At 72.3% G+C, this 56,410-nt stretch carries 51 protein-coding genes, 2 tRNA genes and 1 other RNA gene (1 of these 54 running past the window's edge); 23 read left to right on the top strand and 31 right to left on the bottom strand.

What is annotated here, in order from left to right:
• The 9 genes from AOM07_RS11915 to AOM07_RS11875 form a co-directional block, all read right to left on the bottom strand.
• On the bottom strand, positions 1 to 1,172 hold the start of the coding sequence (locus tag AOM07_RS11915) for an ATP-dependent Clp protease ATP-binding subunit (RefSeq protein ID WP_062314053.1). 1,348 nt of this gene lie to the left of the window's left edge; only the first 1,172 of its 2,520 coding nucleotides appear in the window; its start codon is at positions 1,170 to 1,172; the stop codon falls past the left edge of the window.
• Positions 1,173 to 1,408: 236 nt separating this feature from the next.
• A complete protein-coding gene (gene dtd / locus AOM07_RS11910) occupies positions 1,409 to 1,834 on the bottom strand; it encodes a D-aminoacyl-tRNA deacylase (protein WP_062314052.1) in 426 nt (141 codons plus the stop codon).
• A gap of 7 nt (positions 1,835 to 1,841) precedes the next feature.
• Entirely contained in the window at positions 1,842 to 2,189 is a 348-nt protein-coding gene (locus AOM07_RS11905; RefSeq protein ID WP_062314050.1) for a DUF2516 family protein, read from the bottom strand.
• A 60-nt stretch (positions 2,190 to 2,249) separates the two neighbouring features.
• A complete protein-coding gene (gene ygfZ, locus AOM07_RS11900) occupies positions 2,250 to 3,386 on the bottom strand; it encodes a CAF17-like 4Fe-4S cluster assembly/insertion protein YgfZ (RefSeq protein ID WP_062314047.1) in 1,137 nt (378 codons plus the stop codon).
• A gap of 25 nt (positions 3,387 to 3,411) precedes the next feature.
• Entirely contained in the window at positions 3,412 to 3,993 is a 582-nt protein-coding gene (locus AOM07_RS11895; RefSeq protein ID WP_062314045.1) for a heme-binding beta-barrel domain-containing protein, read from the bottom strand.
• A 168-nt stretch (positions 3,994 to 4,161) separates the two neighbouring features.
• Positions 4,162 to 4,518 carry a DsrE family protein gene (locus AOM07_RS11890; protein ID WP_062314043.1) on the bottom strand — a complete coding sequence of 119 codons (357 nt, stop codon included), beginning with the start codon at positions 4,516 to 4,518 and terminating at the stop codon, positions 4,162 to 4,164.
• A 1-nt stretch (position 4,519) separates the two neighbouring features.
• On the bottom strand, positions 4,520 to 4,960 hold the full coding sequence (locus AOM07_RS11885) for a DUF4395 domain-containing protein (protein WP_062314041.1): 441 nt from the start codon (positions 4,958 to 4,960) through the stop codon (positions 4,520 to 4,522).
• Between the two features lie 51 nt (positions 4,961 to 5,011).
• On the bottom strand, positions 5,012 to 5,446 hold the full coding sequence (locus tag AOM07_RS15140; protein WP_062314039.1) for a thioredoxin family protein: 435 nt from the start codon (positions 5,444 to 5,446) through the stop codon (positions 5,012 to 5,014).
• An 18-nt stretch (positions 5,447 to 5,464) separates the two neighbouring features.
• Positions 5,465 to 6,199: a hypothetical protein gene (locus AOM07_RS11875; RefSeq protein ID WP_062314037.1), complete on the bottom strand. Its 735-nt coding sequence runs from the start codon at positions 6,197 to 6,199 to the stop codon at positions 5,465 to 5,467.
• Between the two features lie 56 nt (positions 6,200 to 6,255).
• On the opposite strand from AOM07_RS11875, the gene AOM07_RS11870 reads away from it, so the two are divergent.
• Entirely contained in the window at positions 6,256 to 6,960 is a 705-nt protein-coding gene (locus AOM07_RS11870; RefSeq protein WP_062314035.1) for a response regulator transcription factor, read from the top strand.
• Positions 6,961 to 7,011: 51 nt separating this feature from the next.
• Positions 7,012 to 8,361, top strand: coding sequence for a Na+/H+ antiporter NhaA (gene nhaA, locus AOM07_RS11865; protein ID WP_082101306.1), 1,350 nt, complete (start codon positions 7,012 to 7,014; stop codon positions 8,359 to 8,361).
• An 88-nt stretch (positions 8,362 to 8,449) separates the two neighbouring features.
• On the opposite strand, the gene nth is transcribed toward nhaA, so the two are convergent.
• Complete coding sequence (gene nth / locus AOM07_RS11860) at positions 8,450 to 9,151, bottom strand: endonuclease III (protein ID WP_062314033.1); 702 nt, start codon at positions 9,149 to 9,151, stop codon at positions 8,450 to 8,452.
• Between the two features lie 97 nt (positions 9,152 to 9,248).
• Here nth and AOM07_RS11855 point away from each other — a divergent pair, with 97 nt between their 5' ends.
• On the top strand, positions 9,249 to 9,653 hold the full coding sequence (locus AOM07_RS11855) for a hypothetical protein (protein ID WP_062314031.1): 405 nt from the start codon (positions 9,249 to 9,251) through the stop codon (positions 9,651 to 9,653).
• Position 9,654: 1 nt separating this feature from the next.
• Positions 9,655 to 10,347: a Crp/Fnr family transcriptional regulator gene (locus AOM07_RS11850; RefSeq protein ID WP_062314029.1), complete on the top strand. Its 693-nt coding sequence runs from the start codon at positions 9,655 to 9,657 to the stop codon at positions 10,345 to 10,347.
• A gap of 63 nt (positions 10,348 to 10,410) precedes the next feature.
• Here the strand turns inward: AOM07_RS11850 and AOM07_RS11845 are convergent, their stop codons facing one another.
• Entirely contained in the window at positions 10,411 to 10,884 is a 474-nt protein-coding gene (locus AOM07_RS11845; protein WP_062314027.1) for a RidA family protein, read from the bottom strand.
• A gap of 2 nt (positions 10,885 to 10,886) precedes the next feature.
• The gene (sp36, locus tag AOM07_RS14790) at positions 10,887 to 11,045 is read right to left on the bottom strand and encodes a Sp36 family protein (RefSeq protein WP_074789164.1); all 159 of its coding nucleotides are present in this window, start codon (positions 11,043 to 11,045) and stop codon (positions 10,887 to 10,889) included.
• Positions 11,046 to 11,123: 78 nt separating this feature from the next.
• Between sp36 and AOM07_RS11840 the strand changes: the two genes are divergently transcribed.
• From AOM07_RS11840 to AOM07_RS11820, 5 genes are all read left to right on the top strand, one after another.
• Entirely contained in the window at positions 11,124 to 13,595 is a 2,472-nt protein-coding gene (locus tag AOM07_RS11840; protein ID WP_062314025.1) for a penicillin-binding protein, read from the top strand.
• On the top strand, positions 13,595 to 14,500 hold the full coding sequence (locus tag AOM07_RS11835) for a metallophosphoesterase (protein ID WP_439644924.1): 906 nt from the start codon (positions 13,595 to 13,597) through the stop codon (positions 14,498 to 14,500). The genes AOM07_RS11840 and AOM07_RS11835 overlap by 1 nt, the downstream gene beginning before the upstream one ends.
• Before the next feature lie 78 nt (positions 14,501 to 14,578).
• Positions 14,579 to 14,652: transfer RNA gene (locus tag AOM07_RS11830), tRNA-Pro, on the top strand.
• A gap of 165 nt (positions 14,653 to 14,817) precedes the next feature.
• Positions 14,818 to 16,386 (top strand): L-lactate permease, encoded by a 1,569-nt coding sequence (locus AOM07_RS11825; RefSeq protein ID WP_062314023.1) that lies wholly within the window; start codon positions 14,818 to 14,820, stop codon positions 16,384 to 16,386.
• A 187-nt stretch (positions 16,387 to 16,573) separates the two neighbouring features.
• Positions 16,574 to 17,212 (top strand): hypothetical protein, encoded by a 639-nt coding sequence (locus AOM07_RS11820; RefSeq protein ID WP_062314021.1) that lies wholly within the window; start codon positions 16,574 to 16,576, stop codon positions 17,210 to 17,212.
• 80 nt (positions 17,213 to 17,292) lie between these two features.
• On the opposite strand, the gene AOM07_RS11815 is transcribed toward AOM07_RS11820, so the two are convergent.
• Together AOM07_RS11815 and AOM07_RS11810 are read right to left on the bottom strand one after the other, a co-directional pair.
• On the bottom strand, positions 17,293 to 18,336 hold the full coding sequence (locus AOM07_RS11815; protein ID WP_062314020.1) for an aspartate-semialdehyde dehydrogenase: 1,044 nt from the start codon (positions 18,334 to 18,336) through the stop codon (positions 17,293 to 17,295).
• Complete coding sequence (locus tag AOM07_RS11810) at positions 18,333 to 19,604, bottom strand: aspartate kinase (RefSeq protein ID WP_172657656.1); 1,272 nt, start codon at positions 19,602 to 19,604, stop codon at positions 18,333 to 18,335. The genes AOM07_RS11815 and AOM07_RS11810 overlap by 4 nt, the downstream gene beginning before the upstream one ends.
• A 151-nt stretch (positions 19,605 to 19,755) precedes the next feature.
• Here AOM07_RS11810 and AOM07_RS11805 point away from each other — a divergent pair, with 151 nt between their 5' ends.
• Entirely contained in the window at positions 19,756 to 21,249 is a 1,494-nt protein-coding gene (locus AOM07_RS11805) for a carboxylesterase/lipase family protein (protein WP_062314018.1), read from the top strand.
• A gap of 13 nt (positions 21,250 to 21,262) precedes the next feature.
• Here the strand turns inward: AOM07_RS11805 and AOM07_RS11800 are convergent, their stop codons facing one another.
• A complete protein-coding gene (locus tag AOM07_RS11800; protein WP_062314017.1) occupies positions 21,263 to 22,255 on the bottom strand; it encodes an aldo/keto reductase in 993 nt (330 codons plus the stop codon).
• A 174-nt stretch (positions 22,256 to 22,429) separates the two neighbouring features.
• On the opposite strand from AOM07_RS11800, the gene AOM07_RS11795 reads away from it, so the two are divergent.
• Positions 22,430 to 23,365 (top strand): ABC transporter ATP-binding protein, encoded by a 936-nt coding sequence (locus AOM07_RS11795; protein ID WP_062314015.1) that lies wholly within the window; start codon positions 22,430 to 22,432, stop codon positions 23,363 to 23,365.
• The gene (locus AOM07_RS11790) at positions 23,362 to 24,597 is read left to right on the top strand and encodes an ABC transporter permease (protein WP_062314013.1); all 1,236 of its coding nucleotides are present in this window, start codon (positions 23,362 to 23,364) and stop codon (positions 24,595 to 24,597) included. Before AOM07_RS11795 ends, AOM07_RS11790 begins: the two co-directional genes overlap by 4 nt.
• Before the next feature lie 130 nt (positions 24,598 to 24,727).
• Here AOM07_RS11790 and recR read toward each other — a convergent pair whose 3' ends face one another.
• The 3 genes from recR to ffs form a co-directional block, all read right to left on the bottom strand.
• Positions 24,728 to 25,324, bottom strand: coding sequence for a recombination mediator RecR (gene recR / locus AOM07_RS11785; RefSeq protein WP_062314011.1), 597 nt, complete (start codon positions 25,322 to 25,324; stop codon positions 24,728 to 24,730).
• Between the two features lie 47 nt (positions 25,325 to 25,371).
• Positions 25,372 to 27,342, bottom strand: a complete 1,971-nt coding sequence (locus AOM07_RS11780) for a DNA polymerase III subunit gamma and tau (protein ID WP_062314010.1) — start codon at positions 27,340 to 27,342, stop codon at positions 25,372 to 25,374.
• A 64-nt stretch (positions 27,343 to 27,406) separates the two neighbouring features.
• An RNA gene (gene ffs / locus AOM07_RS11775) (signal recognition particle sRNA small type) lies at positions 27,407 to 27,503 on the bottom strand.
• A gap of 122 nt (positions 27,504 to 27,625) precedes the next feature.
• On the opposite strand from ffs, the gene AOM07_RS11770 reads away from it, so the two are divergent.
• Positions 27,626 to 27,713: transfer RNA gene (locus AOM07_RS11770), tRNA-Ser, on the top strand.
• A gap of 30 nt (positions 27,714 to 27,743) precedes the next feature.
• Positions 27,744 to 28,427, top strand: coding sequence for a LytR C-terminal domain-containing protein (locus AOM07_RS11765; protein WP_062314008.1), 684 nt, complete (start codon positions 27,744 to 27,746; stop codon positions 28,425 to 28,427).
• A 291-nt stretch (positions 28,428 to 28,718) separates the two neighbouring features.
• On the opposite strand, the gene arfA is transcribed toward AOM07_RS11765, so the two are convergent.
• Genes arfA through AOM07_RS11750 form a run of 3 tightly spaced genes read right to left on the bottom strand, consistent with a single transcriptional unit; the run spans position 28,719 to position 32,660 of the window.
• Positions 28,719 to 30,221: an arabinosylfuranosidase ArfA gene (arfA, locus tag AOM07_RS11760; protein WP_062314006.1), complete on the bottom strand. Its 1,503-nt coding sequence runs from the start codon at positions 30,219 to 30,221 to the stop codon at positions 28,719 to 28,721.
• 43 nt (positions 30,222 to 30,264) lie between these two features.
• The gene (locus tag AOM07_RS11755; protein WP_062314004.1) at positions 30,265 to 31,356 is read right to left on the bottom strand and encodes an arabinan endo-1,5-alpha-L-arabinosidase; all 1,092 of its coding nucleotides are present in this window, start codon (positions 31,354 to 31,356) and stop codon (positions 30,265 to 30,267) included.
• Positions 31,357 to 31,376: 20 nt separating this feature from the next.
• Complete coding sequence (locus AOM07_RS11750) at positions 31,377 to 32,660, bottom strand: glycoside hydrolase family 27 protein (RefSeq protein ID WP_228374452.1); 1,284 nt, start codon at positions 32,658 to 32,660, stop codon at positions 31,377 to 31,379.
• A 388-nt stretch (positions 32,661 to 33,048) separates the two neighbouring features.
• On the opposite strand from AOM07_RS11750, the gene AOM07_RS11745 reads away from it, so the two are divergent.
• The 5 genes from AOM07_RS11745 (at position 33,049) to AOM07_RS11725 (ending at position 38,524) form a co-directional block, all read left to right on the top strand.
• Entirely contained in the window at positions 33,049 to 34,461 is a 1,413-nt protein-coding gene (locus AOM07_RS11745; RefSeq protein ID WP_062314002.1) for an ABC transporter substrate-binding protein, read from the top strand.
• Positions 34,462 to 34,530: 69 nt separating this feature from the next.
• The gene (locus AOM07_RS11740; protein ID WP_062314087.1) at positions 34,531 to 35,487 is read left to right on the top strand and encodes a carbohydrate ABC transporter permease; all 957 of its coding nucleotides are present in this window, start codon (positions 34,531 to 34,533) and stop codon (positions 35,485 to 35,487) included.
• 16 nt (positions 35,488 to 35,503) lie between these two features.
• Positions 35,504 to 36,457 (top strand): carbohydrate ABC transporter permease, encoded by a 954-nt coding sequence (locus AOM07_RS11735; protein WP_082227350.1) that lies wholly within the window; start codon positions 35,504 to 35,506, stop codon positions 36,455 to 36,457.
• Between the two features lies 1 nt (position 36,458).
• Entirely contained in the window at positions 36,459 to 37,811 is a 1,353-nt protein-coding gene (locus AOM07_RS11730; protein ID WP_062314000.1) for an arabinan endo-1,5-alpha-L-arabinosidase, read from the top strand.
• Positions 37,812 to 37,819: 8 nt separating this feature from the next.
• The gene (locus tag AOM07_RS11725) at positions 37,820 to 38,524 is read left to right on the top strand and encodes a YesL family protein (RefSeq protein WP_169748158.1); all 705 of its coding nucleotides are present in this window, start codon (positions 37,820 to 37,822) and stop codon (positions 38,522 to 38,524) included.
• 79 nt (positions 38,525 to 38,603) lie between these two features.
• On the opposite strand, the gene AOM07_RS11720 is transcribed toward AOM07_RS11725, so the two are convergent.
• From AOM07_RS11720 to AOM07_RS11710, 3 genes are all read right to left on the bottom strand, one after another.
• Complete coding sequence (locus AOM07_RS11720) at positions 38,604 to 39,659, bottom strand: IS110 family RNA-guided transposase (RefSeq protein ID WP_062313997.1); 1,056 nt, start codon at positions 39,657 to 39,659, stop codon at positions 38,604 to 38,606.
• Between the two features lie 514 nt (positions 39,660 to 40,173).
• The gene (locus AOM07_RS11715) at positions 40,174 to 41,166 is read right to left on the bottom strand and encodes a LacI family DNA-binding transcriptional regulator (RefSeq protein WP_062314084.1); all 993 of its coding nucleotides are present in this window, start codon (positions 41,164 to 41,166) and stop codon (positions 40,174 to 40,176) included.
• Between the two features lie 29 nt (positions 41,167 to 41,195).
• Entirely contained in the window at positions 41,196 to 43,145 is a 1,950-nt protein-coding gene (locus AOM07_RS11710) for a glycoside hydrolase family 127 protein (RefSeq protein WP_084830280.1), read from the bottom strand.
• A gap of 118 nt (positions 43,146 to 43,263) precedes the next feature.
• On the opposite strand from AOM07_RS11710, the gene AOM07_RS11705 reads away from it, so the two are divergent.
• On the top strand, positions 43,264 to 43,839 hold the full coding sequence (locus AOM07_RS11705; protein ID WP_062313996.1) for an NADPH-dependent FMN reductase: 576 nt from the start codon (positions 43,264 to 43,266) through the stop codon (positions 43,837 to 43,839).
• On the opposite strand, the gene AOM07_RS11700 is transcribed toward AOM07_RS11705, so the two are convergent.
• Complete coding sequence (locus AOM07_RS11700; protein ID WP_062313994.1) at positions 43,836 to 44,942, bottom strand: FUSC family protein; 1,107 nt, start codon at positions 44,940 to 44,942, stop codon at positions 43,836 to 43,838. The genes AOM07_RS11705 and AOM07_RS11700 overlap by 4 nt on opposite strands.
• Before the next feature lie 62 nt (positions 44,943 to 45,004).
• Here AOM07_RS11700 and AOM07_RS11695 point away from each other — a divergent pair, with 62 nt between their 5' ends.
• Positions 45,005 to 45,739, top strand: a complete 735-nt coding sequence (locus tag AOM07_RS11695; protein WP_062313992.1) for a dienelactone hydrolase family protein — start codon at positions 45,005 to 45,007, stop codon at positions 45,737 to 45,739.
• 43 nt (positions 45,740 to 45,782) lie between these two features.
• A complete protein-coding gene (locus AOM07_RS11690; RefSeq protein WP_062314080.1) occupies positions 45,783 to 47,552 on the top strand; it encodes a SulP family inorganic anion transporter in 1,770 nt (589 codons plus the stop codon).
• A 3-nt stretch (positions 47,553 to 47,555) separates the two neighbouring features.
• Here the strand turns inward: AOM07_RS11690 and AOM07_RS11685 are convergent, their stop codons facing one another.
• From AOM07_RS11685 to AOM07_RS11675, 3 genes are all read right to left on the bottom strand, one after another.
• The gene (locus AOM07_RS11685) at positions 47,556 to 47,915 is read right to left on the bottom strand and encodes a DUF2200 domain-containing protein (RefSeq protein ID WP_062313990.1); all 360 of its coding nucleotides are present in this window, start codon (positions 47,913 to 47,915) and stop codon (positions 47,556 to 47,558) included.
• 71 nt (positions 47,916 to 47,986) lie between these two features.
• The gene (locus tag AOM07_RS11680) at positions 47,987 to 51,145 is read right to left on the bottom strand and encodes a hypothetical protein (RefSeq protein ID WP_062313989.1); all 3,159 of its coding nucleotides are present in this window, start codon (positions 51,143 to 51,145) and stop codon (positions 47,987 to 47,989) included.
• Positions 51,146 to 51,295: 150 nt separating this feature from the next.
• Positions 51,296 to 52,330 carry a DUF998 domain-containing protein gene (locus AOM07_RS11675; RefSeq protein WP_062313987.1) on the bottom strand — a complete coding sequence of 345 codons (1,035 nt, stop codon included), beginning with the start codon at positions 52,328 to 52,330 and terminating at the stop codon, positions 51,296 to 51,298.
• Positions 52,331 to 52,443: 113 nt separating this feature from the next.
• Here AOM07_RS11675 and AOM07_RS11670 point away from each other — a divergent pair, with 113 nt between their 5' ends.
• Positions 52,444 to 52,962: a HutD family protein gene (locus tag AOM07_RS11670; RefSeq protein WP_169748157.1), complete on the top strand. Its 519-nt coding sequence runs from the start codon at positions 52,444 to 52,446 to the stop codon at positions 52,960 to 52,962.
• Positions 52,963 to 53,014: 52 nt separating this feature from the next.
• Here the strand turns inward: AOM07_RS11670 and AOM07_RS11665 are convergent, their stop codons facing one another.
• The 3 genes from AOM07_RS11665 to AOM07_RS11655 are packed head-to-tail and all read right to left on the bottom strand — an operon-like array spanning position 53,015 to position 56,341.
• On the bottom strand, positions 53,015 to 54,235 hold the full coding sequence (locus AOM07_RS11665) for a M20 metallopeptidase family protein (protein WP_062313984.1): 1,221 nt from the start codon (positions 54,233 to 54,235) through the stop codon (positions 53,015 to 53,017).
• Positions 54,232 to 55,728: an MFS transporter gene (locus AOM07_RS11660; RefSeq protein WP_062313982.1), complete on the bottom strand. Its 1,497-nt coding sequence runs from the start codon at positions 55,726 to 55,728 to the stop codon at positions 54,232 to 54,234. The genes AOM07_RS11665 and AOM07_RS11660 overlap by 4 nt, the downstream gene beginning before the upstream one ends.
• Position 55,729: 1 nt before the next feature.
• A complete protein-coding gene (locus AOM07_RS11655; protein WP_062313980.1) occupies positions 55,730 to 56,341 on the bottom strand; it encodes a TetR-like C-terminal domain-containing protein in 612 nt (203 codons plus the stop codon).
• Positions 56,342 to 56,410: the final 69 nt, after the last annotated feature.

The following is a 56,410-nucleotide window of genomic DNA, read 5'->3' as shown; positions in this document are numbered from 1 at the left end:
AACCGGTCGGAGATGTAGCGGTCGGCCATCGTCGCGGCGGCGACGATGGCGTCGTCCGTGATGGTGACGCGGTGGAACGCCTCGTAGCGGTCGCGCAGGCCCTTGAGGATCTCGATGGCGTGCGACAGCTCCGGCTCCGGCACCTGGATGGGCTGGAAGCGGCGCTCGAGCGCGGGGTCCTTCTCGACGTGCTTGCGGTACTCGTCGAGCGTGGTCGCGCCGATGGTCTGCAGCTCGCCGCGCGCGAGCATCGGCTTGAGGATCGAGGCCGCGTCGATCGCGCCCTCGGCCGCGCCGGCACCCACGAGCGTGTGGATCTCGTCGATGAACAGGATGATGTCGCCGCGCGTGCGGATCTCCTTGAGCACCTTCTTGAGGCGCTCCTCGAAGTCACCGCGGTAGCGGGAGCCCGCGACCAGCGAGCCGAGGTCGAGCGTGTAGAGGTGCTTGTCCTTGAGCGTCTCGGGCACGTCGCCGCGCACGATCGCCTGTGCCAGGCCCTCGACCACGGCCGTCTTGCCGACGCCGGGCTCGCCGATGAGGACGGGGTTGTTCTTGGTGCGGCGCGACAGCACCTGCATCACGCGCTCCATGATGAGCTCGCGGCCCACGACGGGGTCGAGCTTGCCCTCGCGCGCGGCCTGCGTGAAGTTCCGGCCGAACTGGTCGAGCACGGTCGAGCCCGCGGGCTGACCCTCCTGGGGGCCGCCGCCGGACGTGACCGGCTCCTTGCCCTCGTAGCCCGACAGCAGCTGGATGACCTGCTGGCGCACGCCGCCGAGGTCCGCGCCCAGCTTGCCCAGCACCTGCGCCGCCACGCCCTCGCCCTCGCGGATGAGGCCCAGCAGGATGTGCTCCGTGCCGATGTAGTTGTGGCCCAGCTGCAGCGCCTCGCGCAGCGACAGCTCGAGGACCTTCTTCGCGCGCGGCGTGAAGGGGATGTGCCCGGACGGGGCGTGCGAGCCCTCGCCGATGATCTCCTGGACCTGCTCGCGGACGCCGTTGAGGGAGATGTCCATCGCCTCGAGGGCCTTCGCGGCCACGCCTTCGCCCTCGCGCACCAGGCCGAGCAGGATGTGCTCGGTACCGATGTAGTTGTGGTTGAGCATGCGCGCCTCTTCCTGCGCGAGCACCACAACACGACGGGCTCGATCGGTGAACCGTTCGAACATGTCAGCCTCCCTTGATTCGTCCGGCCGGGGCCGGGGTCGCGGCGGTCGCCCACCACGGGTGCTTCCAGGCTAACCGCGGGCCCCCGCGCCTCATGCCCGTGTTCGCCAGGGGCGTGAAGGGATTGCGGAGGGACGATGCGCGGGTCGAGGAGTACTGGATGTCCCGTGGCGCGTGCCGGTTGCGAGACGGGAGTACTGGGTGGCCCAGCCGAGGGGCGGGAGGGACGGCGGGAGGGTCAGGCCTCGACGAGGATCGTGATGGGGCCGTCGTTGACGAGCTCCACGTCCATGTGGGCGCCGAAGACGCCGGTGCCGACCGTCAGCCCGCGCTCGCGGAGCGCCGACACCACCGACTCGACCAGCGGCTCCGCCACCGGGCCGGGAGCGGCGCCGTTCCACGACGGACGCCGCCCCTTGCGGGTGTCCGCGTAGAGGGTGAACTGCGAGACCACGATGACGGGGGCGTCGACGTCGGACACGGACCTCTCGTCGGACAGGATCCGCAGCTCGGCGATCTTGCGCGCGATGGTCTGCACCTGCTCCGGCCCGTCGCCGTGGGTGACGCCCACGAGCGCGACGATGCCCTGCCGGTCGAACGAGGCCGTGACGGCGCCGTCGACAGTCACCGACGCGCGCGAGGCGCGCTGGAGGACCGCCTTCACCCGCGGCTCACCAGCCGCCGGTGGAGCGGCCGCGCTGGCCGCCGCCGGAGCCGAAGCCGCCGCCGAGCTTGGGGCGCACGTCCACGAAGTAGATGATCACCGCGACGATCGCGGCGATGCCGAGGATGCCTCCGATGCCGCCGCCGGTGCCCAGCGGCCACGGGAGCGAGATGAAGGCGACGATCGTCGCGACGCCGAGGATGACGAGCCAGATGGTCTTGGACCACTTGCCCGCCGCGGTGAAGGCCTCCTCCGGGCGGCGGAAGGCGTCGACGAGGCCCCACACGGCGCCGGCGAACGCGGCGATGGAGATGAGCAGGACGAGGGCGTTCTGAAGCCAGCCGAACAGGGACACGGGAGCCTCCTCCGAAGGATCGATCGGGCACCTACGCTAGCGCAGCGCCGAGGGACGGCCTCAGCCGGGCAGGTCCCCGCCGTCGGCGGCGCAGCCCTTGCCCATGAGCAGCCCCTTCATCGTGGGTCCCGGCTTGGGAGGGCGGTCGGCGGAGAAGCCGTCCGCGTTGACGATGAGCTCCTGCGCCGCGGCGACGGGGCCGCCGTCGGTCGGCACGGTGAGCGTCGCCGCGGGATCGGTCGAGCGCTTGAGCACGGCCAGCGCGATGGGGCCGAGCTCGTGGTGGCGCGCTACCGAGGTCACGCGGCCGGCGATCGCGCCGTCCGCGCGGTGGACGTCGACGCCGGGCTCGGGCAGCTCGTGCCCGGACCCGTCGAGGTGGAGCATGGTGAGGCGGCGCGGCGGGCGGCCCACGTTGTGGACCTTCGCGACGGTCTCCTGGCCGCGGTAGCAGCCCTTGTGCAGGTGCACCGCGGTGCGCAGCCAGTCGAGCTCGTGCGGCAGCGAGTGGTCGTCGATCTCGCGGCCCGCGCGGGGACGATGCGCGGCGATCCGGACCGCCTCCGTCGCCCAGGTGCCCACGAGGGTCCAGCCGGCGTCGACGCGCTCCTGGATCTCCTCGGACAGCCGGGCACGCGGCACGAGCACGAGCCGCCAGGGGCGCTCGGACCCGGACAGGGCCGCGGGATCGGCGGCGTAGGACGTGCCGCCGGCGGTGACGCCGGGCCACGGGTCGACCCACGTGACGGGCTCGCCCGCGGCGGCGGGGCGCGCTACGGCCTCGCCGATCGCCGCCCACTCGGCCGTCGCATCGTGCACCTCGACGCGGAGCATGAAGCGCATCCGGTCGAGGAACGCGGCGAGCGCGGGCGCGGTCTCGGAGAGGAGCCACGCGGTGGTGCCGTCGTCGACGAGGCCGGCGACGTGCTCGACACGGCCCTGGGGCGACAGGATCATGAGCTCGGCGGACTCGCCGGGGGCCAGGTCCGCGACCTGCTGCGTGCACAGCGAGTCGAGCCAGGTGAGGCGGTCGGGGCCGGTGACGGTGACGATGCCGAGGTGGGACTGGTCGGCGACGGCGCGGCCGGCCTCGAGGGCGCGCTGCTCCGCGGTGGGGTCGCCGTAGTGCCAGGCGACGCCCGCGTCGGGGCCGACGCCCACGACGGCGCCGTGTCGGTCGAGGAGGGGGGAGGTCATGTCGGGTGAACGCGCGGGAGCGCCGTCAGGATTCCGGGTCGGGCGCGATGGTGTCCGCGTCCTCGGGCACCTCGGGTCCCTCGACGCGCGACAGGCGGCCGCTCGCGTACGACCGGAGCTCCTGGCCGAAGGCCTTGAGGTCCCACGCCCACATGAGCTCGCCGCCGACGTTGCCGTACATGCGGGTCGCGGCGCGCACGTCGGGGCCGGACTCGGTGGCGGCGGCGAAGCGGCTCGCGAGGTCGATGCGGCCGTTGCCGACCGCGCCGAAGAACGCGGTGAGGAGGCCGGAGGCGTCCGCGAGGACCACCTCGAGCGGGTGCTGGTTCTCGCCGAGCTGGACGCCCTCGGGGGCGGTCGGCGCGACGCGCCAGAAGCCGGACTCGACGGACCACACCTGGCCCTCCTCGCCGTCGGGGCCCATCAGCGTGATGGTCGCCGTGTAGGTGAGGTACGGGCCGCCGTCGTGGTCGAACACCACGCGCTGACGGAAGTCCGCGGTCTCGATGCCGGGGTACTCGAGGACGCCGTGGCCCTCCCACGTGCCCACCACCCATGCGAGCGGGTAGAGCTCGGGGGCCAGGTCGGACGGGATGACGAACGTCACCGCTTCGGGCCCTTCACGAGGCGGAACGCGACGACGCCCGCGATCCAGGTCGTCGCGGCGAACGCGAGGACGGCGAGCACGGTGAAGGTGACCTCGAGTGCAGTCATGCGCCGAGTCTATGCCGGGACCGAGGTCCCGTTCCACGCCCCGCCCGGACGATGCGCGGGCTCAGTACACGAGCGCGGTCGCCTCGGGTGCGGTGGCCTCCGCGACGAAGGCCGCGGCCCCCGCGATGCGCGCGCCTGGCACCAGCTCCTCCTCGGTGATCTCGCGGCGGGCCGCGCACTGCGCGCACACCGTGAGGGTCCCCGCGGCGAGGACGGCGTCGCGCAGCTGGGACAGCGGCGGGGAGTGGGGGATCACCACGTCGTCCGCGCCGAGCAGCGCCTGCAGGGTCGCGTCGCCCGTGAGCCACAGGCTCACGTCGAGACCCGAGGCGGCTCCGGTGGCGGCGACGGTGAACGCCTGCATGAGCGTCTCGACCCGCTCCGTGCCGCACGTGACCTTGACGACGAGCGTGGCCATGTCAGGCGGCGGTGCGGGTCGTGGCGCGCTTGAACAGCAGGTAGATCTCGCAGCCCAGGCACAGGTCGAAGACGCTGTTGAGGAACGAGGCGAACGTCACGAAGCCCGTGAAGATGAAGAAGCCCGCGTCGAGGTCGAGCAGGCCGGACGCCACCGCGAGGGTGCAGAACGTGAGGCCCATCTGCTGCGCGAAGCGCGGCGGCCGGAAGGACTCCGTCTCGGTCGGCGGGTCGAGGCGCGGGCGCACCGCCTTGCGGAACACCCAGCCCTGCAGCGTGGCCTGCGGGCCGATGATCGCACCGGGCAGGAAGAGCACGAGCAGCACGGCCATGATCGCGATGCCCGCGGCGTTGGCGCCGACGAGCAGCGCCGACACCGAGAACGCGAGCTGCCAGAACGCGCTGAACCGGGGTCCGCGCGGGTCGATCTGAATGTCCTTCATGGGGGCTCCCTCCCTCATGGTGGAGTCTACGGCCACCGTCCGTCGGTCCCGCTAGATCGTGTAGTCGGTGCCGGTGCGCGGCACGGCGGCGAGCGCGTCGCGCGCCTGCTGCTCGGAGGGCGCCCCGGAGATGCGCGACACGACGACGCCGTCGCCGTCGAGCAGCAGGATCGTCGGGGTGCGCATGATCTCGAGCTCGCGCGCGAGCTCGAGCCGTTCGGCGGCGTCGATCTCGATGTGCGCGACCCGCGGGTCCTCCTCGGCGATGCGGCGGAGGAGCTGGGCCGTCGGCGGGCACTTGGCGCACATGGGCGTCGAGAACTGCACGAAGGTCGCGTGGTAGCCGCGCTTGGCCCCGAGGGTCGCCGAGGACAGCGCGCCCGCGCGCTCGACCTCGCGGGCGACGCCTTGGCGGCGCTTCCACCACAGGGCGATCGCGGTGCTCACGACGAGCAGCGCGATGACGATGATGACGCGGAGCAGCACGGGGACCTCCGGTAGACCTCAGCCGACGAGCAGTCGTCCGCCAATGTAGACGAGCGCGCCCGCTCCGAGAACAGGGGCGACGGCCGAGGAGATTCCCGGAAGCCATCCGTTGAGCTTCGGCTCGCGGCGGCGGAGCTCCTGGAGCAGCGTGACGATCGCGCCGCAGAGCAGGCCCACGCTGCCGCCGGCCCACCACGGCAGCTCGGGGAACAGCGCGCCCGTGCCGATGCCGGACAGGGTGCCCAGCGTGAGCGCGAGGATCGAGTTGACGCCCGAGCTGCGGGTCATCACCGACACGATCGCCGACACGGCGAGCGCGACGCCGCCGGTGACGACGAGGTCCTCGGCGCCGTGCGTGCGCGACGCCGCCACCCAGGCGGCGCCGGACGCCACGACGATCGCACCGGCGCACGTCGCCGCCACCGAGGTGACGGCGCGGCCGCGCGAGCTCGGCCAGAAGATCTCGGACACGAGCGCGGCGATCACCATGAGCGCGACGGCGACCACCATGTGGCGCAGGTGCGGCGCGTTCCGACCGACGAGCACGGCGACGAGCGCGAGCACGCCGCCGCCGATGAGGATGACCGAGGCGGTGCGGCGCCGCGAGGCGCGCAGGAGCACGGGCCAGCCCATCGCGAGGAGCACCGTGAGGCCGAGGACCACGACCGCGAGATAGCGGGTCCCGAGGAAGCCGCCGACGGCGACGAGGGCGGCCGCGGCGGCGCTGATGGTCGCCCTGGTCGTGGGAAGCATGGGCGTTAGTGTCTCAGACCCGGCCCCGCTAGAGTGAAGCGCAATCGGAGGTGGCGATGGCAGACCTGCTCGTGCTCACACCGTCAGGAGACGGTGCGGCCGACGTCCTTCCTGCGCTCGCGCTCCTCTCGCATCGGACCCGTGTGGTCGCGCCCGAGCCGTCCGCGATGCTCGACGCCATGGACGCCGACGTCCTCGTCGTCGACGCCCGCACGGACCTCGTCGAGGCGCGCAACAACTGCAACCTCGTCCAGGTCACCGGCGTCGCGGTGCCGCTCCTGCTCGTCCTGCGCGAGGGCGGCATGTCGATCGTCAACGCGGACTGGGGTGCCGCGGACGTGGTGCTCGCGGACGCGTCCCCGGCCGAGGTCGAGGCCCGCATCCGGCTGCTCATCGGCCGCGCGAACGCCGCGGACCCGCTCGACCGCGTCGCGGAGTTCTCCTCCGGCGACCTCACCGTCGACGTGGGCGGCTACACGGCCCGCCTCAAGGGCGTGCCGCTCGACCTCACCTACAAGGAGTTCGAGCTCCTCAAGTACCTCATGCAGCACCCCGGCCGCGTCTACACGCGCGACCAGCTGCTCCAGGAGGTGTGGGGCTTCGACTACTACGGCGGCACCCGCACCGTCGACGTCCACGTGCGCCGCCTGCGCGCGAAGCTGGGCGCCGAGCACGAGCAGCTCATCGGCACCGTGCGCAACGTGGGCTACCGCTTCGATCCGCCCCAGCCGCAGCGCTCGGGCGTACAGGAGAGCGTCTAGCCGCACGGATAGGATTGGGCGCGTTCCCGCAGATTCCCGTTCAGGAGCGTCATGACGTCCAAGCCCGCCTCCCGCCTCTTCTCACGGCTCACGCCGTCGACCGAGCGCACGCTCGTCGATGTGCTGCGGACGGAGCGGGCCGGCGGCATCCTGCTGCTCATCGGCACGGTGGCGGCGCTGATCTTCGCGAACACCGGCCTGCAGGGCTTCTACGAGAACCTCAGCGAGTACACGATCGGTCCGCACTCGCTGCACCTCGACCTCTCGATCGCCGACTGGGCCAAGGACGGCCTGCTCGCGATCTTCTTCTTCGTCGTCGGCCTCGAGCTCAAGCGCGAGATCGTGGCGGGCGAGCTGCGCAAGCCCTCGACCGCGATCGTCCCGATCGTCGCCGCGGTGGGCGGCATGGCCGTCCCGGCGCTGCTCTACGTGGTGTTCAACCTGGGCGCCGACGGCTCGCTGCAGGGTTGGGCCGTCCCGACCGCGACCGACATCGCGTTCGCGATCGCGGTGCTCGCGATCGTCGGCAAGTGGCTGCCGAACGCCCTGCGCGCGTTCCTGCTCACCCTCGCGGTGGTGGACGACCTGCTCGCGATCATCATCATCGCGGTGTTCTTCACGTCGGACCTCAACTTCCTGTGGCTCGGCGCGGCGGTCGTCTGCATCATCGCCTTCGGCCTGCTCATCCGGAAGGGCTGGGCCAGCCCGTTCCTGCTCTTCCCGATCGCCTTCGCGGCGTGGGCGTTCATGCACGCGTCGGGCATCCACGCCACCATCGCGGGCGTCGCGCTCGGCATGATGGTCCCGGCGGTGGCCCGCCAGGGCGAGCGCACGTCGCTCGCGGAGCACTGGGAGCACGTGTGGCGCCCGGTCTCGGCCGCGGTCGCGGTGCCGATCTTCGCCTTCTTCGCCGCCGGCGTCACCATCGACGCGGACGCGGTCTCGGAGCTCGTGTCGAGCCCCGTCGCCCACGGCGTCATCGCGGGCCTCGTCATCGGCAAACCGCTCGGCATCGTCCTCGCGACGTGGCTGGTCGCGACCTTCACGCGCGCCCAGCTGGACCGCGGCCTGTCGTGGCTCGACGTCACCGGCATGGGCATGCTCGCGGGCATCGGCTTCACGGTGTCGCTGCTCATCGGCGACCTCGCCTTCGGCGGGGAGAACGCGGAGGTCGTCAAGCTCTCCGTGCTCACGGCGTCCGTGCTGGCCGCGGTGCTCGGCGCCGCGCTGCTGGGCGCCCGCGACCGGTTCTACCGCAAGCTCTACGAGCGCCGCTCGACCCCGGTGCCGCTGCCGGCGAACCGCATGGCCAAGCCGCACGAGCTGGGCAGGTCCGTCGGCGTCGACCCCGACGAGGTCGGCATCGAGGAGGCGCCGGAGGACCTCGAGAAGGGGCACTGAGCCCCTCCGCCCCGCCCGGGTGCGGCCGCGCCCGAGCCACGCATCGTCCCCTCCCCGTCACGCCGCGGGGAGCCGAGCGACGCGCGCGCTAGCCGCCCCGGACCTTCGCGCCGGGCGCGGTCGGGCACAGCGCCGCGATCTCGCAGCTGCCGCAGTCGGGCTTGCGCGCCATGCAGCGCCGGCGCCCGTGGAAGATCACGCGGTGCGACCACAGCGTCCACTCGCGTCGCTCGATGAGGGCCATGAGGTCGCGCTCGACCACCACGGGGTCCTCGTTCACGGTGAGCCCCAGGCGCCGCGCGAGGCGCCCCATGTGCGTGTCGACGGTGATGCCGGGCACGTCGAACGCGTTGCCCAGCACCACGTTGGCGGTCTTGCGCCCCACGCCGCGCAGGGTGACGAGGTCGCGCTGGCGGCCAGGCACCTCGCCGTCGTAGCGCTCGACGAGGTCGCGGCTGAGCCCGAGCAGCGACTCCGCCTTCGCGCGGAAGAAGCCGGTCGGGCGGATGAGCGCCTCGAGGTCGTCGCGGTCGGCGGCGGCCATGGCGCGCGCGTCGGGGTAGCGGGCGAACAGCGCGGGCGTGACCTGGTTGACGCGGACGTCGGTGCACTGTGCGCTCAGCACGGTCGCGACGAGCAGCTCGAAGGGGTCGCGGTAGTCGAGCTCGCAGTGCGCATCGGGGTAGACCTCGGCGAGCACCCGGTTGACCGCGCGGGCCCGCCGCACGAGCGCCACGGGGGGCGTCTCCTGGGTGGACGATGCGACGGTCAGGGGGGTGCGGCCGGCCATGAGCGACACCCTAGCGATCGCTCAAGCGCCCCGCCCTCGCCGCCGATAGACGGAGGGACAGGCGCACGGGGTGCGCGAGGCGCGAGGGGAGGTGCGAGTGACGACAGCGATCGCTGCGGACGCCATCGCCGAGCTTCGGCAGCGTCGCAGGGACATGCGCCGCGAGCTGGCCCGCGTCCGCTGGTGGCGCCGCCTGGTCCACGCCCGCCGCGACCTGGCCCTCGCGCTGCTCGCGCAGCCCGAGCCTCACTCGTCCGCCGGGCTCGACCTCTCGTGGGAGGCGCTGGCCGCCGGCGCGCCCACCTCGACCGAGCTGGCCGCCGCCGTGTGGCCCGACGCGGAGGACTTCTCCGCGGGTACGCTCGCAGAGCTCGACACTTTGGACGCGCGGCTCGGTGAGTACGAGTCCCGTGTGGCCGCCACCCTTGATAATGTGACGGCCCAGATGGTCCGTGCGCTCGCGCACGCGCACCGTGCGGAGTCGGCGACGAAGGAGGGTTGACATGCCCGAGGCGGCCCGCGAGGAGCAGCTGCTCCGGTCGTCGCCGCTGTTCGGCGGCATGGACGCCGTCACCGCGCGCTCCCTCATCTCCCAGATGCGGCGCCGCGAGCTGGCGCGCGGGGAGAACATCTTCGTCGAGGGGGACGACGGCCACGCGCTCTACGTCGTGGTCAAGGGCAAGGTCAAGCTCGCCCGCACCGCGCGCGACGGCCGCGAGAACCTGCTCGCGCTCGTGGGCGTGGGCGACATGCTCGGCGAGCTCTCCGTCTTCGACCCGGGCCCGCGCCTGTCGCGCGCGCACACGGTCGAGGACACGATCGTCTACGAGCTTCCCAAGCAGGTGCTCGACGTGTGGCTCGACGACCACCTCGAGATGTCGCGCCACATGCTGCGCGCCCTCGCGCAGCGCATCCGCCGCCAGTCGAACACGATGGCGGACCTGGTCTTCTCGGACGTGCCCGGCCGTGTCGCCAAGGCGATCCTCGACCTCGGCCACCGCTTCGGCCGCATGGAGCGCGGCCACGTGACCGTCCGGCACGGGCTCACGCAGGAGGAGCTCGCGCAGCTCGTGGGCGCGTCGCGCGAGACCGTCAACAAGGCGCTCGCGGACTTCGCGTCGCGCGGCTGGATCGACGTGCACATCGGCGCCGTCGAGGTCTACGAGCCCGAGCGCCTGCGCGCCCGCTCGCGCTGATCCCCCGCCACCGGAGCGGCGGGGGACGATGCGCGGCCCGGGAGGCCGCGCATCGTCCGGTCGCTAGAGGGACCGCAGGGCGACGGTGATCTCCACCTCGACCGGCGCGCCGAGCGGCAGCGCCGCGACGCCGACGGCGGAGCGCGCGTGACGGCCGGCTTCGCCGAACACCTCGACCATGAGGCTCGAGGCGCCGTTGAGGACGGCGGGCTGGGCGGTGAAGCCCGGTGCGGAGGCGACGAAGCCGGTGACCTTGACCACCGACTCGATGCTGTCGAGGCCGCCGGCGGCCTGCGCCGCCGCGGCGAGCGCGTTGAGGGCGCACTGACGCGCGCACTCGACGGCGCGCTCGGGCGTCACGTCGCCCGCGCGCTGGCCGACGACGCCGACCGCGAGCAGGTCGCCGTCCGCGAGCGGCAGCTGGCCGGACGTGTGGACGAGGTCGCCGTGGCGGCGGGCGGGGACGTAGGTGCCGACGGGCGTCGCCACCTCGGGCAGCTCGAGGCCGAGCGCGGCGAGGCGCTGGCTCGCGGACACCTCTACTTCTCCCCGGTGGGGCGCTTGAGGTAGGCGACGAGGCCGCCGGTCGGGCCGGTCACGACCTGGACGAGCTCCCAGCCGTCCTCGCCCCACTGGTCGAGGATCTGCTTGGTGACGTGGTCGATGAGCGGTACGGTCGCGTATTCCCAGGTGGTCATGTCGCCGAGCCTAGTCCGGGACGGCCGCCCCGGGAGGGCCTGGGCCGGGCTCTCAGGAGCCTCCCTTACCATTGCTCCATGCCTCGGTCCTCCTCGCGCCCCCGCACGAAGGTGACGTTCGTCCAGCTGCTCACCGCGCTGTCCCTGTTCGTCGCCCTGTCGATCATGGGCGGCTTCCTGGTCGCCGGCCTCGCTCTACCTGCGGTGACGGTGGCCGGCTCGGCGGCGAGCGGGTCGGCCGAGCTGTTCGAGGAGCTGCCGGAGGAGCTGTCCGCGGTGACCCTGCCGCAGCAGTCCAACATCTACGACCGCACCGGCAAGCACCTGCTCGCGACGTTCTACGAGCAGAACCGCGTCGTGGTGCCGCTCGAGGACATCTCGCCGTGGCTGCAGAACGCGGTGGTGTCGATCGAGGACAAGCGCTTCTGGCTCCACCACGGCGTCGACGGCGAGGGCCTGCTCCGCGCGGCCTACGTCAACCTCACGTCGCCCGACTCGCCCGGCGCCTCGACGCTGACGCAGCAGCTGGTGAAGAACACCCTGCTCCAGAAGGCGATCCTGTCCGACGACGAGGACGCCCAGGACGCCGCGACCGAGGTGTCGCTGTCGCGCAAGATCCGCGAGTGGCGCCTCGCCCTCGCGCTCGAGGAGAACCTCGACCGCGAGTACGGCGTCGAGTGCGACGAGACCAACCCCAAGGTCGACTGCGGCAAGGAGCAGGTGCTCGAGCAGTACCTCAACATCGCGCAGTTCGGCGCGAACACGTACGGCGCCGAGGCCGCGTCGCAGCTGTACTTCTCGAAGTCCGCGAAGAACCTCAACGCGATCGAGGCCGCGACCATCGCCGGCATCACGCAGAACCCGTCGAAGTGGGACCCGATCCGCTACCCGGAGAACGCTAAGGCCCGCCGCGACACCGTGCTGTTCCAGATGTACCAGCAGGAGTTCCTCACCGCAGAGGAGTACGACGAGTACAGCTCGACCCCGGTCGAGGAGACGCTCAAGGTCTCGAACCCCAAGTTCTCGTGCGTGGCCGCCCAGGACGCGCCGTTCTTCTGCGACTACGTGACGAAGATCATCCGCCGCGACGACGTCTTCAACCAGGAGGGCGCGGAGCTCACCGGCGCGGAGCTGCTGAGCCGCGGTGGCCTGGACGTCATCACGACGCTCGACCTCAAGAAGCAGAAGGCCGCGAACCAGGCGCTCGAGGACGCCCTGCCCGCCGACGACCCGAGCGGCTGGGCGATGGCGCTCGTGTCGCTCGACCCGGACACCGGCCAGATCGTCGCGATGGCGCAGTCGAAGACGTTCGACCCGTCCGCCGAGGAGGACGGCTCGACCGCGATCAACTACTCCGTCGACCGCGAGTGGGGCGGCTCCCGAGGCTTCTCCCCGGGCTCGACGTTCAAGCCGATCATCCTCACCGAGTGGCTCGACAGCGGGCACTCGCTCATGCAGAACGTGAGCGGCGCCCAGAAGGCGTACTCGGGCACCTCGTGGAAGGCGTCGTGCCTGGGCAACCCGAACTTCTACTACGGCACCTGGTCGCCGGGCAACGTCGAGAACGCCTTCACGTACACGCAGACCGTGCTCAAGGCGACCGCGAACTCGGTCAACACCGCGTACGTCAACATGGCGAACCAGCTCGACCTGTGCGACATCCGCGACACCGCGGAGAAGCTCGGCTTCCAGCGCGCGGACGGCAACGAGATCGAGGTGGTCCCGTCGATTGCGCTGGGCACCCAGAACGCGTCGCCGCTCACCATGGCGCAGGTGGCGCAGGTGTTCGCGAACGAGGGTGTGCGCTGCGACCCGATCGCGCTGCTGTCCGTCACCGACGCCAACGGCAAGGAGCTCGACGTGCCGCCGCAGAATTGCGAGCGGGTCATCGACAAGGAGATCGCCGACGGCGTCGTGTACGCGATGCAGGAGGTCATGAAGAGCGGCTCCGGCAAGTACGTGAACCTGGCCGACGGCCGTGCCGCGGCCGGCAAGACCGGTACCGCGAACAACAACACCCACACGTGGTTCATGGGCTACACGCCGAACCTCGTCGCGACGGTGTGGCTGGGCAACCCGAACGAGGACGAGCCGGGCCAGGGCATCACGCTCAACGGCACCTACTACTCCTACCTGTACGGCTCCTCGCTCGCGGCGCCCACATGGAAGGCGTACATGGACGTCGCGACGGCGGACCTGCCGGCCGACGGCTTCGACGACGCCGGCAGCGACGTGCTCTACGGCAAGCCCGTGCCGGTGCCCTCGATCATCGGCATGACGCCGGAGGAGGCCAGCGGCGTCGTCTCGGCGGCCGGCTTCCGCCTCGCGGACTCGGGCTCGGAGGTCTACTCGACCGAGTACGCGCCGGGCACGATCGTGTCGCAGTCGCCGAGCGCCTACTACAAGCAGGTCCCCGGGTCCACGGTGAGCTACTCGGTCGCGACCGACAAGGCGCCCAAGTCCGAGGACTCGTCGGACAACAACAACGACAAGAACAACCGGGACAACAACAACAACGACGGCAACAACAACCGCGGACGGGGCAACTGATCGTGGCGCGGCGCGCGGCGGTCGCGCTGGCCGCGGCGGCAGGCGCCGCCCTCGCCTGGTCCCTCGTCGAGGCGCGCGCGTACGCGCTGCGCCGCGTCGAGGTGCCGATCCTGCCCGCGGGCAGCCGTCCGCTGCGGCTCCTGCATCTGTCCGACCTCCACCTCACGCCGTCCCAGCACGGCAAGGTCGCATGGCTGCGCAGGCTCGCGCAGGAGCCGGTCGACGCCGTCATCACCACGGGCGACAACCTGGCGCACCCGGGCGCCGTGCCCACGGTGCTCGAGGCGCTCGAGCCGCTGCTGTCGAAGCCGGGCGCGTTCGTGTTCGGCTCGAACGACTACCACGGGCCGCTCCCGAAGAACCCGCTCGCGTACTTCGCGGGGCCGTCCAGCCTCCAGGAGCGCCAGGCGCAGCTTCCCACCGAGGATCTGCGCGCCGGGCTCGCCGCGGGCGGCTGGGTGGACCTCAACAACACGCGCGGCTCCGTCGCGGCGGCGGGGTCCGTCCTCGACCTCGTGGGCGTCGACGACCCTCACATCGGCCGCGACGTCATGCCCGCGCCGGCGGAGCGGGTCGCGGACGCCTCGGTCCGCATCGGCGTCGCGCACGCCCCGTACACGCGCGTGCTCGACGAGATGGCGGCGGACGGCGCGGAGCTCATCCTCGCCGGCCACACGCATGGCGGACAGGTGTGCGTGCCGTTCTACGGCGCGCTCGTCACCAACTGCGACCTCGACACGAGCCGCGCGAGCGGCCTCCACGGCTGGCCGGGCGTGCGCCCGGACTCGGGCGGCGCGGGGTCCTACGTCCACGTCTCCGCAGGCCTGGGCACGTCGCCCTACACGCCGATCCGCTTCGCGTGCCGGCCCGAGGCGACGATCCTCACGCTCGTGCCGCGGGCCTGAGCGCCGCCCGGCGGGAGCCGGCGAGGGCCGATTTCGTGTTTCGGCCCCGAGTCCGATATTCTTAGCGGGCTCAAAAACCGGGGTGTGGCGCAGCTTGGTAGCGCGCCTCGTTCGGGACGAGGAGGCCGCAGGTTCAAATCCTGTCACCCCGACGGTTGAGAGAAGGGCCGGATCCGCGAGGATCCGGCCCTTCTTGCGTCTCCAGGGACGATGCGGCCGTGCGGGCCCGTTTGCGGGCCTCCGGCGCCGACCGCGCCGGGGAGGCCGTCTCGCGCTAGCGTGAACCAGGGACGTTGTCGGCGACGGGAGGGTCGTTGATGGACACGCTGCTGGCGGCGCTGCCGATCGCGGTGGTGCTCGTGCTGATGATCGGGCTCAAGTGGTCGGCGATCTGGGCGGGGGTCTCCGCCGCGGTCGTGGCGGTCGTCATCGCGCTCACGACCTTCTCCTTCGGCACCGGCGAGGCCTTCGGCCAGGTCGAGGGGGTGACGGGGGTCGTCGCGAGCGCGGCCTGGACCGCGATGACCGTCATGCTCATCATCGGTCCCGCGCTCGGGATCCATCACCTGCAGCAGAAGACCGGCGCGACCGCGGCGATCGAGGCGGGTCTCGCGCGGATCACCCCCGACCCCCGTGTCGCGGCGCTGCTCATCGCGTGGTTCTTCACCCTGCTCATCGAGGGCGCTGCGGGTTTCGGGACCCCCGTGGCACTGTCCGCCCCATTCCTCGTGGCGGCCGGGTTCAAGCCGGTCACCGCGGTGGTCGCCGCGATGGCCGGCAACGTCGCCGCCGTGCCGTTCGGGGCTGTCGGCACGCCGACGCTCGCGCAGGCGCAGATCGTGGACTACGCGCCCGTCGACCTCTCGTGGGCGGTCTCCCCGTACATGGTGGTGTCGGGTGCGGTGCTCGCGATCGTCGTCGCGAGGCTCGTCGGCACGCTCATCCCCACCGCCGGACCGCCGTGGAAGTGGATGGCGGTCGCGTACGTCGCGTTCTTCGCGCCCTACCTGCTCATCGCGCGCTTCGTGGGCCCCGAGCTGCCGTCCCTGCTGGGGTCGATCGTGGGCGCGGGAGCCTTCATCGCGATCGTGCGCGCCGTGGTGATGAAGCGTGCCCGCGCGCACGCGCTGCTGAGCGGGCCGGAGGAGCAGGCCGAACGCGACGTGGAGCACGCCGCCGACGAGGTCGAGGCAAGCGAGGCGCATCACATGGGGCTGCTGGCGGCGACGGCGCCGTACGCGATCCTGGTGGCGCTGGTGCTGCTCACCCGGCTGGTGCCGCCGGTGAAGGACGCTTCCCAGTCGTGGAACGTCACGTGGAGCCTGTTCGACGGGAGCTTCGGGGACGGGATCCAGCCGTTCTACCACCCCGGCCCGCTGCTGCTCGTGTCGTTCCTGGGCGGGGCCCTGTGGCAGCGCGCGACGCGCGCCGAGGTCGGGGGAGCCTTCTCCGTCGCGACCCGGCAGGTGATCCCCGTCTTCGCCGCGCTGGTCGCGATGGTGACGGTCGCCTACACGATGTCCGACTCGGGCATGACGACGCAGCTCGCCGTCTCCGCGGCGGGCGCGGGCGCGGCGTGGCCGCTGCTGTCGCCGTTCGTCGGCGCGCTCGGCACGTTCATGACCGGATCGGCGACGTCGTCCAACATCCTCTTCACGGACTTCCAGGACCTCACCGCCGCCGAGGCCGGGCTGTCGCCGCTGCCGCTGATCGGCGCGCAGGGGGCGGGCGCCGCCATCGGCAACATGATCTGCCCGCACAACATCATCGCCGCGGCGGCGACCGTGGGCCTGGCCGGCCGCGAGGGCGAGCTCCTCAAGGGCACGCTGCCGCCCGCGCTGATCACGCTCGTCATCACCGGGGGCATGGCGCTGCTGCTCGCGTAGGGGCGGCGCGCCTCGCCGCCGAGAGGTGGTCGGCCGGAGTCAGGGCCACGAGGGGCAGCACAACCTCCGGGCGCCCCGGCCTGTTCTCGGGGCACGGACGCGAGGACGACCGCGCTGACCGCGATCCGCGAGCGTCGCTACCGGAGGCGGCACCCGCCGGGAGGCCCGTGGCCGGAGGGAGAAGATCATGACACGCAGCATCGCGGCGCGAGCCGCGCTGACGGCGGCGGCCGGGCTTGGTCTCGCAGCGGCGCTCGCCGCGCCGGCCGGCGCCGACGGCGACCGACGCGCCTACTCGACCGACTACCCGGTCGAGCTCTTCTACGACAACCAGGTCACGGGGGGAGTGGAGGACTACGTGGCGTTCGTCGGATGGACGGCGGCGGACTTCTGCGAGTACCCGGACAACGACCGCCCGGTGGCCACGATGAGGGTGAAGCCGACACGCGACGGCGGCGATCGGTACGCGCTCACCACACGTGTGCATGCGGAGGTCTACGAGTACACGGGCGGCGGGGTCTTCGACTTCGGGGACGAGTTCTGCGCCTCGGGCCTCCCCGAGCCCTACGCCACCGGCACCGGCGTGCTCCGCGTGCGCGGCACGTCGGAGTACGAGTCGGGCTTCACGGTCGGACCCGAGGACTGGTACATCGACGCCTTCGACGCGCCGCCGCCGGGACAGGTCGACAGGTCGGAGCGGAACTGGTTCCGCGGATCCCTCCGGACGTCGGACGGGACGCGGGTCCAGGTGGCGACGTATGCGGAGGTGCCCACCTTCTACGGCATGCCCGCGGACGTCTCGATCGACGTCTGGGGCGGCAGGTAGGTCGGCGCCCGAGCGGCCCGGACGACGAAGGCCGGTCTCCCCCACGGGGAGACCGGCCTTCGGGACGATGCGGCGGGCGCCTACGCGGCCGCCTTCAGCTTGGCCGCGACCAGCTCCGCGATCTGCACCGCGTTGAGCGCCGCACCCTTGCGCAGGTTGTCGCCCGACACGAACAGCACGAGGCCGCGCGTGCCCTCGAGCGAGAGGTCCTGGCGGATGCGGCCCACGAGCGACACGTCGCCGCCGGCGGCCGCGAGCGGCGTCGGGACCTCCGCGACCTGGACGCCCGGCGCGGAGCCGAGGATCTCGTAGGCGTCGGCGGGCGTGATGCCGCGCTCGAACTCCGCGTTGATCGACAGCGAGTGGCCGGTGAAGACGGGCACGCGCACGCACGTGCCGGACACCAGGAGCTCGGGCAGGCCGAGGATCTTGCGGGACTCGTTGCGGAGCTTCTGCTCCTCGTCGGTCTCGTTCGAGCCGTCGTCGACCACGGACCCCGCCATCGGCACCACGTTGAACGCGATCGGCGCGACGTACTTCACGGGCTCGGGGAACTCGACCGCGGACCCGTCGTGCGCGAGCAGGTCGGCCTCGCCGGCCACCGCCTGCACCTGCGAGTGCAGCTCCTCGACGCCCGCGAGGCCCGAGCCGGACACGGCCTGGTACGAGCACACGACCATCCGCTCGAGGCCGGCGGCCTCGTGCAGCGGCTTGAGCACCGGCATCGCGGCCATCGTGGTGCAGTTCGGGTTCGCGACGATGCCCTTGGGGATGTCGTCGAGCGCCTCCGGGTTGACCTCGGAGACGACGAGCGGCACCTCGGGGTCCTTGCGCCAGGCCGACGAGTTGTCGATCACGATGGCGCCCGCCGCGGCGAACTTGGGCGCGTACTCCTTCGACGCCGCGCCGCCCGCGGAGAACAGCGCGATGTCGATGCCGGCGTAGTCGCCCGACGCGACGTCCTCGACGACGACGTCGCGGCCGAGGTGGCCGAGCACCTTGCCCGCCGAGCGCGCGGACGCGAAGAACCGCACCTCGGCGGAGGGGAAGCGCTCCGCGACCAGCTCGCGCATGACGGCGCCCACCTGACCGGTGGCGCCCACGACTGCGATCTGCAGGCTCATCGTCCCGTCCCTCCGTACACCACGGCCTCGCCCTCGGTGGAGTCGAGCTCGAACGCCGTGTGGACCGCCTTGACCGCCTTCTCGAGGTCGACGTCGCGCGTGACCACGGAGATGCGGATGTCCGAGGTGGTGATCATCTCGATGTTGACGCCCGCGTCCCGCAGCGCCGCGAAGAACTTCGCGGAGACGCCGGACGAGGAGCGCATGCCGGCGCCGATGAGCGACACCTTGCCGATCGACTCGTCGGTGGTGAGCTCCGCGAAGCCGATCGCCTCGTGGTCGGCCTCGATCGCGGCGAGTGCCGAGGGCACCGAGGCGCCGGGAAGCGTGAAGGAGATGTCCGTGACGCCCGTGTTCGTCGCGGACACGTTCTGGACGATCATGTCGATGTTGACGTCGGCGCGCGCGACGGCCTCGAACAGGCGCGCGGCGGATCCGGGCACGTCCGGGACGCCCGTGACGGTGATCTTCGCCTCGGACCGGTCGTGCGCGACTCCCGCGATGATCGGGTCTTCCATCTCGTCTCCTTCTTCAGTCTCCCCCACGACCCACGTCCCCTCCAGGCCGGAGAAGGACGAGCGCACGTGGATGGGCACGTTGAACCGGCGCGCGTACTCGACGCAGCGGGGCATGAGCACCTTCGCGCCGGACGCGGCCATGTCGAGCATCTCCTCGTAGGTGATGCGTGCGAGCTTGCGGGCGGCGGGGACGATGCGCGGGTCGGCGGAGAACACGCCGTCCACGTCCGTGTAGATCTCGCACACGTCCGCGCCGAGGGCCGCCGCGAGGGCGACCGCGGTGGTGTCGGAGCCGCCACGGCCGAGCGTGGTGACGTCCTGCGTCTCCTGGTTGAGGCCCTGGAAGCCGGCGACGATCGCGACCTTGCCCTGCTGCAGCGCGCGCTGCAGACGGCCCGGCGCGACGTCGATGATGCGCGCGCGGCCGTGGTGCTCGGTGGTGATGACGCCCGCCTGCGGGCCGGTGAAGGCCTGCGCGGGCACGCCCTCGGAGTCGATCGCCATCGCGAGCAGCGCCATCGAGATGCGCTCGCCCGCGGTGAGGAGGATGTCCATCTCGCGCGGGTCCGGCGAGCCCGTCACCTCGTTCGCGAGGTCGATCAGCTCGTCCGTCGTGTCGCCCATCGCGGACACCGTGACGACCACGTCGTGGCCCTCCCGCACCGTGTCGGCCACGCGACGCGCGACGCGCTTCAGCGCCTCGGCGTCGGAGACCGACGATCCGCCGTACTTCTGCACCACAAGCGACATGCAAGACTCCAGGAGGAATGGGGGTCCGTGACCGCAGGGCGGACACGGTGTCTCATTCTAGGGGCACCCGTGCACCCCGTGCGGGCCGCGTGCGGAGGCACGATGCGCGGGTCACGGGCGCGCCGCAACGTGCGCCCCTAGGGTGGGTCGCGTGAGCACCGTCGCCCCCGTGGTCTGGACGTCCGCCGGCGCCGTCAGCGGCGCCTGGCGCGAGCATCGTTCCGTGGACGGCTCCGCGAGCCGTGCCGCGATCTTCCTCGGCATCCCGTACGCCGAGCCGCCCGTCGGCGAGCGCCGCTTCCTCGCGCCCGTGCCGCGCGCCCCGTGGGACGGCGTGCGCACCGCGACGCTGCACGGGGCCACGCCGCAGCGCCGCTCGCCGTGGCCCGACCCGTTCATCCCCGAGCCGTCGGTCCCGGGCGACGACATGCTCACGCTCGACGTGGGCACGCCGGACCCCTCGCCCGACGCGGGCCTGCCGGTGCTCGTGTACATCCACGGCGGCGGCTTCGTCGCGGGGTCGCACGCGAGCCCCTGGTACGGCGGCCAGGCTTTCCATCGCGACGGCGTCGTGACGGTCGCGCCGTCGTACCGGCTCGGCTTCGACGGCTTCGGCTGGATCGACGGCGCCCCGCTCAACCGCGGCGTGCTCGACTGGCTCGTGGCGCTCGCGTGGGTGCAGGAGAACATCCGCGCGTTCGGGGGCGACCCGGCGAAGGTGACCATCGCCGGACAGTCGGCGGGAGGGGCGGCGGTGATGCGGCTCCTCACGATGCCCGCCGCCCAGGGGCTGTTCCGCGCGGTGCTCGCGCTCTCGCCCGCGGACGCGCCCGTCCGCGCGGACAAGGCGCGCGAGGTCACGGTCGCGGGCGCGGCCAGGCTCGGCGTCGCGCCGGACCTCGAGGGCCTGCGGACACTGTCCGAGGCGCAGATCCTCGACGCGCAGTCCCACGAGGAGCCGCCTGGGGAGGGCGAGGACCCGCTCGCGGGGACCTTCGGCGACGACCTCGTGCTGTCGCCGGTGATCGACGGCGACCTCGTCCCGACGGGCATCGCCGAGGCGATCGAGGCGGGGGTCGGCGAGGGCGTGCCGCTGCTGGTGGGCGCCACGGCCCACGAGTTCGACCTGTCGCTCGCGTCGGCGCCGCCCGAGCTCACCGCGGGCGACCCGCGCGAGGTGCTCGCGAGGCAGGGCGTGCCCGAGGAGCTGCGCGACGAGCTGCTCGCGGGCGTGCCCGGCGCGGACGGGACCAGGGCCGCGGGCCAGGCGGTCACGCAGGCCGTCTTCCGCCGCCACGTCGGACGATGGGCGGGGCTGCGCGCCCGGGGCGGAGCCTCGCCTCGCACCTGGGCCTACGACTTCCGCTGGACCAGCCCCGTCGACGGGATCGCCGGCCACTGCCTCGACGTGCCGTTCGGCTTCGACATCCTGCGGGATCCCACCGCGCTGCGCCGCACCGGGCCCGACGCGCCCCAGGCGCTCGCGGACGCGGTCCACGGGGACTGGCTCGCGCTGATCCGCGACGGCCGCGTCGACGCGCCGGTCCACGCGGAGGGGCGGTCGACCATCGTCTACGGCGACCCGCTCCGCGACGTGCGCGCCGGCTACGCGTTCGAGGAGAGGCTCGCGATCGCCACGGAGTGAACGGGCCTCGCGCTCACCGGTCGATCGACCGCATGCTCGCGTAGCGCTCACCCACCACGGCATCGGCGGGCACCGCGGCCTCGATGGCCGCCAGGTCCTCGGCCGTGAGCGCGATGCCGGCCGCCGCGGCGTTGGACTCGAGATGGCGCACCCGCGTCGTGCCGGGGATGGGGACCACGTCGTCGCCGTGCGCGAGCACCCAGGCGAGCGCGAGCTGGCCCGGCATGCAGCCCTTGTCCCGCGCGAGCGCGACGAGCGCGTCCACCAGGGCGAGGTTGGCGTCGCGCGCCTCGCCCATGAACCGCGGGTACGCGGTGGTGCGGAAGTCGTCCGGGTCGAGCGCCGCCGCGTCGAGCGCGCCCGTGAGCATCCCCCGGCCCAGCGGGCTGTAGGGCACCAGGCCGACGCCGAGCTCGCGGAGCGTCGGCAGGATCTCGGCCTCGAGGTCGCGCGAGAACAGCGAGTACTCGGTCTGGAGCGCTGTGAGCGGGTGGACCGCGTGCGCGCGCCGGATGGTGGCGGCGCTCGCCTCGGACAGGCCGATCCCGCGCACCTTGCCCGCGGCGACCAGCTCGCCCATCGCGCCCACGGTGTCCTCGATGGGGACCCGGGGATCCACGCGGTGCTGGTAGTAGAGGTCGATGCGCTCGACGCCGAGCCGCTCGAGCGACGCGTCGCACGCCCGCCGGACGTAGTCCGGCGATCCGTTGAGCCCTACCCACGAGCCGTCCGGGCGGCGCTCGTTGCCGAACTTGGTCGCGATCTGCACCTCGTCGCGGCGGCCGGTGATCGCGCCGCCGACGAGGCGTTCGTTGGTGAACGGCCCGTACATGTCGGCGGTGTCGAGCAGGGTCACGCCCAGGTCGAGCGCGCGATGGAGGGTCGCGACCGCCTCGGCCTCGTCCGCGGTCCCGTAGAAGTCGCTCATCCCCATGCAGCCGAGACCCAGGACGGAGACGTCGAGCGCGGCCGTGCCCCGGCCGAGGGTGCGTCGGGGGAGGGTCATGCGTCCAGGGTGTCCCGATGCGCGCCCCCGCCGTCAAGGACGGTCGCCCGGACGCGTGAATATCAGGGGTGACATCCGGGGTGTCCCTGAGGTGGATGCGGCGTCGCGTGTGGGAGCGTAGGCACACGGCGCGCGGCGAGGGGCCCGGGTCGGAGGGAAGCTGGGGGATCGCCCATGACGGCGACAGACACGATCGTGGCCACGTCCGCGATCAGCGCGCACGGCGTGGCACGCGCCTTCGGATCGGTGCAGGCGGTCGCCGACGCGACGCTCGAGGTCCGGCCGGGCAGCGTGACCGCGCTCATCGGGCCGAACGGCTGCGGCAAGACGACGCTCATGCTCATGCTCGCGGGCCTGCTGCGGCCCGACGCGGGCGAGATCCGCGTCGCGGGCGCGGACCCGCGCCACGACTCGGCGGCGGTGCGGGCCGCGATCGGGTGGATGCCGGACCAGCTCGGGTCCTGGGACAACCTCACGTGCCTCCAGACGCTCACGCTCATGGGCCGCGGCTACCGGCTGCACAAGCACGAGGCACGCGAGCGCGGCGCCGGGCTGCTCGACATGGTGCACCTGTCGGAGTTCGCGGACCGGCCCACGCGCGTGCTGTCGCGCGGACAGAAGCAGCGGCTGTCGCTCGCGCGGGCGCTCATGAACGACCCCCAGGTGCTGCTGCTCGACGAGCCGGCCAACGGGCTCGACCCGCGCTCGCGGGTCGAGCTGCGCACGCTCGTGCGCGAGCTCGCGGCCGACGGCAAGGCCGTGCTGGTCTCCAGCCACGTTCTCGCCGAGCTCGACGAGATGGTCGACGACGCGGTGTTCATGTCGAAGGGGCGCACGCTCGGCGACGAGGCCGCGGAGAAGGTCGCCGACGCCAAGCGCCGCTACCGCGTCGCGACGCTGGACGATGCGGCGCTCAGGGACGTGCTCGCGGAGGGCGGGGTGCCGTTCGACGACGAGCCCTCCGGCGTCGTCGTCCGCGTCGGCAGCGAGGAGGAGGCCTTCCAGGCCCTCGCATGGCTGATGTCGCGAGGCGTCAAGGTGCACCGCTTCGGCCCCGCCGGCAGCGCGCTCGAGCAGACGTACATGGCGATGGAGGAGGAGCGGCGATGACCCTCGTGGACCAGAACCCGGCGCCCGCCGAGGCGCCCGAGCCCGCGGCCGCATCGTCCGCCCGTCCGTCCATCGAGGGCAACCCGTGGCTGCCCACCCCGCGCGGCGTGTGGCTGGTGACCGGGATCGAGCTGCGCCGCCGCCGGCCCACCGTCAAGGGGTGGATCTTCTACGGGCTGCTCGTCGCCGTGATCCTGGGCCTGGGCATCCTCGTCGCGATGGTCGCGCCGGACGGCCTCACGTCGATCCCGCTCGAGATGGTGCTCGTGCTGGTGCTCGGTGCCGGCATGCTCATCGCGCCGTCGCTCGCGGCCACGTCGATCAACGGCGACTCGTCCGAGGGCGTGCTCGCACCCCTGCAGATGACCCGCCTCACCGCGGGCGACCTCGCGCTGGGCAAGCTGCTGTCGTCGTGGCTGATCGCGTTCTTCGTGCTGCTCACCATCGCGCCCTTGCTTGTCTACGCGTTCGTGCGGTCGGGCTGGCACGGGGACGAGCTCGCGATCGTGCTCGCGGCGATCCTGCTGGTGGTGCTCACCTCGACCGCGATCGGCCTGGCGTGGTCGTCGCTCGCGGCGCGCGCCGTGGCGTCGGTGTCGCTCGCGCACCTCACGACGGGCTTCTTGCTGCTCGGCACGCTGCTCACGTTTGTGTTCACGCAGCCCCTCGTGTCCGAGTCGGTGACGAACACCTCCCGATACGTCGACTACGAGGCGCTGACGGACGAGCAGCGCGCCGCGTACGACACCTGGGACTGGTCGGAGGTCGATCCCGCGACGCTGCCCTGCACCACGGACCCCGACCCGTGGACCTACGCGGTCCCGCACACCGAGCGGACCGCGTGGATCGTGCTCGCCAACCCGGTGGTGATGATCGGCGAGATGTCGCCGATCGTCAGCTACGAGACCTGGGAGGAGGACGGTCGCGCGGCCCCCGGCCTCTTCGCGGAGATGCACGCCGCGGTGAGCGGTTGGCGCATCGGCCCGTCGGACGCGGATCTTGCCGGGACCCAGTTCGACGAGTGCGCCATGATCGTCGCCGACGCCAGCGGCGAGGGCTACACCGGCGAGGGCGACTGGGAGGCCGAGCAGCAGGAGCGCTCGACCTACGACCGCGCGCCGTGGATCGGCCTCGGCGTCCAGGGTGCTCTGCTGCTCGGCTCGATCTGGATCGTCATCGCCCGCCTGCGGGTGCCCTACAAGAAGCTGCGCGCGGGCTCGCGCGTGGCCTGACCTCTTCGACAGTCAGCACGGAGCTCAGGTCGCCACGCCGGTGATCCGGCCCGATTCGGGGCCGGGCGCCGGCGTGTCGCGTTCGGATCCGTGCGGACTGTCGTGGGGCGGGGCGGGGCGGGGCGCGCCGCTAGCTGACCTTGCGGCGGCCCTCGAAGGCGCGGCCGAGGGTGACCTCGTCGGCGTACTCGAGGTCGCCGCCGACGGGCAGGCCGGACGCGAGGCGCGAGACCGTGACGCCCATGGGGACGAGCATGCGCGTGAGGTAGGTCGCGGTGGCCTCGCCCTCGATGTTGGGGTCGGTCGCGATGATGACCTCCTCGATCTTGCCGTCGCCCAGGCGGGTGAGGAGCTCGCGGATGCGCAGGTCGTCGGGCCCCACGCCGTTCATCGGATCGATCGCGCCGCCGAGCACGTGGTACCGCCCGCGGAACTCGCGCGTGCGCTCGATGACCACGACGTCCTTGGGCTCCTCGACCACGCACAGGAGGTCCTCGGCGCGGCGGGCGTCCGTGCAGATGCGGCACTGCTCCGACTCGGCGACGTTGCCGCAGATGGTGCAGAAGCGCACCTTCTCCTTGACCGTGGTGATGGCCTCGGCGAGGCGGCGCACGTCCGTCGGGTCCGCCGACAGGATGTGGAACGCGATGCGCTGGGCGCTCTTGGGGCCGATGCCCGGGAGGTGCCCGAGCTCGTCGATGAGGTCCTGAACCGCGCCGTCGTACATGGGGACAAGCGTAGGCCCGGGCGGGGACGCCGACGGTCAGCCGCGGCTCAGTCCTCGATGACGGTCCCGCCGAGCTCCTTCGCGAGGATCTCCGCGGCGCTGAGGCCGGAGTCGTCGGCGCGCGCGTCGTCCGCGGAGATCTCCTCCTCGTCGTGGAACGGCGGCTCGTCCTCGGGCGGCGGGACGTCCCACGGCGGAGGGGCCTCGGAGGACGGTGCAGGAGCGGGCTTCGCTGGAGCAGGAGCGGGTGCCGGTGCCGCGGCGGGCACGGTCGCCGGCTGCGGGGCGGGGGACGATGCGGGACGCGGAGCGGGTGCGGCCGCCCGGGGTGCGCTCGCGGCCGGTGCGACCGGGCCGGCGACCGCGGTGATCTTCAGCTGCATGCCGAGCGTCTCGCGGATCGCGAGCTGGAGGTTCTCGGCGTGCTTGCCGCCGTCGAGCATCGACACGAGGTTCGGGTTCGAGACGGCGAGGCTGAGCACCCCGTCCGCGACCGACGAGACCTGCGCGTTCTGGCTCACGAGCGTCCAGGTCACGCGCCAGCGCTCGAGCGTGCCGAGCACCTCGGGCCAGCGGCGCCGGACGAGCTCGGTGTCGGCCGTGCCCCCGGACGGTGCGACAGCCGGCTCCGCGGGCACAGCCGCCGGCGCGGGTGCGGGTGCCGCCGCGGCGGGACGGGCGGGCTCGGGAGCCGGGGCCGGGCGCGATGCAGGCGCGGCAGCGGGTGCGGTAGCCGGTGCGGGAGCGTCGGCGCCACGCGGCTGGGCGGCCGGAGCCGGGGCCTGAGCGGGGGCCGGAGCCGGAGCAGGCGCCGCAGCCGCCGGAGCAGCCGCCGGAGCGGGAGCGGGAGCAGGAGCGGCCGCCGCAGCCACCGGAGCGGCCACCGGAGCCGGCGCGGGCATCGCGGGAGCGGCGCCCGGGTCCGCGGCGAGCAGGCGGGCGCACAGCAGCTCGAGGTGCAGGCGCGGCGACGTGGCGCCGACCATGTGCGTGAGCGCGTCGTTGACGAGGTCCGCGGCGCCCGACGCGCGTGCGAGGCCCAGGCGGAGCGCCTGACCCTCCATGCGCTCGAGCTGGTCCTCGGGCATCGCGCCCAGGGCGCGCACGCCGGCGTCGCCGGCCGCGCACAGGACCAGCAGGTCGCGCAGGCGCTCGAGCAGGTCCTCGACGAAGCGGCGCGGCTCGTGGCCGGTGGACATGACGCGCTGGACGACGTCGAAGAGCGAGCCGCCGTCGGCGGCGGCCACGGCGTCCACGGCGTCGTCGAGCAGCGTCGCGTCGGTGAAGCCCAGCAGCGCGATGGCGCGGTCGTAGCTCACGCCCGAGTCGTCGGAGCCCGCCATGAGCTGGTCGAGCACCGACAGGGTGTCGCGGACCGACCCGCCCCCGGCCCGGATCACGAGCGGCAGGACGCCGCCCGCGACGGTCACGTCCTCGGCCTCGCAGAGAGTCTCGAGGTAGCCCTGCAGCACCGGCGGCGGCACGAGCCGGAACGGGTAGTGGTGCGTGCGTGAGCGGATGGTGCCGATGACCTTCTCCGGCTCCGTGGTCGCGAAGATGAATCGCACGTGCGGCGGCGGCTCCTCGACGAGCTTGAGCAGCGCGTTGAAGCCCTGGGGCGTGACCATGTGGGCCTCGTCCAGGATGAAGATCTTGTAGCGGTCGCGGGCGGGGGCGAAGGCCGCGCGCTCGCGCAGCTCGCGTGCATCGTCCACGCCGTTGTGCGAGGCGGCGTCGATCTCGACGACGTCCACGGAGCCCGCCCCGCCGCGCGCGAGCTCGACGCAGGACTGGCATGAGCCGCACGGGGTGTCCGTGGGGCCCTTCTCGCAGTTGAGGCAGCGCGCGAGGATGCGGGCCGACGTGGTCTTGCCGCAGCCGCGGGGGCCCGAGAACAGGTACGCGTGGTTGACGCGGTCGGCGCGCAGCGCCTGCATGAGGGGCGTGGTGACATGCTCCTGCCCCACGACGTCCGCGAAGGTGTCGGGACGGTAGCGGCGGTACAGGGCTGTGGTCACGGGTTCGACTCTAGTGGGGCCCTCCGACGGCGCGGACGGCATCGTCCATAGGCCCGCCCGGGCATGAAAGGACCCCCCACGCACCCGACAGAGCCCGCTTACCCTTGCTTCATCCCTGACCTGGGGGAGTTGGGCGAGGTATCGCCACGTGAGGGGTCGCGGACCAGTCTAACCGGATCCGGGGGCGCTCCCGTGCGCCGGCACCCGGCCGCGGGACGTGCCTGAAGCGTCACGGGGAGGCGTTTCGACGCATCGTCTCGACACGTGTACCATTGCCGGGCCTGGAGGATTCGCCTAGTGGCCTATGGCGCACGCTTGGAAAGCGTGTTGGGTGCAAGCCCTCAGGGGTTCGAATCCCCTATCCTCCGCCAGTAGCAGTACTCAGTGACGGGATGGTGCCTGTGACCGACCGAGCGAACGGACGTCCCGACGCCCGCCGCGCTCAGGTGCGCCGTCACCGTCGCGAGCGCCAGATCATCGTCTTCGGCGTGCTCCTCATCGCCGTCACCTTCGCGGGCGTCTTCGCCGCGGGCGTGTACAAGGGCGACGTCGATGGCCCGTTCTCGCAGGAGTTCGTCACCCCCGCCGGGGCGTTCGACAGCGACGTCACGCTCGTGTGCCCGCCGTCGAACTCGACCCCGATGCGCCACACCAACGTCGGCGTCCGGATCCTCAACGGCACGGACACCAACGGCCTCGCGAGCAGCGTCGCGGACGACCTCGACGGCCGCAACTACGTGATCGTGAGCACGGAGAACTGGGGCCGCACCTACGGCGACTACGTGCGCATCTACTTCGGGGCGGACGGCGTGCGCCAGGCGTACACGGTCGCGCTGAACTTCGACGGCGAGGTCGACATGGTCCTCGACAACCGCGAGGGCACGCTGGTCGACATCGTGCTGGGCGAGGGCTTCGCCGAGACCGGCGACCTGCGCTCCACGCTCGCGCCCGAGCTCGACCCCGACGCCGTGCTGTCGGCCAACGCGCAGTGCCTGCCGGCGTCGCTCGTGACGCCCGAACCCGCGCCGCGCATCCTGCCGGACAACCCGGTCGACAACAAGAAGAAGAACAAGAACAACAGCTGACCGGCCCGAGCGCCCCGCGGCGACGCGGCGGCCTCGCCTCTTGTTCTCGGCACGCACCGCGCCGGTGGCGCCGCGCGGCTCTCCGACCGACGCGCCTGAGGGGCGCCGGACGGGGACGATGCGGCGGTCCACCCGTCGAGCACTACGACGATGCGGCGGCCGCCGCCGCGCCCGGAGACACGAACGCGCCGCGGAGCCGAAGCCCCGCGGCGCGTTCCGTCGTCGGCGCGCCGTCCTCCCCCCGGACACGACGCGCGGTCCGCGTGCCCTCCGGGCGCGGACGCGACGTCTCTAGCCGCGCATCGTGCCGTGGAACGCCGTCCACGACTCCGGCGCGAGGCGCAGCGTGATCGCACCGTCCTCGTGCGAGACGGGCAGCGCGTCGACCATGCCGTACGCCTCGGCCGCCGCCTGGTCCTCGCGCGCACCCTCGTGGTCGGCGAGCACGGCCGTGCCGCCCTCGATCCGGGCCTCGGCGCCGGGCGTGCGCAGCGTCACGACCCGCTCCTCGGCGGTGCGGTTGGTGACGAACAGCGCGAGCGCGCCCGTCTCCGGGTCGATCGTGGCGGCGGCGGTCACCGTCGGCACGTCGCCGTGCTTCTTGGTGGCCATGGTGTCGCCGTCGATCTTGACCTGCAGCGCGTCGCCCTGGGCGAGGCGCGCGGCGGTCGCGAAGGGGTGGAAGGTGGTCTGCCTCCACGCGGCGCCGCCCGGCTCGGTCATGATCGGGGCGATGACGTTGACGAGCTGCGCGAGGCAGCCGATCGCCACGCGGTCCGCGTGCGACAGCAGCGACACGATCATGTCGCCGACGACCACCGCGTCGAGGCCCGAGTAGCGGTCCTCGATGATGCGCGGGGCGTCGCGCTGGATCGGCAGGTTCGTCTCGCCCACGAAGCGCGAGAACAGGTACCAGACGTTCCACTCGTCGAAGCTGATGGTGATCTGCTTGTCGGAGCGCTTCTGCGCGCCGATCGCGTCGGCCGAGGCGGCCACGCGCTCGATGAACGTCGCCATCGCGGTGCCCGAGGCGATGAAGGACGTGCGGTCGCCGTCCATCTCCTCGTAGTACGCGTGCATCGAGATGTGGTCGACCACGTCGTAGCAGTACGAGAGCACGGTGCGCTCCCACTCGCCGAACGTGTCCATCATCATCGAGCTCGAGCCGCACGCGACCAGCTCGATCGACGGGTCCACCTGACGCATCGCGCGGCCCGTCGAGGCGGCGAGCTTGCCGTACTCGTGCGCGTCCTTGTGGCCGATCTGCCACGGGCCGTCCATCTCGTTGCCCAGGCACCACAGCTTGACGCCGTAGGGCTTCTCGCGACCGTTGGCGATGCGCATGTCGGCCCACTTGGTGCCGGCCTCGCCGTTGCAGTACTCGAGGAGCGCGACGGCGGCGTCGACCCCGCGCGTGCCGAGGTTGACGGCCATCATCGGCTCGATGCCCTGACGCTCGCAGTGCTGGAGGAACTCGTCGGTGCCCACGAGGTTGGGCTCGACGGTGCGCCACGCGAGGTCGAGGAACGGCTTGCGGTCCTCGACCGGGCCCACGCCGTCCTCCCACACGTAGTTGGAGACGAAGTTGCCGCCCGGGTAGCGCAGCATCGTGACGCCGAGCTCCTGGGTGAGCTCCGCGACGTCGCCGCGGAACCCGTGCTCGTCGGCGGTCTCGTGGCCGGGCTCGTAGACGCCGGTGTAGACGCAGCGGCCCATGTGCTCGACGAACGAGCCGAAGACGCGACGGTCGATGGTGCCCACCCGGAAGTCCGGGTGGAGGGTGATGGTGGTCATTTTTCTCTCTCCGTTGAGCGGGTAGGGACGATGCGGTCGGTGGTCAGGCGTCTGCGGCGAGCTCGTCGGCGGTCCAGGCGACGGGCCAGCCGTCCTCGGTCCAGCCGAGCTCCCGGATGGCGAGCTGGAAGTCGCCGCCGAGGTCCTCGTCGTAGTAGTGGAAGGCCAGGTAGCCGTTCGAGTAGGACTGGCCGCCGGGGCCGATCATGGTGCCGCGGGTCGACAGCAGCTCGTCGCCGCCGTCGAACATCATCGAGTTGCCCCAGCTGTCGACGTACGGGCCGGTAATCTCGGTGGACCTGCCCACCGCGACCGAGTAGGTGGACTCCGTGGCCTGGCAGCACTTGTCGCGCGAGACGAACAGGTAGTAGTAGCCGTCGCGGTGCATGAGGTAGGGCGCCTCGATCGCGTTGGTCGCGTTGTTGCGCGTGGCGATCGTGACCGGCTCGGCGCCGTCCACCGGCTTGCCGCTCGGCCACTCCAGCTCGATGAGCTGGATGCCGCCCCAGAACGAGCCGAAGGTCATCCACGCGGTGCCGTCCTCGGCGGTGATCACGCCGGCGTCGATCGCGTTGAAGTTGTCCACGCCCGGGGTCGAGCGCACCACCATGCCCTGGTCGGTCCAGCCGTAGTCCGGGTCGTCGACATCGAGCGTGGGAGACGTCATGAGCCCGATCAACGAGCCGTTGGTGCCGAACGAGGACGCCGCGTAGTAGAGGTACCAGGTGCCGTCGTGCTCGACGAGCTCGGGCGCCCAGAAGTTCTGCACGCCCGACACCTCGTCGTACACCCACGCGACGTCGTCGGTCTCGTCCCACACGGTGCCGACGTACTCCCACGTCTCGCCGCCGTCGGTCGACCGGCGGATCTGCGGGGAGCCGAAGCCCTTCTGCACGTCTCCCGTCGAGTAGACGTACCAGTCCTCGCCGTCCTCGCCCGCGACCAGGGCGGGGTCGTGCGTGTGGATGTCGCCGGCGAGCTCGAGCGCGGTCGCGGCGACCACGTCCTCGCTCCAGGGGCTCCACGCCACCACCCCGGCGGCGAGGCCGAGGGCGGCGACGGCGGCGGCGCCGCCGATGAGGAGCGGGCGCCGCGAGCGGCGGGTGGCGGGCGCGTCGACGGTGGTGTCGGTCACGAGGAGTCCTTCCGAGGGGGTCAGCGGGGGTCGAGCGCGACCCAGGCGACGCCGTGCGCGGGCACGGTCGCGGCGAGGGATTCCGCGTCGACGACGGCGGGGGACGATGCGGGCCAGAGGTCCGTGACGGACACCTCGCCATGGCCGACGCCGAGGATCGACGACAGCGCGACGCGGGCGTCGAAGGGCTGCTCGCCCGTCCAGAACACGGCCGCGTAGGCGCGGTCCGAGGACGCCGAGCGCGCCGCCCACACGATGAGCTCGCCGTCGTCGAGGGGCTCACGGAGCAGCTCGCGGCCGTCGACCGAGCCCTGGAGGACCTCCGTGACGGCCGGGGCCGCGAGCAGGTCGAGCGTCTCGGGGGTGCTCGTGGGCAGGTCGCCGCCCACCATGAGCGGCGAGCGGCCCATGCACCAGAGCGTCATGAGGGTGCGCTGCTCGTCGAGCGTGAGCCGGCAATCGCGGGGCTCGCCCCGCTCCGCGCGGATGCCGATGCGTCCGAACGGCAGCATGTCCGCGTCGGCCCAGCCGCCCGGCTGCTGGAACGGCGCCCACCGCGCGAGGCGCGCGAACTGGGCGTGCACGTCCTCCCAGCGGTCCCAGAGGTCGTCCGAGATGCGCCACATCTGCGCGTGCTCGCGCAGGTGGGGGACGTGCTCGGTCGAGAGGTGCGTGCCGGGGGACAGCGAGAGGGCGATGTCGCGGCCCGAGCGCTCGATCGCCGTCGCGTAGGCCGCGATCTCGCGCTCGTAGTAGGGGGCCTGCATGTCGTCGGCCTTGATGAAGTCGACGCCCCACGCGGCGAACTGCGCGACCTGGGCGTCGTAGTACGCCTGCGCGCCCGGGTGGTTGTGGTCGAGGCCGTAGTTGTCGGGGTTCCACGCGCATACGTGGTCGAGGTCGGCGACGTCCTTGGCGGTGTACGCGGTGCCCAGGATCGGCAGGTCCCGCTCGACGGCGAGGCGCGGGATCCCGCGCATGATGTGAAGGCCGAACTTGAGGCCCAGCGCGTGGACCTGCGCGGCGAGCGGGCCGAAGCCGGCGCCGTCGGCCGCGGAGGGGAAGCGGTTGGGGGCCGGCATCTGGCGGCCGTACGCGTCGAGCTCGAGCGGGGCGCCGTCGTTGTAGCCGTGCGACCGCGCGGTCGGGTCGTACCACGCGATGTCGACGACCACGGTGTCCCAGCCGGACGGGAGCAGGCGCTCCGCCATGACGCGCGCGTTGGCGAGGACCTCGTCCTCGGTCACGGTGGTGCCGAAGCTGTCCCAGCTGTTCCAGCCCATCGGGGGGGTCGTGGCGAGCATGTGAGGCGTCTCCCGTCTACATCGTTGTAACGCGATCGTGCCCATATGGGCGGTCGCGAGTCAAACCGAGGGTACCCGGGAGGGGTCCCAGTCGTGCGCCTCGGCGGTCCCAGGATCGACCCCCTGCGGGGAGGGGTGCGGTGGTGTACCAGATATCGCACCTGGCAGTCGGCCGTATTTCGCAGGTGTTTCGTAATTGTGACCCGCTGGACTTGACCTCGGCCCTCTCGCCGTGTCATTGTTCCATCGTTGTAAAGGAGCCGGCACGGGGCCGGGTCCGCTGAGCCTGGGGTCAACGACGACCAGGATGCGACACATCTCCCGAATAGGGATAGTTGTATCCGGGCCCGACCTCACTCTTCAACGATGAAAGGGAGGCAGGCAGCACATGCGAAAGTTTAAGGCGGCAGCCATCACGGCCACCATGGTGGGCGCGCTCACGCTCGCCGCGTGCAGCTCGAACGGTTCGAGCGGGGACGCGAGCGAGGAGCCCGACACCTCGGGTGGCACCGGAGCCAACGAGCTCACGTTCATGTTCCGCGGCGGCGACTACGACAAGCTGGCCTACCAGGCCGCGATCGACGCCTTCGAGGAGGAGACCGGCGCCTCGGTGAAGATGATCATCACCGACGCCGACCAGTACGCGACCAAGCTGCAGGCGGCCATCGCCGGCAACAAGGTCCCCGACGTCTTCTACATCGAGCCCGGCAAGATGATGGGCTACGTGTACGCGGACGTCCTCGCGGACCTCACCGACTACGTCGAGCAGGACGTCATCGACAACATCTGGTCGTTCGGCACCGACGCGTACCGCTTCAACACCGAGACCGGTGAGCGCGGCAACTCGGCGGATGCCCTCTACGGCCTGCCCAAGGACGTCGGCCCGTTCGGCTTCGGCTTCAACAAGGCCCTGTTCGACGAGCTGGGCGTGGAGTACCCGTCGCTCGACGAGCCCATGACCTTCGACGAGTTCGTCGCGAAGGCCAAGGAGCTCACGACCGACCGCGACGGCGACGGCGAGATGGACACGTTCGGCACCGGCCTCAACGTGACCTGGAACTCGCAGGCCTTCGTCTGGGGCGCGGGCGCGGACTGGATCTCCGAGGACCAGAAGACCGTCACGGTCGACACCCCGGAGTTCGCCGAGGCGCTGCAGTGGTTCGCCGACCTCGGCCTCGTCGAGGGCGTGACGCCCACCGCGACGCAGGCGCAGAGCCTCGACACCTACCAGCGCTGGATGCAGGGTGACCTCGGCTTCTTCCCGGTCGCCCCGTGGGACATCGCGACCTACAACGCGAAGCACGAGGAGAACCCGGACGGCTTCGACTACGAGGTCATCCCTTACCCCGTCGCGAACGAGGGTGACGACTGGTCGACCTGGCTCGGCTCGCTCGGCATCGCCGTGTCGGAGAACTCGCAGAACAAGGAGCTCGCGGCCCAGCTCGCGACCTACCTGTCGACCGACCTCGAGGCGCAGAAGATCCTCGCCGAGAACAAGGTCCAGATCCCGAACCTGATCGACTACGCGACCGGCGAGTGGATCGAGACGGACGCCCCGGCCGCCGGCTGGCCCGCGAACACCGAGATCTTCCTCCAGATCGCCGAGGAGAAGGGTCGCCCGCTGCCCGGCGTGTGGACCTACACCCCGGAGTGGTACGACAACTTCTGGATCGGCATCGAGAACGTGGTCGACAACGGCTCGCAGACGGCCGCCGACTTCGTCGCCGGCAAGCAGACCGAGATGCAGATGCTGCTCGACCAGTCGTGGATCAGCGCCGACCAGGCGAAGGCCCAGGGCTAACAGCAGGACGGGAAGGGGGCCGGCGCCCACCGGCGTCGGCCCCCGCTCCCCCGCAGGAAGGACATGGAGATGGCCACGACAACCGACACGGACCAGGTGAACAGCACCTGGACCAAGGCGGATCAGAAGGCCGCGCGCAAGCGCAGTGCGGCTCTGCATCGCAAGGAGCACGCCTGGGCTGCGGCCTTCATGGCACCGCCGGTGATCGGCTGGGTGGCATTCCTGCTGTTCCCGATGGCGTTCTCGATCTACGCGTCGCTGACGAACTGGAACGGCATCGGCAACATGACGTTCATCGGGTTCGACAACTACACCAGGCTGGTGCAGGACCCGTACTTCTGGAAGGCCCTCTGGAACACGATCTTCTACATGATCGGTATCCCGATCGGCCTCGCGATCTCGCTCGCGCTCGCGCTCGCGCTGAGCCGCAAGATCCGCGGACGCACCTTCTTCCGCACGGTCTACTACATCCCGGTGATCAGCTCGCTCGCTGCGATCGCGATCCTGTGGCAGTGGGCCTACAACGGTGACTTCGGTCTCGTGAACCAGGTGCTGGCGCTCGTCGGGATCGACGGCCCCAACTGGCTTCAGGACCCCAACTGGGCCAAGCCTGCGCTCATCATCATGGCGGTGTGGAAGGGCCTCGGCTACTCCACGCTCCTCTACCTCGCGGCGGTCCAGGCCGTGCCGCGGTCGCTCTACGAGGCGGCCTCGCTCGACGGCGCGAGCGGCTGGAAGAAGTTCACCAAGATCACGTGGCCGATGGTGCAGCCCGTGACGTTCTTCCTCGTGGTGACCAACATCATCGCCGGCTCGATGATCTTCACCGAGATCAACATCATGACCCCGACGGGCGGACCGTCGTGGAGCACCGCCTCGCTGGTTTGGTACGTGTGGAACCAGGCGTTCCGCAACCTCCAGATGGGCTACGCGACCGCGATGGCGCTGGTGCTGGGAATCCTGGTCCTCATCGTGACCGCGATCCAGTTCCGCATCAACCGTGCCAACGACTTCTCGATCGACTGAGGCGAAGGAGACAGCTATGAGCCTCAACGCGAACACCGCCCGCGCGGCCTCCAGGGCCCTCGCCGGCGCGGGTGAGCCGGACCGCGGCAACAAGCAGGCCCCCAAGGTCGGCGTGTTCCAGCGCCGCAAGGGTGCGACCCAGGAGAGCCCCGCGGTCAACGCGGTCCTCACCGTGATCCTGTCGATCGGTGCGATCGTCATGGCCGCGCCGCTGGCGTGGATGGTCTCGACCTCGCTCAAGACCAAGGAGGGCGTCTACTCGCTCCCTCCGGAGTGGATCCCCGACCCCTTCGTCTGGGAGACCTACGTCCGCGTCTTCGACGACACGTACGTCCTCTCCGGCATCAAGAACTCGCTCATCGTCGCGGTGTCCGTGACGGTGGTCGGCACGATCTTCTCGTCGCTCGCGGCCTTCGCCCTCGCGAAGCTCCGCCTGCCGGGCAAGAACGCCATCTTCCTCATGCTGCTCTCGGGCATGATGGTGCCGTTCCCGACGCTGATGATCCCGCAGTTCGTGATGTTCTCGCGGATCGGCTGGGTCGACACGCTGCTGCCGCTGATCGTGCCGGTCATCCTCGGCAACGTCATCATGATCTTCTTCCTCCGCCAGTACCTGCACAACGTGCCGGACTCGCTGGTCGAGGCCGCGAAGATCGACGGCGCCTCGTACCTCAAGATCTTCTGGACGATGATCCTCCCGCTGATCCGCCCGGCCATCGCCGCGCAGTTCATCCTCTGGTTCATGGCGGTCTGGAACGACTACCTCGCGCCGATCATCTACCTGAACTCGCCCGAGAAGCAGACCCTGCAGGTCGTCATCGCGAACATGAACGCGCAGTACGCGACGCAGCAGGACTACCCGCTGATCATGGCGGCGTCCGTGATCTCCGTGATCCCGATCCTCATCGTGTTCCTCATCTTCCAGCGCCAGATCATCGAGTCGATCGCGCTGACCGGATCGAAGACCTGACATGAGCACCTCTCAGCACGCGGCCCCGGCGGACAACGCCGGGGCCGCTGCCCCTTCCGGGGCCGACCCGACCACGTGGGGCGCGCGCAACGCGCACGACCCCACCGCCGTCCGCGACGACGACGGCGTCTACTGGCTCTTCTCGACCGACGCGGACGCCGACGGCGAGCTGCGCGCCGCCGGCGCCCAGATCCGTCGCTCCACCGACCTGGTGAGCTGGGAGTTCGTGGGCTGCGCCCTCGACGGCGTCCCGGGTCCCGCGAGCGACTGGGCGGGTGCCGAGGGCCTGTGGGCCCCCGACGTCGTCCGCATCGACACGGCCGCCGGGACCGAATGGCGCATGTACTACTCGGCCTCCTCGTTCGGCTCGCGGACCTCGGCCATCGGGCTGGCCGTGGCGCCGCACCCGAGCGGCCCGTGGACCGACCGCGGCATCGTCGTCGCGACCGAGCACGACCGCGACGGCCACAACGCCATCGATGCGCAGCTCGTCGTCGACGGCGACCGCCACCACATGGTCTACGGCTCGTTCTTCGGCGGCCTGCACATCCTCGAGATCGACCCGGCCACCGGCTTCGCCCTGGACGCCCCGGCGCCCGGCGCCCCCGCATCGTCCCCGGGCACGCTCATCGCGAGGCGCCCGAAGTCGGTCGACACCGCGATCGAGGGGCCGTACATCGTCCCCCGCCCCGGCGGCGGCTGGGCGCTCGTGGTCTCGTACGACTCGCTCGTGAACACGTACCACGTGCGCGTCGCGGTCGCCGAGGACCTCTACGGTCCCTACGTGGATCACGAGGGCCGCGAGATGACCGACCTCGACGCCGACCCGCTCCAGGTGGGCCTCACCGTCCTCGCGAGCCACCGGCTCGAGGCCGCGGAGCGCGGCATCCTCGCGCCCGGCCACGCCTCGGTGCTGACCGAGCCCGGCCACCAGCTGCTCGTGCACCACACGCGCTTCGCGGAGACCCCGCGCCAGCACGAGGTGCAGGTGCGCCGGCTGGTGTGGACCCACGGCGGCTGGCCGCTCGTGTCGGTCCAGACCTGGGCGGGCGACCGCGAGATCGACGACGAGTCGACGTGGCCCGCGGACGTCGCGCAGCTCGCCGGCGAGTGGGAGATCGTGGACTGGTCGCTGCCCACCGACGCCGTGCAGGAGTCGCGTCGCGTCGTCGTCGACGGCGAGGCGCTGGCCGGCCTCGTGGCGCGCGGACGCGGCCGATTCACCCGGGACGGCGACGCCCCGGTCGATGCCGTGGTGTTCCCGGCGTGGGACGCGGTGCGCGACCGCGCGACGCTCGCGTTCGCGGCCATCGGGCCCAAGGGCACGGTGATCGCCGGCACCCGGGTGGGATGATGGCTGTCGTGACGGAACGGCAGCACGACGAGGGCGGGCGCAGGAAGCGCCTGCCCCCGATGGAGGGCACGCCGGTCGACGCCGGCGAGGTGCCCGGCTGGACCGGCCGGATCATGGTGTGGCTGCGCGTGATCGCGCAGTTCGCGGGCATCCAGCTGCTCATGGTCGCCGGCACCGTCCTCGGCCTCGGCATCCTCGGGCTCGGACCCGCGACCGCGTCGGGCGCGCGCCTGCTGCGCCGCATCGTCGACGGCGACGCCTCCGACGCGCTGTGGAAGGACTTCTGGGGCGGCTACCGCGCGGACTTCCGCCGGGCCGCCGTCGTGACGGTGCCGTTCATCGTCGTGATCGGCCTCGCCTGGTACGAGCTGCTCGTGCTGCTCTACTACGGCGAGGGCACCGTGGCGGCGATCTTCACGGGCGCGATCGCCGCGATCGGCGCCTATGCGGTCGCGTGCCTCGCGTACGCGCCGCACGTGCTGCGCCGCTACAGCGACGCGCCCCTGCCGACGCTGCGCTTCGTCGCGCTCGCGCCGCTGCTGTCGCCCCTCACGGCGCTCGGCTGCATCGTCACGACCGTCGCGCTGATGGTCGTGTTCCTCAACTGGGTGCCGCTGTTCATCCTCATGGGCCTGTCGGTCCCGCTGCTGCTCTCGGGTCTCATCGTCGACCGCTGGCTCGACAAGATCGACGCCCGCAGCGCGGACGCCTGAGGGCTCCCCGCGCCTCGCGCCGCCGCCCGCGCCGCCGCCCGCGCCGCACCCCGTCCCGCAATGACGCTTCTATGTTTCGTCAATAGGCCGAGGGATGTTCCAGCGCGCGGTAGAGGTGGCGGGCGAGGTAGCGCTTGAGGCTGCGGTCGATGGCGCGGCGTCCGAGTCCTTCGGCGGTGCGGCGTGCGATGTAGTCGCGTGTGGCGGGGTCGTGGCGCTTGCGGGTCAGGACTATGGAGTGCAGGGCCCGGTTGAGGCGCCTGTCGCCGCCGCGGTTGAGACGGTGGTGGGTGCGGTTGCCTGACGATGCGGGGATCGGGCAGGCACCGGCGAGGGACGCGAATGCCGCTTCGGAGTGGATGCGGCCGGGGTGTGACCAGGCGGTGAGGATGATCGCGGCGTTGACGATCCCGATACCGACCTCGGCCAGCAGCGGTGCGACCGGAGATGCCAGCACGAGCGAGTGGAGCTGGTCGTGGTTGTCGGCCAGGTCCAGGTTGGCCTGGATGATGGCGCGGGCCAGGCGGCGTGCTTCCACTCGTGCGGTCGCGGTGGCGATGTCCTCGGTGCGGTCACGCCAGGCGGCGATGGTGGCGATCTGAGCATCCTTGAGCGGGCGGCGGGCATCGATGCCGAGGTCGTGCAGCCGCACGAGCGCGGTCAGCGCGTTCACGCTGGCGCTGCGGTGGCGGGTCAGGAGTTCACGTCCGGCAAGCAGCACGGTCGCGGCGGCGCGAACGCCCTGGTCGTCCCGGGGATTGCGAAGCTCGCCAACATCGGCGTGCAGCACTGAGGAGGCGATCAGCGCGGCGTCGATAGGGTCGGACTTGCCCCGTCCGGCCCGCAAGCTCTTGGGAATCGGTAGCGGCTCCGCGACGCGGTAGCCGGCCTGGCTTACGGCGTGGGCGATGAGGGCGCCGTAGGAGCTGGCGCCCTCGATCACGACCAGGGTGGCCAGGTGGCTGCCGTGGCGCGCGATCCATGACCCGGCACGGGACAGGCCCCGCGCATTGGTGGGGAACGCGGCGGTAGCGCCCCGGGCTGCGGTCGCCGCCGCGATCACCGTCAGGGTGTGGGTGCGGGCGTGGGTGTCGATACCGATGACATGCGTGTAGGTGTTTGCGACGATGGTCATGGCGATGGATCTCCTTCCGGGTGACGTCGCTGTCCGGCCGGCGTCGATCCGGGTGAAATCACCGCGAGGCAATCCTGCAAAGGGCCACAACCTCACGGTTGGGCATGCTTCTATCAAGCCATCGCGGTGGGCGGGTCGACGCCGGTCGCCACGCCCGAGCGGACATGCCATTCCGAGGACACCCCGAGATCGCAGGGGTCAGGGTAGACCTGAGTCACACTCAAGCGCTTGGACCAGCATCGGCCCGTCAGCCGACCCCGGGCCAGCCAAAAAGAAGACTTGCAGGGTAGACCATTGTCGGTTTCCGCGGATCTCCGCGCCCCAGGGGTAGACCAGTGTCGCTCGGCCGGGGGAGAGCTCCGCGGGCGCGCTCGAGGCCTCCGCGAGAGGGCTGCCGGCGCCTTGCGACAACCAGCTACCCATGGCGCGCACGGATCGCTCAGAACCGACCACCCTCTACCCATTGCGGTGAGGTGGGGTGGGGTGGAGGGGCGGGTGACGCGAGGGCCGGCGATCAGGCCGCGGTGGACTCGCGCGGGACCACCTCGAAATCGGTGATGACCCGGCGGTACGGGGTCTCCTCGCCCGCGATGCGCGCGAGCAGCAGGTCCACCGCCATGGTCGCGATCTCCTCGCGTCCGGGCGAGATCGACGACAGGGTGGGCGTCGCGTAGGCCGCGTCCTCGATGTCGTCGAAGCCGATCACCGCGATCTCGTCGGGCACCGACACCTCGCGGGCGTGGAGCGCGTGCAGCGCGCCCAGCGCGAGCGCGTCGTTGAGGCCGAAGATCGCGTCGACCTTCACCCCCGAGTCGAGCACGCGGTTGGTGCAGTCGGTGCCGGTGGCGCGGTGCCACAGGCCGCCCTCGACCACGAGGTCGGGGTCGAACGGGATGCCGTTGGCGGCGAGCGCCGCCTGGTAGCCCAGCACGCGCAGCGCCGCGGAGCCCATGGTCTCGCCGGCGTGGGCGCCGATGACGGCGATGCGGCGGCGGCCCTGGTCGATGAGGTGCTGCGTGGCCGCGCGTGCGGCGTCCACGTTGTTCATGGTGACGTGGTCCCAGTCGCCGCCGAAGATGCGCTCGCCGAGCACGACGAGCGGGTAGTCGACCTTGAGCGCGTCCGCGTCGTCGGGGCCCAGCTCGAGCGGCGAGAAGATGAGGCCGTCCGTGAGCTGGCGGCGGTCCGAGGTGAGGACGTCGAGCTCGTGCTGGCGGTCCGCGCTCGTCTGCTCGATGAGCACGACGACGCCGCGGGCCTCCGCCGCGCGGATGACCGAGTCGGCGAGCTCCGCGAAGTACGGCAGCGACAGCTCCGGCAGCGCGAGACCGATGATCCCGGTGCGTCCCTGGCGGAGGCTGCGCGCGGAGAGGTTCATGCGGTAGCCGAGCTCGTCGATCGCCGCCTGGACCTTCGCCCGCGTCGCGGGCCTGATGTGGGGGTAGTCGTTCACCACGTTGGAGACGGTCTTGATCGACACCCCCGCGCGTGCCGCGACGTCATGCATCGTCACCGTGCCGCGCACGCCCGAGCCGTTCACGTGGTCCAACCTTCCTCGTCGACGGGGATCCACACGCGCATCGCGCCGCCTGCGCGGTTCGCCCAGCGGGCGTAGGGGATGGCGCGCAGGGCGATCCTGCCCGGAAGCATGCCAGATGCCGCGCCCCGGCGCGAGGACCGTCGCAGCGCCGTAGCCCGCGGGAGGCCCTCGGAGCTGCGCACGACGCCCTCGGCGAGCACCGTCGCGCCCGCGCGCAGCGACCGCACGCCGGGGCCCACGCGCGGCGGGACCGACAGGTCGATGCGGATGTCCTCGAGCGGCACCCCGGCCGGGAGGTCGGGCTGCTCGAGGCAGAAGACGACCGGTCCGCGACGGAGCGCGACGGTGCCGCGCACCGCGTCGACGCGCGGATGCGGCGCGAGCACGTCGACCGGCATGGGCAGGGTGAGGACGATGCGGTGGTCGCCGGGCGCGAGGGCCGCGCGGAGGTAGCCGTCCGGCCCCGGCGCGGCGTCGGCGGGGGCGCCGTCGACCTCGAGCGCGGGCCCCTCGCACCAGCCGGGCAGCCGCAGCGCGAGCTCCTCGAGCGGGCCCGCGACGTCGATCTCGACGCGTCCGTCCCACGGGTAGTCGGTCCGCACGCGCAGCGTGGTCGCTCCCAGGCGGACGGTGCCGGCGGCGTAGAGGTGGAGGCGGGCGCGGGACTCGGTGCCGGTCGCGACGTACGCGCCGAGCGAGGACACGAGCCGGGCGAGGTTGGGCGGGCAGCAGGCGCAGCCGTACCAGTCGAGGCGCTCCGAGGGGGAGTCTTCGCTCGTGCCGTCGTGGCCAGTGCGCAGCTGCAGCGGGTTCGAGTAGAAGAACCGCAGCCCGTCCGTCGACACGCCCGCCGCGATCCCGTTGAGGAGCGTGCGCTCCATCGCGTCGGCGTGGCGTGCGTCGCCCGTCGCGAGCAGCATCCGCCAGTCCCACTGGAAGGCGGCGATCGCGGCGCAGGTCTCGGCGTACGCGCGGTCCGGCGGGAGCTCGTACGGGTCGCCGAAGGACTCGTCGCGGTGGCGCGACCCCATCCCTCCGGTGACGTACTCCTTGGTGCCGTGGGCGGAGCCCCACAGGCGCTCGAGCGCGACCGCGAGGCCGCCGTCGCCGGTCTCGGCCGCGACGTCCGCCATGCCCGCGGCGAGGTACAGCTGGCGCACCGCGTGGCCGGTCGCCTCGGGCGCCTCGCGCACGGGCAGGTGGTCCTGGAAGTACGACGGCTCGAACGGTCCGGCGCCGATGGCCCCGCTGCCGCGGCGGTCGAGCATCGCCGCGGCGGTGTCGAGGTAGGACCGCTCGCCGGTGTGCCGGAACAGCTCGACGAGCGCGGTCTCGATCTCGGGGTGCCCGCAGTAGCCGTCCGCGCGGGAGGAGCCGGGCCCGAACTCGGCGACCGCGAGGTCCGCGAAGCGGCGGGCGACCGCCATGAGGTCGTCCCGGCCGGTGGCGCGCTCGCGGGCGACCGCGGCCTGCACGAGGTGGCCGAGGACGTAGAGCTCGTGACCCCAGCGCATGTCGGTCCACGGCTCGCGCGTCTCGTCGCCCTGGACGTGCGAGTCGAGGTAGCCGTCCTCGCGCTGCGCCCGTGCCAGGAGGTCCGCGGCGGCGCGCGCGAAGTCCTCCCACGGCTGGTCGCCGGGCACGCGTGCGGCCTCCCACGCGATCGCCTCGAGGGTCTTGTGCAGGTCCGAGTCCGCGAACAGGGGCCCGCGGAACGGCGCGTCCGAGTCGCCGACGAGGCGACGGAGGTTGTCGAGCACGCCGGTCGACTCGATCCGCGCGATGACGTGGGGCAGGGTGCGCTCGCGGTTGACGCGCTGCCACGCGCCCAGCTCGCGCGCGGGATCGAGCTCCACCGCCGCGACTGGCAGCGGGGTGAGATCGTGGGCGGCGACCGCGGACGGCGTCGCGGGGGCGCAGACGTCGTGGGTGCGGACCATGCGCATGGCTCCTCCTCGAGCGAAGGCGATGGGGGCGCATCTTTGCAACGATGTAAAGCCTACCGTGCGGGCGGCCTCCGCACCTACCGTTGACCCGTCATCGTTCCCGGGCGACGATGCGGGGATGGACACCTCCGACCTGCGCCTCGCCGTCCTCCTCGCCAGCACGCGGCCCCGCCGCCGCGGCGAGTCCGTCGCCCGCTGGGTGATGGAGCAGGCCCGCGGCCGCGCCGCGACCTACGAGCTCGTCGACCTCCGGGACCACCCGCTGCCCCTCCTCGACGAGCCCGCCGCCGCCAGCACGGGCGTCTACGAGCACGCCCACACGCGGGACTGGTCCGCGGTGATCGCCCCGTACGACGGCTTCGTCTTCGTCACCCCCGAGTACAACCACTCGATGCCGGCGGGGCTGAAGAACGCGATCGACTACCTGTGGGCCGAGTGGGTCGACAAGGCAGGCGCGCTGGTGAGCTACGGCAACGGGGGCGGCCTGCGGTCCGCCGAGCAGCTGCGCACCGTCCTCAGCTGCGTGGGCATCGCCCACGTCCGCCCGCAGGTGAGCCTCCGCAACCGCGCCGACTTCGACGGCTACACGGCGACGCCTGACGAGCACCACGAGCATGGGCTCGCAGGCATGCTCGCTGACCTCGAGCTGTGGGCCGCGGCGATGCGGGACGTGCGCGCCGCACGCACCCCCTAGGGGGCCCGCCGCCTCCGGTGCACGAGCCCGGTCGCGGCGCCGAGCGTCGCCCCCACGACCGTGTCGAGGACGCGCTCCATCACCACCACCATGGTGGGGTCCTCGCCGCGTGCGGCTCCCGCGAGGATCAGCACCATCGGGGTGATGCACACGAGGGCGAGCGCGTAGTGCCGCACCACCAGCATCTGCGCCCCGAACTGCAGGCCGCCCAGCACCGCCGCGAGCACGAGCGGCGGCAGGGTCAGCGCGCCCGCGACGGCGACGTAGAGCGCGGCCCCCGCGGCGGTCCCGACGATGCGGTGCAGGCCCCGCTGGGCGGCGTGCCGTCGCCCGGGCCGCGCGCCGATGACGGCGAGGCCCGCGCCGACGGTCCAGTAGGCGCGCTCGGGGTCGACGAGCACGAGGCTCACGGTGGTGCCGACGACCGCGACGATGAGCGTGCGCACGAAGAGCTCGGTGGTGACCGCGTCCCAGCGCGGCCCGGGCAGCAGTTCGCGCAGCGGCGGGACCGGCGTGCGGTTGCGCGCGAGCAGCAGCGAGCTCGCCGCCACGAGGCACGAGAAGGCGGTGCCCGCGGCGAAGGCCCCGATCACCACGCCGGCCGGCGTGTGCCGGACCCCGTCCTCGAGCACGCTCACGTGGGACGCGAGGCCGTACGAGATCAGCGGGAACAGGGGACCCGGCGGCCCGACGGAGAACGCGAACATGGTCGCGGCGGTGGCCGCCGTGACCGCGACGAGGCCGATGCCGGTCGCGAGCGGCCACGGGCCGGTGGCGGTGCCCGCGGCGGCGCACAGCGTGAGCATGAGAGCGACCAGCGGCAGGATCCTCGCGCGCTCGGCGGGGGAACGATGCGCCGCGTAGAGGGTGGTGAAGGCGCCGCTCGACGCGAGCAGCCCGGTGCTCGCGTGCCCCGTGAGCACGCCGACGGCCGCCGGGGCGGCCATCGCCACCGCCGCCTGCAACGCGACGGGCCATCGACGCCCCTCGTACCGCTGCATCGTCCCGAGGCTCGCGACGGCGCGGCCGGCGCCGCCCGCCCACGCGCGACCGGTCCCGCCCGCCCGGCCGCGTGCCCGGGCCGTGCGCGCATCGTCCGCCATGCCGCCAGCCTCCCCCGCCAGGGTGCCACGGACGTAGCCTGGCAGGGGGGCGAGGAGGGGCGATGACGATCGAGGCGTACGAGCCGTGGCCGCCCGAGGGGTGGCTGCGGTCCACCGCGTGGATCGACGGGCGCGAGCGCGTCTTCTACGTCGTCGGAGACCGAGACGGGCCGGGCGTGGTCCTGCTGCACGAGTTCCCCGGCATCATGCGTGGGCTCGTCGACTTCGCGAACCGCCTCGCGGCCGACTTCCGCGTGGTGGTCCCGTCGATCTTCGGCGTCGACGGCGCCCCCACGGCGTCCGGCTCGCTCGCCCAGCTGTGCGTCAACCGCGAGATGCACGCGATCGCGCGGGACGGCGTGAGCCGTACCGTGCCCTGGCTGCGCGACCTCGCGGGGGAGCACGCGGGCGCGGACGGCGGCCCGTACGGGGTCGTGGGGCTGTGCCTGACCGGGAGCTTCGCGCTCGCGCTCGCCACCGACCCGCGGGTCGCCGCGGCGGTGGTGGGCGAGCCCGCCGTGCCGCCGTTCCCGCCCACCGCGCTCGGGCTCTCGGACGAGGACCGCGAGGCGCTCGTCGACCGCTCCGGGCTGCGGGTGCAGGGCTACCGCTACCGGCGCGACTGCATGTCGCCGCCCGCGAAGCTGCGCTCCGCCCAGCGGCTGCTCGGCGAGGGCCGGATGGCGGTGTTCGAGCTCGACGACCACGGCGAGCGGCTGCACTCGACGCTCACCGAGCACGCGGACCCCGATGCCGTCGACCGCGTCGTGGCCTTCCTGCGCGAGCGGCTCGGCTGAGCATCGTCCCTGCTCCTTTGCGAGGATGGGGACAGGGGTGGCGATGGCGACCACGGCGATGGACCGGTGGCTGCCCGGGATCCGGGTGGCCCGCGGGTACCGCCGCGCCTGGCTGTGGCCGGACGTGCGCGCGGGCATCGTCGTCACCGCGCTGCTCATCCCGGCCGGCATGGGCTACGCGCGCGTCGCCGGGCTGCCGCCGGAGACGGGCCTGTACGCGACCATCGTGCCGCTCGTCGCCTATGCGCTCGTGGGCCCGTCGCGGATCCTCGTGCTCGGACCGGACTCCGCGCTCGCACCGATCATCGCGGCGTCGATCCTGCCGCTCGCGGCGGGCGACCCCACGCGGGCCGTCGCGCTCGCCGGGCTGCTGTCGATCCTGGTCGGCGCGTTCATGCTGGTGGGCGGGGTCCTGCGCCTGGGCTTCGTCACGGACCTGCTGTCGAAGCCCGTGAGGGTGGGGTACCTCAACGCGATCGCGCTCGTGGTGATCGCCTCGCAGCTGCCCAAGCTGCTCGGGGTGACGGTCGAGGACGGATCCCTCTGGGACGAGCTCGCCGCGACCACGCGCGGGGTCTTCGGCGGAGACGCGGTGCCCGCCGCGGCGGCCGTAGGGCTCGGCTCGCTCGTGGTGATCCTGGTCCTGCGCCGGCTGCGGTCGCCCGTGCCCGGGGTGCTCGTCGCGGTGGTGCTCGCGACGGTCGCGACGTGGGCGCTCGGGCTCGCGGACGAGCTGCCGGTCGTGGGCGCGCTGCCCTCGGGCCTGCCGGCGCCGGCGCTCGGGGGGCTCACCGCGGGCGATGCGGTGTCGCTGCTCGCCCCGGCGGCGGGCATCGCGCTCGTCGCGTTCACGGACAGCGCGGTGCTGTCGCGGTCGCTCGCGGCCCGGCGCGGCGAGACCGTCAGCGGCAGCGCCGAGCTGTCGGGCATCGGGATCGCGAACATCGCGGGGGGAGCGCTCGGAGGCTTCCCGGTGTCCGCATCGTCCTCCCGCACCCCGGTCGCCGAGCAGGCCGGGTCGCGCACGCAGCTCACGGGGGTGGTGGGGGCGGCCCTCATCGTCGTGTTCATCCTGCTGGTGCCGGGCCTCACCGCGTACCTGCCCGACGCGAGCCTAGCGGCGGTCGTGGTCGCCGCGGTGCTCGGGCTCATCGACCTGCCGGCGCTCGCGCGGCTGTGGCGCATGAACCGGCTCGACGCGGTGCTGTCGCTCGCGGCCTCCGCCGGCGTGCTCGTCATCGGCGTCCTCGAGGGCATCGTGGTCGCGATCGTGCTGTCGCTGCTCGCGTTCGTCGACCGGTCGTGGCGCCCCTACCGCGCGGAGCTGGGGCGCGTGCGCGGCCTGCGCGGGTACCACGACCTCTCGCGCTACCCGGAGAGCGGCGAGCGGCTGCCCGGCATCGTGCTCGTGCGCTTCGACGCGCCCCTGTTCTTCGCGAACGGCGAGATCTTCAACGACTGGGTGCGGTCGCGGGTCGAGGCCGCCGGTCCGGACGTCCGCACCGTGGTCCTCGCCGCCGAGCCGGTCACCGGGGTGGACACCACCGCGATCGACGAGCTCGTCGAGCTCGACGACTACCTCGAGGCCCGCGGGGTGCGGCTCGTGTTCGCGGAGATGAAGGACCCCGTCATCGATCAGCTGCGGCGCTACGGCATGGAGGGCCGCTTCACCCCCGACCGCTTCTGGCCCACGGTCGGCGCGGCCGTCGACCACCTCACGGGGACCCTGCGCGGCGACCTCGAGGGCACGCGGTGGGACGATGCGGGGGGCGAGGAGGGGGACGGCGACGAGGGCGAGCCCGGCCGGGGCTGAGGATCAGCCGACCGGGGTGCGCAGGATCGACGTCATCCGCTTCCCGCGCGCGACCTCGTCGACGAGCTTGTCCATCCAGCGGATCTGCTGCATGAGCGGGTCCTCGATCTCCTCGACGCGGACGCCGCAGATGACGCCGGTGATGAGGTCCGTGTGCGGGTTCATCGTGGGGGCCTGGGCGAAGAACTCCTCGAGCGTGCGCTCGTCGGCGACGGCCGCCTGGATGCCGGCCCCGTCGTAGCCGGTGAGCCACGTGAGGACCGTGTCGAGCTCCTCCGTGGTGTGCCCCTTGCGCTCCACCTTCTGCACGTAGAGCGGATAGATGGTCGCGAAGGTCATGCGGCGGATGCGGTCGGATGCCATGACGATGCTCCTCGGGGACGGTGGGTGCTGCCCCCAGCCTAGGAGCGCATCGTCCCGAGGGTGGGACGCCCCTAGCCGCCCCGTTGGGTGAGGAGCTCGAGCAGCGCGCCCGCGCCGGAGGCGAGGAGGGTCGTCGCCGCCGCCGCGGAGGCGGTCGCGACCACCCCCCAGATCCACACCACGAACCGGTTGACGCCGTAGATGTCGCCGATCCGGTCGAGGTGGAGCCCCGCCGAGCGCAGCGCGCGGATGTCGAACGCGAAGCCGATCGCGAGGAAGACCGCCACGATCTGAAGGGTGCGCAGCGTCAGCGCGGCCACGATGTCGGCACCCCACGAGGTGAACGGCACCAGGATGGTGATCGCCTCGCTCAGCGCGACCACGGCGGCGACCCCGGCGGCACGCGTGATGCCGCGCTCGCGGCGCAGGGCGGGCATGAGGAGACCGAATGCGAGCCCGTAGAGGGGGAATCTCAGGCCGATCATCGCGTGGAGGGTGGCCGTGAAGACGGACGGGCCGGTGCCGTTGTCCGCGAGGTCGAGGATCTCGCCCACGGACTCGAACGCGAAGGGGAGCCCGACGATCGTGCCGATCGCGGCGCCGACCGCACCGCGGCGCATCGGGCTTGCCGGGGTCCCGCCCCAGCGCAGGGGTTCGGGGTTGGTGCTCGTGGGCTCGTACTGGGACTCCGCGACGTCCCGCACCGTGGCCCGCAGCGTCCGCGTCGAGATGTCGGCCGAGGCCGCCTTCTTCCTCAGCGCGTTGCCGTGGTCGCCCTCGATGCGGAGGACGCCGACGCTGCGCACGAACTCGCGGACCCTGCTGTGGATCACCGCATCCTGCGGAGGACGCCAGTAGCGCGCCAGCTGCGAGCGCTCGACGAGCTTCCGGGGCTCCTCGAGCAGCGTCATCGACAGCAGCGCCCCGCCGGCGAACATCGCGACGGGGAGCCCGACGAAGGTGCCCGCGCGGAACAGCAGCAGGAGCCCGATGAAGAACAGGGCGCGTCGCGTCCACGAGTCGGGCATGATCCGACGCGAACGTGCGAGCCCCACGATCAGCAGCGCCCCGAGGGCGATGCGGATCGGGTCGAGGAACAGTCCCGCGAGCGCCGAGGCGTCGCTCGCGGCCACGGCCTCGGACTCGCGGACCACGCGCGGCCCGATGATGGCGATCGCGGTGACTGCGACCGCCGTGACCAGCCAGCGGCGCAGCAGGGCGTCGCGCGCGTCCTGCGCGTCGCACGCGTCGATGCGCGCGTTCGTCACGCGCCGTCGGCTGTCGTCGGGGTCGTGCTTCTCGTCGGCGGCACGCGCCTCGAGGATCGCGGTGATCCGCCGGCGACCCTCGCGCTTGTCGACGGTGAGATGGTCGACGGTGCGTGCGGTGAGCGCGCCGAGCCCGGCGACGATGACGGTGAGCACGAGGAAGTGCCCGGTGACATCGAGGCCACGGATGTCGTGGTGCGACTCGATGACGGCGAAGCACAGGCCGACGCTGGCGCCCACGGCCGCCGCGCCGGCGATGCAGGCGGCGCCGAAGGCCCGCGCGATGAGCACGGCGCCCGCACCGATGAGGATCGTGACGCCGATCGCGTCGATGAACGCGGCCTTGTCCCCCCACCCGAGCTGGGACTCGGAGCCGACCACGAGGATCGCGACCACGACCAGCCCGACCACGCCGAGGATGGCCCAGCCGCGTCGCCGGTTGCCCGTCGGGTCGATCTCGCTCCTCGCGCCCGGGACGAGGAGCGACCAGATCCAGGCGACCACGACCACGACCGCCGTCAACGGCATCGCGCCGTCGATGAAGGGCGCGAGCTCGACCATGCCGCATCCGTCCATCCCGCAGGCCGGGACCCAGATCGTGCGGTCGTCGTCGACGAGCCACGCGGAGAACGCCGTCGAGTAGTGCAGGGCCGTGAGGACGGCCAGCGCGCCGACGAGCGATCCCATGCGCAGCCAGGGCGGCGGCACCGCACGGCCGACGAGGCCGGATCGGTCCCTGTCCTTCGCGGCTCGTGCGGCGGTCTTGGCCGCGACCTTCGCGGCTGCCTCCGCCTTGACGACCTTCGCCTCGGCTGCCTCCGCCTTGGCGGCCTTCGCCTCGGCCGCCTCGGCCGCGGCGGCCGCGGCCTTCGCGGCGGTCGTCGCCGTCTCGGCCTCCGCGCTCGCGGCTCGCCCCGCCGCCCGGCTTCGCGCCGCATGCTCCTCCGTGCTCGCCTGCGCCTCCGCCGAGACGGCCCGCTCGGCATCGGCCCGCCGGGCCTTCGCCGTCCGGCGGGCGGTGTCCGCAGCCGCCTCCGCGTGGTCGCTCTTGATCTGCTTCTTCGCGGCCCGCGGGCCCCTGTTCCGGTCGAGCCAGAGCCACGCGAAGAACACCGCCCAGATCGCGAGGTCCCAGAAGGCCTCGCCCGCGCCGGACAGGTCGAGCCAGTGTGTGGGCGAGATGGCCTCGGGTGCCCCGAGCGCCGCGCTCGTGCCGGCGCGGGCGAGACCGATCGTCACCTCGCCGATGGGGGTGTCCGTCTCGCATGCGTCGCTCGGCAGGGCGAGCGACAGCTCGTTCGCCGACTGCGATGCGACCACGCACGTCGGTGAGGCCGTCGTCACCACCCAGCCGTCCATGAGCGCCACAGCGATCGACGTGGGCATGCCGGCGGCGGGCAGGACGGTGATGAGGAGCTCGTCGTGCCGGGCGGTGAGGGTGCTCGACTCCCACCTCTGCGTGAAGGTGACCTCGGCGCCGTCCCCGGCCTGGTCGCGCGTCACGGCCGACGACTGGAGCGCGATCGCGCGCCCGCTCGACTGCGCGCTCACCACGCCCGAGTACTCGGCGAATCGCGCGGGCTCCTCACGGAACAGATCCGGCTCCCCGCCGCAGCCCTCGCGCAGAACCGCGATGGGATCCTCGGTGGAGGTTGTCACCGACGCCGTGATCGCCAGGCGTTCCTCGACGAGACCGGTGCCGTCGTCGAGCGGCTCGATCGTGAAACCGATTGTCGCGGTGCGCGCGTCCTGGAAGTCCTCGGCACCGGCCAGGGGATCCGCGCAGGTACCGTCGCCGTCGGTCTCTGCCGCCTGGGTCGTGGTGGGCCCGCTGATCGCGGACCCCGCGACGTCGGCCGTGATCGTCGCGCCGATCGCGATCGCGTACGTGCCGAAGACGAGCATGAGCGCCCGCATCACGATGGTCGTGATGGTCGGCCTCGTCGTCGGCGGCCGGTTCACGTGGGCGACCGCCCGTACGCGTCATCGCTGGTCCACACGGCTCCCCCCTGCGTGCACCCTTCAGACCACCGTACGCCGACCGCGCCGGGCGTGCGCGCCCGGGACGCGCCGCCGGCCGCCGGCGATATCGCTCAGCGAGCGGACGGCTCGCTACTGCTCCGTGTCCGCGTCGAGCGCGCCCACCTGCCGCAGGAACAGGATGATCCAGGTGAAGACGAGCACCCCGGCCACGAGCTCGACCGCGGTGAGCGACCAGTAGCCGACCGCGAAGAACATCGCCTGCACCACGATGACCGCGACGAAGGCCCACCCGACCGGCAGGAAGGCGCGCGAGATTCCCGGCACCCACGCGTGCAGGCGGAAGGTGAGCACGCCGAAGGCGACCGCCATGCCGCTCGCGACGAACGTGTGGATCCAGAAGTGCGTGTCGACGTGGAAGACCCCGACGAGCCCGAGGAAGACCCCCACCACGATGAGCGACAGCCGCACGCGGCTCACGCCGCGTTCGGAGGCCGTCGGGATGGCCCGAGTCGCGGCGCGCGCGAGGATCGTGACGAGGAATCCCGCGACGATGAGCGTGAGGTTGAACGCCAGCGCCGACGCGTCATGCGAGATGCCGAGGGTGCTGAGGTGGATCTTCCACCAGTCGGGATCGCTCGTCGTGAGCATGCTCGCGAGCACGCCCAGGACCAGGAACACGGCGAGCACGATCGCGAGGAGCTGCGCGTCCATGTGCGCCGCCGAGAGGAAGGCGACGTACGCGGACACGGCCGCGGTCGCGCCGCTGAGGGCGAGTATCGGGACCCAGAAGACGGTGGCGCCGATGAACGCGTCGGAGAGGATCACCGCGGTGAGGGTCCAGCTGAGCAGCGCGATGATCCCGTGCGCGAACGCGAGCGCCGCGACGTCGATCACGTCGAGCGCACCGGAGATCCGGTGCCGGCCCTGCGCGTGCACGACGTAGCGGCCGGCGGCGAACGCGAGCATCGCCGCGACCGCGGACGCGATGGCTGCGTACTGGCCCAGGGACCCCGGCCCCGCGATCGGCGCGGGGTCCAGGCCGAAGACCGGCAGCGCGATCGTGGCGACCACGCCGAAGGCGAGCGCGCCGAGCCCGGTGGCGGTGAGCTCGAGCGTGGTCTGCGCGCGCTCCCGCAACGGCAGCCGTCGGGTCCTGTCCGTCATGCGCGCTCCCGTCCGCGTCGTCGATGCTTCGGAGCGTACCGGCGCGGATGCGCGGGAGGCCGCGGGACGATGCGCGTCGCGCCCGGCTCGGGACGCCTGGGAGGATGGCCGGCATGCGTGAGCCCTCCGCCACCGTCGCCCGCATGTTCGCCGCGCAGCCGCGCGTCGCGTGGTTCAACGGCGCCGGCTTCACCACCGAGCTCGTGTCCTTCGACGACAGCGCGCGCCTCTGGCCCGACCTTGCGCCGTGGCGCCTCAGCGTCGCGGAGCTGACGCGCACCGGCCCGTTCTCGCCCGTCCCCGGCGTGACCCGCAGCTTCTGCCCGGTGGGCGGGGACGTGGTCCTGCGCGTGGACGGACGTGAGACCCGCGTCGGCGAGCTTGAGGTCCTGACCTTCGACGGCGGCGCGGACACCGCGCTGGTCGAGCTGCTGCGCGCCTGCCACGCGGTCAACCTCATGAGCCGGGACGACGCGCGGGATCAGGTGTCGATGCGGCATGACCGGGGGCCCGCGTCCGGTGCCGGCCTCGCGGTGATCGCGCTCGAGGGCGACAGACGCTTCGACGTCCTCGCCCCGCCCGACGACGTCGCCGTGCCGCGGCTGCGCATCGAGCGGTCCGCGCAGGCCTGAGACGCGACGAGGGTCCGGCGGCTGTCGCCGGACCCTCGTCGTCTGTCGGTTCCTATCCCCGTGCGGTCCTCGCGAACGCGACGGTCGCCAGCGCGGCCGCCTGGTCGCCCAGCACCGCGTCGTCGAAGAGAACGCGCGGGGAGTGGTTGAACTCGGCGGTGGCCGGGTCGATGTCCGGCGGGGAGGCCATGAGCATGAGGAACGTGCCCGGCACCTCGTCGAGCACGAAGGAGAAGTCCTCCGAGCCCATCACCGGCGTCGGCATCGTCATGATCCGCCGTTCGCCGAAGACGCCGGCGAGCGTCTCGACCGTGAACGCGGTCTCTGCGGCATCGTTCACCGTGGCCGGGTAGTACTCCTCGAAGCGCACGTCCGCGGTGAGGCCGTGCGCGGCCGCGACGCCCTCGGCCACGCGGGGCAGGCCCTCCCTGAGCGTCTCGAGCGACGCGGCGGACATGAAGCGGACCGTCGCGCCGAGGTCGACCTGCTCGGGGATGACGTTGATGGCGCCCTCGCCAGTGCTCATGCGGGTCACCGAGAGCACTACCGGGTCGAACGCGTCGAAGCTTCGCGTGACGAAGCTCTGGAGCGCGAGCACGATCTCCGCCGCTGCGGGCACCGGGTCGAGCGCGTGCTGGGGCTGCGAGCCGTGGCCACCGCGGCCGTTCACGGTGACGTGCAGCGTGGCCGCTCCCGCCATGACCGGACCCGGGCGGGTCCCGAAGACGCCGCGCGGCCCGGGCGCCATGTGGATCGCGTACGCGCCGACTGGCCTGTCCCCGGCGGCGTCGAGGAGCCCCTCGTCGATCATGACCTTCGCGCCGCCGTCGCCCTCCTCGCCGGGCTGGAACATGAAGATGACCGAGCCGGCGAGCCGGTCACGGTGCGCCGCGAGGAGCCGCGCCGCGCCCACGAGTCCCGCGGTGTGGAGATCGTGACCGCACGCGTGCATCGCGCCGTTGGTCGAGGCGTAGTCGAGTCCCGTGGCCTCGTCCAGCGGCAGGGCATCCATGTCGCCGCGGAGGAGCACGGTCGGACCGGGCAGGGCGCCGCGCAGCACCGCGACGACGGAGGTGGTCGCCGTGCCCGTGGTGATCTCGAGCGGGAGGCCCTCGAGCGCCTCGAGCACCTTCGCCTGCGTGCGCGGAAGGTCGAGGCCCAGCTCGGGGTCGGCGTGCAGCGCGCGCCGCAGCGCGACCAGCTCGGGCAGGATCTCAGCCGCGTCGGCAGCGAAGTCGGGTGCGGTCGTCAGGACCGCTTCGGTGGTGGTCATCGGGCTGCGCCCTCCATCTCCTTCTCATCGGCCTCGGGGGACTCGTCGGCGGACGCCTCGCCGAGCGCGTGGGCGTCGGTGACCGTCTCGTCCGCGGACATCCGCATCGTGCCGAGTGCGATCGCGACGACCACGAAGGCGGCGGCGGAGAAGGTCCAGATGGCCACGTAGCCGCCCACGGAGGAGGCGAGGTCGCCCACCGGCGTGAACGCGGTGAGCAGGACCGCGAACACTGCGCCCGCGGCGGCGCCACCGAGCGTGCGGAGCGAGTTGTAGATGCCTGCCGCGATGCCCGTCTGGTCGCTCGGCGCGGCCTCGGCGATGAGTGCCGGCAGTGCGCCCATGAGCAGGCCCATGCCGATGCCGCCGACGAGCGCGAAGAGGTACATGTGCCACATCGCGCTGTGCATCCCGATCTGGAACGCCCAGGCGCCTGCGGCGAGCGCAGCTCCAGTCACCAGGACCGCGCGCATGCCGATCCGCCGTGCGATCGGGGCGAACGCGCCGGCACCCACGGTGGCCATGATCATGAGCAGGCCCATGACGGCCGAGACGGTGCCGGGCGCGGCCGCGAAGCCGTAGCCGACCTCCGCCGGGTCGGCCGCGAGGAAGGTCGTGATGGGGGTCTGGGTGCCGAAGAGCACCATGCCGAAGAGGAAGGCCGCGAGGTACGCAGGTCCGAGCTTGGGCGAGACGACCATGCGCACGTCGATCGCGGGCGACTCCGAGCGGCGCTCCCAGGCGACCCATGCGACGAAGATCGCCACGGCGACCGCGAGCGTGATCAGCGTCGACGGTGCGCCGAAGCCGGCGTCGGAGGCCAGGTGGAGGCCGAACAGGAGGGCGATCATCGCGATGCCGATGCCGGCGAAGCCGACGCCGTCGAGGCGGACGCGCGTGCGCTCGGTCGACTCGGGCACCTTGAAGAACGCGGCGTACACGGCGACCAGGCCGAACACGACGGGGACGAGCAGCGTGGCGGTGAGCGACGGCATGGCACCGGCGATCATGCCGCTCGCGACCGTGCCGAGGATGAGGCCACCGGTGAGGAAGGACACGAGCAGGCCGATCGAGCTGCGCGCGGTGTCGCCCTTGATGCGGTTGTGGATCAGCGCGATCTCGAGCGGGAGCCACGCGGCCTCGGGGGCCGTGAGGAGGCGGCCGATCAGCATCGTCTCGTAGTTGGGGGCGAAGGCGGTGAGGAGGCCGCCGACGATGACCGCGACGACGGCGATGCGGAGGATCCGGCGGTGGCCGAACACGTCGCCCAGGCGCGACAGCAGCGGCACGCACACGGCGGCGCCGAGCGTCTGCACCGTGAGGAACCACGTGATGTCGGCGTCGCTGACGCGCATGTGCTCGGCGATCTCGCCGAGCAGCGGCGGGTAGAAGCCCTGGGCGAAGCCCGAGGCGAGCTCGCAGAGCAGGAGGAAGCCGACGACGACGCGCGGCGAGAGCCGTCGCATCGAGCCGGTCGCGGGGGCGGAGGTCATGTCAGTCCGTTCCTTCGGAGGCGTGGGGCAGTCGGGGAGGGGAGGTGAGGAGCGCGTCGATCAGCGCCAGGTACTGGCGCGGCTCGACGCGGACGCCCTCGATCGCGTGCCGGAGCAGGGTGAGCCCGGAGACCGCATCGAGGATGACGTCGGGGTCGACGTCGGAGGGGAGCTCGCCGCGGGTGATGGCGCGGTCGAGGATCCGCTCGCCGTGGCGGCGGCGGACCAGGAAGAGGGAGTCCCAGACCAGGGCGAAGACCTCAGGCTCGAGGATCGCGGACATCGCGCGGCCCGCGGCGACCCCCTTGCCCTCCTGGTTGCGCTGGTTCTGGAGCGCGTGCTCGAGGAGGTCGTCGCGGACCGACCCGGTGTCGGGGCATTCGCCGATCTCGGCGTGGGCGAGCACGATGGCCGCGACCAGGGCGGCCTTGTCGGCGTGGCGGCGGTAGATCGCGGCCTTGCCGCAGCCCGCCGCCTTCGCGACATGCTCGACACGCAGGGCGGCGTAGCCGTGCTCGTGGAGCAGGTCGAGGCCGACGTCGAGGATGCGGCGGCTGAGCTCCTCGTCAGCGGGGCGGCCAGCGGGCGTCGCGGCGTTCGTTGCGGGTGCCATGGCCCGAACATACGGAACGGACCGTTTCGTAAGTGTTACGGCCGGGTAACTCTTCGGGTGCGGCCCCGC

The organism is Demequina rhizosphaerae, from assembly GCF_000971255.1.
In the GTDB taxonomy this organism is placed as follows: Bacteria; Actinomycetota; Actinomycetes; order Actinomycetales; family Demequinaceae; genus Demequina; species Demequina rhizosphaerae.
The sequence above is the reverse complement of the archived record's forward strand: the minus strand, read 5'-3'. Positions and strand labels throughout refer to the sequence as shown.

Excerpts from the sequence above, each read along its gene's own strand:
- ygfZ (WP_062314047.1), bottom strand. The coding sequence starts at position 3,386 with ATGACCTCCCCCCTCCTCGACCGACACGGCGCCGTCGTGGGCGTCGGC.
- AOM07_RS11890 (WP_062314043.1), bottom strand. The coding sequence starts at position 4,518 with ATGGCCACGCTCGTCGTCAAGGTCACGTGCGGCACGGAGCGGGTCGAG.
- AOM07_RS11885 (WP_062314041.1), bottom strand. The coding sequence starts at position 4,960 with ATGAAGGACATTCAGATCGACCCGCGCGGACCCCGGTTCAGCGCGTTC.
- AOM07_RS11875 (WP_062314037.1), bottom strand. The coding sequence starts at position 6,199 with ATGCTTCCCACGACCAGGGCGACCATCAGCGCCGCCGCGGCCGCCCTC.
- AOM07_RS11870 (WP_062314035.1), top strand. The coding sequence starts at position 6,256 with ATGGCAGACCTGCTCGTGCTCACACCGTCAGGAGACGGTGCGGCCGAC.
- nhaA (WP_082101306.1), top strand. The coding sequence starts at position 7,012 with ATGACGTCCAAGCCCGCCTCCCGCCTCTTCTCACGGCTCACGCCGTCG.
- nth (WP_062314033.1), bottom strand. The coding sequence starts at position 9,151 with ATGGCCGGCCGCACCCCCCTGACCGTCGCATCGTCCACCCAGGAGACG.
- AOM07_RS11850 (WP_062314029.1), top strand. The coding sequence starts at position 9,655 with ATGCCCGAGGCGGCCCGCGAGGAGCAGCTGCTCCGGTCGTCGCCGCTG.
- sp36 (WP_074789164.1), bottom strand. The coding sequence starts at position 11,045 with ATGACCACCTGGGAATACGCGACCGTACCGCTCATCGACCACGTCACC.
- AOM07_RS11840 (WP_062314025.1), top strand. The coding sequence starts at position 11,124 with ATGCCTCGGTCCTCCTCGCGCCCCCGCACGAAGGTGACGTTCGTCCAG.
- AOM07_RS11825 (WP_062314023.1), top strand. The coding sequence starts at position 14,818 with ATGGACACGCTGCTGGCGGCGCTGCCGATCGCGGTGGTGCTCGTGCTG.
- AOM07_RS11820 (WP_062314021.1), top strand. The coding sequence starts at position 16,574 with ATGACACGCAGCATCGCGGCGCGAGCCGCGCTGACGGCGGCGGCCGGG.
- AOM07_RS11815 (WP_062314020.1), bottom strand. The coding sequence starts at position 18,336 with ATGAGCCTGCAGATCGCAGTCGTGGGCGCCACCGGTCAGGTGGGCGCC.
- AOM07_RS11810 (WP_172657656.1), bottom strand. The coding sequence starts at position 19,604 with ATGTCGCTTGTGGTGCAGAAGTACGGCGGATCGTCGGTCTCCGACGCC.
- AOM07_RS11800 (WP_062314017.1), bottom strand. The coding sequence starts at position 22,255 with ATGACCCTCCCCCGACGCACCCTCGGCCGGGGCACGGCCGCGCTCGAC.
- AOM07_RS11795 (WP_062314015.1), top strand. The coding sequence starts at position 22,430 with ATGACGGCGACAGACACGATCGTGGCCACGTCCGCGATCAGCGCGCAC.
- AOM07_RS11790 (WP_062314013.1), top strand. The coding sequence starts at position 23,362 with ATGACCCTCGTGGACCAGAACCCGGCGCCCGCCGAGGCGCCCGAGCCC.
- recR (WP_062314011.1), bottom strand. The coding sequence starts at position 25,324 with ATGTACGACGGCGCGGTTCAGGACCTCATCGACGAGCTCGGGCACCTC.
- arfA (WP_062314006.1), bottom strand. The coding sequence starts at position 30,221 with ATGACCACCATCACCCTCCACCCGGACTTCCGGGTGGGCACCATCGAC.
- AOM07_RS11750 (WP_228374452.1), bottom strand. The coding sequence starts at position 32,660 with ATGCTCGCCACGACCCCCCCGATGGGCTGGAACAGCTGGGACAGCTTC.
- AOM07_RS11745 (WP_062314002.1), top strand. The coding sequence starts at position 33,049 with ATGCGAAAGTTTAAGGCGGCAGCCATCACGGCCACCATGGTGGGCGCG.
- AOM07_RS11740 (WP_062314087.1), top strand. The coding sequence starts at position 34,531 with ATGGCCACGACAACCGACACGGACCAGGTGAACAGCACCTGGACCAAG.
- AOM07_RS11735 (WP_082227350.1), top strand. The coding sequence starts at position 35,504 with ATGAGCCTCAACGCGAACACCGCCCGCGCGGCCTCCAGGGCCCTCGCC.
- AOM07_RS11730 (WP_062314000.1), top strand. The coding sequence starts at position 36,459 with ATGAGCACCTCTCAGCACGCGGCCCCGGCGGACAACGCCGGGGCCGCT.
- AOM07_RS11720 (WP_062313997.1), bottom strand. The coding sequence starts at position 39,659 with ATGACCATCGTCGCAAACACCTACACGCATGTCATCGGTATCGACACC.
- AOM07_RS11715 (WP_062314084.1), bottom strand. The coding sequence starts at position 41,166 with ATGCATGACGTCGCGGCACGCGCGGGGGTGTCGATCAAGACCGTCTCC.
- AOM07_RS11710 (WP_084830280.1), bottom strand. The coding sequence starts at position 43,145 with ATGCGCATGGTCCGCACCCACGACGTCTGCGCCCCCGCGACGCCGTCC.
- AOM07_RS11705 (WP_062313996.1), top strand. The coding sequence starts at position 43,264 with ATGGACACCTCCGACCTGCGCCTCGCCGTCCTCCTCGCCAGCACGCGG.
- AOM07_RS11700 (WP_062313994.1), bottom strand. The coding sequence starts at position 44,942 with ATGGCGGACGATGCGCGCACGGCCCGGGCACGCGGCCGGGCGGGCGGG.
- AOM07_RS11695 (WP_062313992.1), top strand. The coding sequence starts at position 45,005 with ATGACGATCGAGGCGTACGAGCCGTGGCCGCCCGAGGGGTGGCTGCGG.
- AOM07_RS11690 (WP_062314080.1), top strand. The coding sequence starts at position 45,783 with ATGGCGACCACGGCGATGGACCGGTGGCTGCCCGGGATCCGGGTGGCC.
- AOM07_RS11685 (WP_062313990.1), bottom strand. The coding sequence starts at position 47,915 with ATGGCATCCGACCGCATCCGCCGCATGACCTTCGCGACCATCTATCCG.
- AOM07_RS11675 (WP_062313987.1), bottom strand. The coding sequence starts at position 52,330 with ATGACGGACAGGACCCGACGGCTGCCGTTGCGGGAGCGCGCGCAGACC.
- AOM07_RS11670 (WP_169748157.1), top strand. The coding sequence starts at position 52,444 with ATGCGTGAGCCCTCCGCCACCGTCGCCCGCATGTTCGCCGCGCAGCCG.
- AOM07_RS11665 (WP_062313984.1), bottom strand. The coding sequence starts at position 54,235 with ATGACCACCACCGAAGCGGTCCTGACGACCGCACCCGACTTCGCTGCC.
- AOM07_RS11660 (WP_062313982.1), bottom strand. The coding sequence starts at position 55,728 with ATGACCTCCGCCCCCGCGACCGGCTCGATGCGACGGCTCTCGCCGCGC.
- AOM07_RS11655 (WP_062313980.1), bottom strand. The coding sequence starts at position 56,341 with ATGGCACCCGCAACGAACGCCGCGACGCCCGCTGGCCGCCCCGCTGAC.